General features: G+C 40.3%; 52 protein-coding genes and 1 pseudogene. 15 read left to right on the top strand and 38 right to left on the bottom strand.

Going from position 1 to position 57,671, the window contains the following annotated elements; genetic code table 11:
- The first annotated feature begins 28 nt into the window (after positions 1 to 28).
- The 7 genes from ylqF to xerS all read left to right on the top strand — a co-directional run bounded on the left by ylqF (position 29) and on the right by xerS (position 7,389).
- Positions 29 to 880 carry a ribosome biogenesis GTPase YlqF gene (ylqF, locus tag HMPREF1125_RS09095; RefSeq protein WP_000201304.1) on the top strand — a complete coding sequence of 284 codons (852 nt, stop codon included), beginning with the start codon at positions 29 to 31 and terminating at the stop codon, positions 878 to 880.
- Entirely contained in the window at positions 867 to 1,646 is a 780-nt protein-coding gene (locus tag HMPREF1125_RS09090) for a ribonuclease HII (protein ID WP_000207525.1), read from the top strand. Before ylqF ends, HMPREF1125_RS09090 begins: the two co-directional genes overlap by 14 nt.
- Positions 1,647 to 1,658: 12 nt before the next feature.
- Positions 1,659 to 3,209 (top strand): ClC family H(+)/Cl(-) exchange transporter, encoded by a 1,551-nt coding sequence (locus HMPREF1125_RS09085; protein WP_000392583.1) that lies wholly within the window; start codon positions 1,659 to 1,661, stop codon positions 3,207 to 3,209.
- A gap of 51 nt (positions 3,210 to 3,260) precedes the next feature.
- Entirely contained in the window at positions 3,261 to 4,001 is a 741-nt protein-coding gene (locus HMPREF1125_RS09080; protein ID WP_000830578.1) for a CPBP family intramembrane glutamic endopeptidase, read from the top strand.
- Positions 4,002 to 4,207: 206 nt separating this feature from the next.
- Positions 4,208 to 4,879, top strand: a complete 672-nt coding sequence (locus HMPREF1125_RS09075) for a hypothetical protein (protein ID WP_000512117.1) — start codon at positions 4,208 to 4,210, stop codon at positions 4,877 to 4,879.
- Positions 4,860 to 5,993: a helix-turn-helix domain-containing protein gene (locus HMPREF1125_RS09070; RefSeq protein WP_000434810.1), complete on the top strand. Its 1,134-nt coding sequence runs from the start codon at positions 4,860 to 4,862 to the stop codon at positions 5,991 to 5,993. Before HMPREF1125_RS09075 ends, HMPREF1125_RS09070 begins: the two co-directional genes overlap by 20 nt.
- A 325-nt stretch (positions 5,994 to 6,318) precedes the next feature.
- Positions 6,319 to 7,389 carry a tyrosine recombinase XerS gene (gene xerS, locus HMPREF1125_RS09065; protein ID WP_000817854.1) on the top strand — a complete coding sequence of 357 codons (1,071 nt, stop codon included), beginning with the start codon at positions 6,319 to 6,321 and terminating at the stop codon, positions 7,387 to 7,389.
- A gap of 84 nt (positions 7,390 to 7,473) precedes the next feature.
- On the opposite strand, the gene HMPREF1125_RS09060 is transcribed toward xerS, so the two are convergent.
- From HMPREF1125_RS09060 to eno, 18 genes and pseudogenes are all read right to left on the bottom strand, one after another.
- A complete protein-coding gene (locus HMPREF1125_RS09060) occupies positions 7,474 to 8,115 on the bottom strand; it encodes a hypothetical protein (RefSeq protein ID WP_000598744.1) in 642 nt (213 codons plus the stop codon).
- A 108-nt stretch (positions 8,116 to 8,223) separates the two neighbouring features.
- Complete coding sequence (locus HMPREF1125_RS09055) at positions 8,224 to 9,213, bottom strand: lipoate--protein ligase (RefSeq protein WP_000874001.1); 990 nt, start codon at positions 9,211 to 9,213, stop codon at positions 8,224 to 8,226.
- 58 nt (positions 9,214 to 9,271) lie between these two features.
- On the bottom strand, positions 9,272 to 10,975 hold the full coding sequence (gene lpdA, locus HMPREF1125_RS09050) for a dihydrolipoyl dehydrogenase (RefSeq protein ID WP_001162880.1): 1,704 nt from the start codon (positions 10,973 to 10,975) through the stop codon (positions 9,272 to 9,274).
- Between the two features lie 46 nt (positions 10,976 to 11,021).
- Positions 11,022 to 12,065: a dihydrolipoamide acetyltransferase gene (locus HMPREF1125_RS09045; RefSeq protein WP_000752726.1), complete on the bottom strand. Its 1,044-nt coding sequence runs from the start codon at positions 12,063 to 12,065 to the stop codon at positions 11,022 to 11,024.
- Positions 12,066 to 12,513: 448 nt separating this feature from the next.
- The gene (locus tag HMPREF1125_RS09040; RefSeq protein WP_000448705.1) at positions 12,514 to 13,506 is read right to left on the bottom strand and encodes an alpha-ketoacid dehydrogenase subunit beta; all 993 of its coding nucleotides are present in this window, start codon (positions 13,504 to 13,506) and stop codon (positions 12,514 to 12,516) included.
- 15 nt (positions 13,507 to 13,521) lie between these two features.
- The gene (locus tag HMPREF1125_RS09035) at positions 13,522 to 14,490 is read right to left on the bottom strand and encodes a thiamine pyrophosphate-dependent dehydrogenase E1 component subunit alpha (protein WP_000105348.1); all 969 of its coding nucleotides are present in this window, start codon (positions 14,488 to 14,490) and stop codon (positions 13,522 to 13,524) included.
- A gap of 179 nt (positions 14,491 to 14,669) precedes the next feature.
- Positions 14,670 to 16,010 (bottom strand): MATE family efflux transporter, encoded by a 1,341-nt coding sequence (locus HMPREF1125_RS09030; protein WP_000283615.1) that lies wholly within the window; start codon positions 16,008 to 16,010, stop codon positions 14,670 to 14,672.
- Positions 16,011 to 16,051: 41 nt separating this feature from the next.
- Entirely contained in the window at positions 16,052 to 17,320 is a 1,269-nt protein-coding gene (locus HMPREF1125_RS09025) for a dihydroorotase (RefSeq protein WP_000924515.1), read from the bottom strand.
- Positions 17,321 to 17,332: 12 nt separating this feature from the next.
- Positions 17,333 to 17,797, bottom strand: coding sequence for an NUDIX hydrolase (locus tag HMPREF1125_RS09020; RefSeq protein WP_001135788.1), 465 nt, complete (start codon positions 17,795 to 17,797; stop codon positions 17,333 to 17,335).
- Between the two features lie 9 nt (positions 17,798 to 17,806).
- Positions 17,807 to 18,460, bottom strand: coding sequence for a uracil-DNA glycosylase (locus HMPREF1125_RS09015; RefSeq protein WP_001164844.1), 654 nt, complete (start codon positions 18,458 to 18,460; stop codon positions 17,807 to 17,809).
- Between the two features lie 61 nt (positions 18,461 to 18,521).
- Complete coding sequence (locus tag HMPREF1125_RS09010; RefSeq protein ID WP_001146409.1) at positions 18,522 to 19,214, bottom strand: YjjG family noncanonical pyrimidine nucleotidase; 693 nt, start codon at positions 19,212 to 19,214, stop codon at positions 18,522 to 18,524.
- 35 nt (positions 19,215 to 19,249) lie between these two features.
- Positions 19,250 to 19,798: pseudogene (locus HMPREF1125_RS12970) on the bottom strand (hypothetical protein).
- Between the two features lie 88 nt (positions 19,799 to 19,886).
- On the bottom strand, positions 19,887 to 20,390 hold the full coding sequence (locus HMPREF1125_RS12880; protein WP_002883158.1) for a hypothetical protein: 504 nt from the start codon (positions 20,388 to 20,390) through the stop codon (positions 19,887 to 19,889).
- Between the two features lie 283 nt (positions 20,391 to 20,673).
- A complete protein-coding gene (locus HMPREF1125_RS08995; protein ID WP_001137924.1) occupies positions 20,674 to 21,216 on the bottom strand; it encodes a ClbS/DfsB family four-helix bundle protein in 543 nt (180 codons plus the stop codon).
- A 131-nt stretch (positions 21,217 to 21,347) separates the two neighbouring features.
- Entirely contained in the window at positions 21,348 to 22,262 is a 915-nt protein-coding gene (locus HMPREF1125_RS08990; RefSeq protein WP_001178530.1) for a hypothetical protein, read from the bottom strand.
- Between the two features lie 238 nt (positions 22,263 to 22,500).
- A complete protein-coding gene (locus tag HMPREF1125_RS08985) occupies positions 22,501 to 23,337 on the bottom strand; it encodes an AraC family transcriptional regulator (protein ID WP_000972222.1) in 837 nt (278 codons plus the stop codon).
- 203 nt (positions 23,338 to 23,540) lie between these two features.
- The gene (locus HMPREF1125_RS08980) at positions 23,541 to 24,035 is read right to left on the bottom strand and encodes a YkgJ family cysteine cluster protein (RefSeq protein WP_001123661.1); all 495 of its coding nucleotides are present in this window, start codon (positions 24,033 to 24,035) and stop codon (positions 23,541 to 23,543) included.
- A gap of 174 nt (positions 24,036 to 24,209) precedes the next feature.
- The gene (eno, locus tag HMPREF1125_RS08975) at positions 24,210 to 25,514 is read right to left on the bottom strand and encodes a surface-displayed alpha-enolase (RefSeq protein WP_000022823.1); all 1,305 of its coding nucleotides are present in this window, start codon (positions 25,512 to 25,514) and stop codon (positions 24,210 to 24,212) included.
- A gap of 162 nt (positions 25,515 to 25,676) precedes the next feature.
- On the opposite strand from eno, the gene HMPREF1125_RS08970 reads away from it, so the two are divergent.
- A complete protein-coding gene (locus HMPREF1125_RS08970) occupies positions 25,677 to 26,123 on the top strand; it encodes a DUF1694 domain-containing protein (protein WP_000131095.1) in 447 nt (148 codons plus the stop codon).
- Here HMPREF1125_RS08970 and HMPREF1125_RS08965 read toward each other — a convergent pair.
- From HMPREF1125_RS08965 to abc-f, 12 genes are all read right to left on the bottom strand, one after another.
- Entirely contained in the window at positions 26,120 to 27,235 is a 1,116-nt protein-coding gene (locus HMPREF1125_RS08965) for a glycerate kinase (protein WP_000706398.1), read from the bottom strand. The genes HMPREF1125_RS08970 and HMPREF1125_RS08965 overlap by 4 nt on opposite strands.
- A 9-nt stretch (positions 27,236 to 27,244) precedes the next feature.
- The gene (serB, locus tag HMPREF1125_RS08960; protein ID WP_000195502.1) at positions 27,245 to 27,889 is read right to left on the bottom strand and encodes a phosphoserine phosphatase SerB; all 645 of its coding nucleotides are present in this window, start codon (positions 27,887 to 27,889) and stop codon (positions 27,245 to 27,247) included.
- Between the two features lie 61 nt (positions 27,890 to 27,950).
- On the bottom strand, positions 27,951 to 29,384 hold the full coding sequence (gene glgA, locus HMPREF1125_RS08955) for a glycogen synthase GlgA (protein WP_000697271.1): 1,434 nt from the start codon (positions 29,382 to 29,384) through the stop codon (positions 27,951 to 27,953).
- Positions 29,381 to 30,520 (bottom strand): glucose-1-phosphate adenylyltransferase subunit GlgD, encoded by a 1,140-nt coding sequence (gene glgD / locus HMPREF1125_RS08950; RefSeq protein WP_000687044.1) that lies wholly within the window; start codon positions 30,518 to 30,520, stop codon positions 29,381 to 29,383. Before glgD ends, glgA begins: the two co-directional genes overlap by 4 nt.
- Entirely contained in the window at positions 30,510 to 31,652 is a 1,143-nt protein-coding gene (locus tag HMPREF1125_RS08945) for a glucose-1-phosphate adenylyltransferase (RefSeq protein WP_000787255.1), read from the bottom strand. Before HMPREF1125_RS08945 ends, glgD begins: the two co-directional genes overlap by 11 nt.
- Positions 31,653 to 31,810: 158 nt before the next feature.
- Positions 31,811 to 33,706: a 1,4-alpha-glucan branching protein GlgB gene (gene glgB / locus HMPREF1125_RS08940; protein WP_001064534.1), complete on the bottom strand. Its 1,896-nt coding sequence runs from the start codon at positions 33,704 to 33,706 to the stop codon at positions 31,811 to 31,813.
- A 272-nt stretch (positions 33,707 to 33,978) separates the two neighbouring features.
- Positions 33,979 to 35,403, bottom strand: a complete 1,425-nt coding sequence (locus HMPREF1125_RS08935) for an NADP-dependent glyceraldehyde-3-phosphate dehydrogenase (protein ID WP_000186345.1) — start codon at positions 35,401 to 35,403, stop codon at positions 33,979 to 33,981.
- Between the two features lie 197 nt (positions 35,404 to 35,600).
- Positions 35,601 to 37,886 (bottom strand): type I pullulanase, encoded by a 2,286-nt coding sequence (gene pulA / locus HMPREF1125_RS08930; protein WP_000286533.1) that lies wholly within the window; start codon positions 37,884 to 37,886, stop codon positions 35,601 to 35,603.
- A 158-nt stretch (positions 37,887 to 38,044) separates the two neighbouring features.
- On the bottom strand, positions 38,045 to 40,003 hold the full coding sequence (ligA, locus tag HMPREF1125_RS08925; RefSeq protein ID WP_001005756.1) for an NAD-dependent DNA ligase LigA: 1,959 nt from the start codon (positions 40,001 to 40,003) through the stop codon (positions 38,045 to 38,047).
- 89 nt (positions 40,004 to 40,092) lie between these two features.
- Positions 40,093 to 41,271: an MFS transporter gene (locus tag HMPREF1125_RS08920; RefSeq protein WP_001079347.1), complete on the bottom strand. Its 1,179-nt coding sequence runs from the start codon at positions 41,269 to 41,271 to the stop codon at positions 40,093 to 40,095.
- A gap of 80 nt (positions 41,272 to 41,351) precedes the next feature.
- Entirely contained in the window at positions 41,352 to 42,215 is an 864-nt protein-coding gene (locus HMPREF1125_RS08915) for an XRE/MutR family transcriptional regulator (RefSeq protein ID WP_000400530.1), read from the bottom strand.
- 3 nt (positions 42,216 to 42,218) lie between these two features.
- Entirely contained in the window at positions 42,219 to 44,120 is a 1,902-nt protein-coding gene (abc-f, locus tag HMPREF1125_RS08910) for a ribosomal protection-like ABC-F family protein (RefSeq protein WP_000584907.1), read from the bottom strand.
- A gap of 228 nt (positions 44,121 to 44,348) precedes the next feature.
- Here abc-f and HMPREF1125_RS08905 point away from each other — a divergent pair, with 228 nt between their 5' ends.
- Together HMPREF1125_RS08905 and HMPREF1125_RS08900 are read left to right on the top strand one after the other, a co-directional pair.
- Entirely contained in the window at positions 44,349 to 46,067 is a 1,719-nt protein-coding gene (locus tag HMPREF1125_RS08905) for a phospho-sugar mutase (RefSeq protein WP_000222136.1), read from the top strand.
- A gap of 111 nt (positions 46,068 to 46,178) precedes the next feature.
- Positions 46,179 to 46,526 (top strand): thiol reductase thioredoxin, encoded by a 348-nt coding sequence (locus tag HMPREF1125_RS08900; protein WP_000434661.1) that lies wholly within the window; start codon positions 46,179 to 46,181, stop codon positions 46,524 to 46,526.
- 33 nt (positions 46,527 to 46,559) lie between these two features.
- On the opposite strand, the gene HMPREF1125_RS08895 is transcribed toward HMPREF1125_RS08900, so the two are convergent.
- The 8 genes from HMPREF1125_RS08895 to HMPREF1125_RS08860 form a co-directional block, all read right to left on the bottom strand.
- Positions 46,560 to 47,369: an MBL fold metallo-hydrolase gene (locus HMPREF1125_RS08895; protein ID WP_001290612.1), complete on the bottom strand. Its 810-nt coding sequence runs from the start codon at positions 47,367 to 47,369 to the stop codon at positions 46,560 to 46,562.
- Position 47,370: 1 nt separating this feature from the next.
- Positions 47,371 to 48,720, bottom strand: a complete 1,350-nt coding sequence (vicK, locus tag HMPREF1125_RS08890) for a cell wall metabolism sensor histidine kinase VicK (protein WP_000568719.1) — start codon at positions 48,718 to 48,720, stop codon at positions 47,371 to 47,373.
- A complete protein-coding gene (gene yycF / locus HMPREF1125_RS08885; RefSeq protein WP_000722061.1) occupies positions 48,713 to 49,420 on the bottom strand; it encodes a response regulator YycF in 708 nt (235 codons plus the stop codon). Before yycF ends, vicK begins: the two co-directional genes overlap by 8 nt.
- Before the next feature lie 69 nt (positions 49,421 to 49,489).
- Entirely contained in the window at positions 49,490 to 50,656 is a 1,167-nt protein-coding gene (gene mutY / locus HMPREF1125_RS08880) for an A/G-specific adenine glycosylase (protein WP_000886140.1), read from the bottom strand.
- An 82-nt stretch (positions 50,657 to 50,738) separates the two neighbouring features.
- Positions 50,739 to 51,713, bottom strand: coding sequence for a phosphate acetyltransferase (pta, locus tag HMPREF1125_RS08875; RefSeq protein ID WP_000451562.1), 975 nt, complete (start codon positions 51,711 to 51,713; stop codon positions 50,739 to 50,741).
- Between the two features lie 43 nt (positions 51,714 to 51,756).
- Positions 51,757 to 52,653: an RluA family pseudouridine synthase gene (locus tag HMPREF1125_RS08870; RefSeq protein ID WP_001210023.1), complete on the bottom strand. Its 897-nt coding sequence runs from the start codon at positions 52,651 to 52,653 to the stop codon at positions 51,757 to 51,759.
- The gene (locus HMPREF1125_RS08865; RefSeq protein WP_000799064.1) at positions 52,650 to 53,468 is read right to left on the bottom strand and encodes an NAD kinase; all 819 of its coding nucleotides are present in this window, start codon (positions 53,466 to 53,468) and stop codon (positions 52,650 to 52,652) included. The genes HMPREF1125_RS08870 and HMPREF1125_RS08865 overlap by 4 nt, the downstream gene beginning before the upstream one ends.
- Positions 53,452 to 54,123 carry a GTP pyrophosphokinase gene (locus tag HMPREF1125_RS08860; protein WP_000151551.1) on the bottom strand — a complete coding sequence of 224 codons (672 nt, stop codon included), beginning with the start codon at positions 54,121 to 54,123 and terminating at the stop codon, positions 53,452 to 53,454. Before HMPREF1125_RS08860 ends, HMPREF1125_RS08865 begins: the two co-directional genes overlap by 17 nt.
- A gap of 128 nt (positions 54,124 to 54,251) precedes the next feature.
- Here HMPREF1125_RS08860 and HMPREF1125_RS08855 point away from each other — a divergent pair, with 128 nt between their 5' ends.
- The 5 genes from HMPREF1125_RS08855 to HMPREF1125_RS08835 all read left to right on the top strand — a co-directional run bounded on the left by HMPREF1125_RS08855 (position 54,252) and on the right by HMPREF1125_RS08835 (position 57,579).
- Complete coding sequence (locus tag HMPREF1125_RS08855) at positions 54,252 to 54,821, top strand: CYTH domain-containing protein (protein WP_000681313.1); 570 nt, start codon at positions 54,252 to 54,254, stop codon at positions 54,819 to 54,821.
- A gap of 111 nt (positions 54,822 to 54,932) precedes the next feature.
- Complete coding sequence (locus tag HMPREF1125_RS08850) at positions 54,933 to 55,892, top strand: ribose-phosphate diphosphokinase (RefSeq protein ID WP_001283846.1); 960 nt, start codon at positions 54,933 to 54,935, stop codon at positions 55,890 to 55,892.
- Between the two features lie 9 nt (positions 55,893 to 55,901).
- Positions 55,902 to 57,017, top strand: a complete 1,116-nt coding sequence (locus tag HMPREF1125_RS08845) for a cysteine desulfurase family protein (RefSeq protein ID WP_000639683.1) — start codon at positions 55,902 to 55,904, stop codon at positions 57,015 to 57,017.
- 4 nt (positions 57,018 to 57,021) lie between these two features.
- The gene (locus HMPREF1125_RS08840) at positions 57,022 to 57,369 is read left to right on the top strand and encodes a DUF1831 domain-containing protein (RefSeq protein ID WP_000863518.1); all 348 of its coding nucleotides are present in this window, start codon (positions 57,022 to 57,024) and stop codon (positions 57,367 to 57,369) included.
- A 6-nt stretch (positions 57,370 to 57,375) separates the two neighbouring features.
- Complete coding sequence (locus tag HMPREF1125_RS08835; RefSeq protein WP_000286095.1) at positions 57,376 to 57,579, top strand: DUF4649 family protein; 204 nt, start codon at positions 57,376 to 57,378, stop codon at positions 57,577 to 57,579.
- Positions 57,580 to 57,671 lie beyond the last annotated feature (92 nt).

The following is a 57,671-nucleotide window of genomic DNA, read 5'->3' as shown; positions in this document are numbered from 1 at the left end:
TTTTTTTTAGTCGGAAGGGGAAAATATTATGGCTACTATTCAATGGTTTCCGGGCCACATGTCTAAGGCTCGGCGGCAAGTTCAGGAGAATCTTAAGTTTGTTGATTTTGTGACAATTTTGGTGGATGCTCGGCTACCTTTATCTAGTCAAAATCCTATGTTAACCAAGATTGTGGGGGATAAACCTAAACTTTTGATTTTAAATAAGGCGGATCTGGCTGATCCTGCAATGACCAAAGAATGGCGTCAGTATTTTGAATCACAGGGAATTCAAACTCTGGCTATCAACTCCAAAGAGCAAGTGACTGTAAAAGTTGTGACGGATGCCGCTAAAAAGCTCATGGCTGATAAGATTGCACGCCAGAAAGAACGAGGTATCAAGATCGAAACCTTGCGGACCATGATTATCGGAATTCCAAATGCCGGTAAGTCAACTCTCATGAACCGTTTGGCTGGGAAAAAGATTGCGGTTGTTGGCAATAAACCAGGTGTTACCAAGGGGCAACAGTGGCTCAAAACCAACAAAGACCTTGAAATTTTAGACACACCAGGGATTCTCTGGCCTAAATTTGAAGACGAAACCGTAGCTTTGAAACTAGCCCTAACAGGAGCCATTAAAGACCAGTTGCTTCCTATGGATGAAGTGACCATTTTTGGTCTTGATTATTTCAAAAAACATTATCCAGAAAAGCTGGCTGAACGCTTCAAACAAATGAAGATAGAAGAAGAAGCACCTGTTATCATCATGGATATGACTCGTGCCCTTGGTTTCCGAGACGACTACGACCGCTTTTACAGCCTCTTCGTCAAGGAAGTCCGTGATGGAAAACTCGGTAACTACACCTTAGATACATTGGACGACATCGATGACGACGATTAAAGAAATCAAAGAACTTCTTGCCACTGTCAAAGAATTAGACAATCCCCTTTTTCCTGAACTGGAAAAAGATCCTCGTTCTGGAGTTCAAAAAGAAATTAACAAGCGTAAAAAAGCCATTCAGGCTGAACTGGATGAAGACCTTCGCCTAGAAACTATGCTTTCCTATGAAAAAGAACTGTATAAGCAAGGATTGACCTTAGTAGCAGGTGTTGACGAGGTCGGCCGTGGTCCTCTGGCTGGACCTGTAGTCGCTGCAGCCGTTATCTTGCCCAAAAATTGTAAGATTAAAGGCCTCAACGATAGCAAAAAAATCCCTAAAAAGAAACATCTGGAAATTTATCAAGCCGTTCAAGACCAAGCTTTATCAATCGGGATTGGTATCATGGATAATCAGGTCATCGACCAAGTCAATATCTATGAAGCTACCAAACTTGCCATGAAGGAAGCAATCTCCCAGCTCAGTCCACAACCTGAGCACCTCTTGATAGATGCCATGAAACTGGAGTTGCCGATTTCTCAAACAGCAATCATCAAAGGAGATGCAAACTCCCTCTCAATCGCAGCTGCATCTATAGTGGCCAAGGTGACACGGGATAATATTATGAAGGACTATGACAACCAATATCCTGGCTATGATTTCACGGCTAATGCTGGCTATGGAACAGCTAAACATCTAGAAGGATTGGAAAAACTAGGTGTCACCCCAATTCATCGAACCAGTTTTGAACCAGTCAAAACACTGGTTTCAACTAAGAAAGATAAGTAAGAGGAAATGATTATGGAGGAACAGTCAGAAACACTCAGTTCAAAGAAAGAATTTGCCTTTGCCTCAAGCACCATATTATCCCAAGTTGGGCGAGGAGTCATTGTCGGTCTCGTCGTCGGGCTCATCGTCGGATCCTTTCGTTTCTTAATCGAAAAGGGCTTCCACCTGATACAAGGACTCTATCAAGATCAAGCGCACCTAGTCCGCAATCTTTTTATCATTGGTCTATTTTATCTAATTGTTAGCTGGCTCAGTGCGAAATTGACTCGATCGGAAAAAGACATCAAGGGTTCTGGAATCCCTCAAGTAGAAGCCGAACTAAAAGGTCTCATGACTCTTAACTGGTGGAGTGTCCTCTGGAAAAAATATATTTTAGGCATTCTGGCTATTGCCAGTGGCCTTATGCTAGGTAGAGAAGGGCCAAGTATTCAACTTGGAGCAGTTGGTGGTAAAGGCATTGCCAAGTGGCTCAAATCCAGTCCAGTTGAAGAACGCTCCCTGATTGCCAGTGGAGCTGCTGCAGGACTAGCAGCTGCCTTTAATGCACCAATCGCAGGCCTTCTCTTTGTTATAGAAGAAGTTTATCACCATTTTTCACGCTTTTTCTGGGTCTCAACACTAGCAGCTAGTCTCGTAGCAAACTTTGTTTCACTACTCATATTTGGCCTAACACCCGTACTGGATATGCCAGACAATATTCCTCTCATGACCCTAGACCAGTATTGGATTTACCTCCTTATGGGAGTTTTTCTCGGGCTTTCTGGTTTTCTCTATGAGAAAGTTGTACTCAATGTTGGTCGAGTTTATGACTGGATTGGTCAAAAAATCCATTTGGATAGATCTTATTATCCAATCTTGGCCTTTATCCTTATCATACCAGTCGGGATTTTCTTGCCACAAATCCTTGGAGGTGGAAATCAAGTCGTTCTTTCTTTGACTGAGCAAGATTTTAGTTTTCAGGTTTTATTAGCTTACTTTTTGATCCGCTTTGTTTTGAGCATGATTAGTTATGGAAGTGGTCTCCCAGGAGGAATTTTCCTTCCCATTCTGGCGCTTGGTTCCTTACTTGGTGTCCTAGTCGGTGTCATTTGTGTGAATTTTGGGCTTGTCAGTCAGGAACAATTCCCTATATTTGTCATTTTAGGAATGAGTGGCTACTTTGGAGCAATTTCCAAGGCTCCATTAACTGCTATGATACTCGTAACCGAGATGGTCGGGGATATTCGCAACCTCATGCCGCTTGGCTTAGTGACCTTAGTCGCATATATTGTCATGGATCTACTCAAGGGTGCTCCAGTCTATGAGGCTATGCTAGAAAAAATGCTACCAGAAGAAGCAACAGACGAAGGAGAAGTTACCCTAATTGAAATCCCTGTTTCTGATAAAATAGCAGGAAAACAGGTTCACGAGCTCAACTTGCCACATAACATACTCATCACCACCCAAGTCCATAATGGCAAAAGCCAAACAGTTAACGGCTCAACTAGAATGTATCTGGGTGATATGATTCACCTAGTGATTCCAAAAAGTGAAATTGGAAAAGTCAAAGATATGTTGTTGTAAGTTTTATTTACATAATTTATTTTACGTAAATTAAATTTGAAAGGATTCTCTATGAAAAGAAGTAAGGCAATTGCGGTATATTTGCTAGGCACATTTAGCCAAATAGTATCAGTTTGTCTCCTTTTCTTTTTCTTGAATCATTTTTCTGTTCATTCCAATCTATTAACTGTTTTAGGAATCATTGTTGGTGGGATTTCTTCAGCTCTTTGGGGAATAATTGTTGCAAATCACTATTTTCATATTCATTTTAAGAAGATCGTAAAAGATTTTTTTAACATCCATACTAGTTATAAACATTATTTATTATCTTTCTTCCTTATTGTCCTTGATTTTTCTTTTCTAATGTTTGGTGGGAAAATAATAGAATTTAGCTGGTACCTCCCATTTTTGATGTTCTTCAAATTTATTGTCTTTGGTGGTATAGAAGAGATTGGATGGCGATATGTCTTTCAACCAATTTTACAAGAGAAGTTGCCATATTTTTACTCAACAATGCTAACCTTTTTCAGCTGGGCAATTTGGCATCTGTTGTTCTTTTACATAGATGGTTCCCTAGCAACTCTGCAAATTCTACCGTTTTTATTTGGATTGCTGACGAATTCTTTCATACTCTCAGCTCTTTATATCAAAACAAAGAATCTCTGGATTTGCGTTATGACACATTCGATCATTAACGTCTTGTCTCAGCTAACCATGGACACTGATCGATCCGAAACCTACCTCATTAAAATCCTCATCATCTTGGTATCCTGCTATATGGTAGTACATAAAAAAGATGAGTATAGTCGGTAGCTAATTTTGTTGGAAACAGTATTATTCTTTGGAAAAGCCTCTTGATTTAAAAAGACACCTTTACTCTGCCCCAAAAAAGTAGTGCGTAATTTTCCCGTCAGAAATTTTCTACCTACTATTCTTAGTATGTTTTAGTATTGACATTTTTTTTAAAAAAAGGTAAACTATTAACATGACATGAATAAAGTTAATAGTTAGGAGATAAGATGGGAATTTTAAGAACTCATTTAGAAGCAGAGTGTGACCCACGATTAGCCGGTGAATTAGCATACAGTATTAAGGAGGCCTATCGTTTTTTGTGGGAACTCATTGATACCACACCTGTATTGCGGCACCCAGAAATGCGAAAGACTTATGGGCATATCCGACAAGCATTAGTCGATGTGGCGCTGCGATTAGTTTTAGAAGATTCATCAATGAAAACAGATGTACAAATGTTATCTGCTGTGAATAATAAAATGAACGGCTATACTTATACGATGATTGAAACAAAAGGAGCCATTATTTCTCCAGTAAAAACCAGAAGTATAAAAACAATGCCGAAAAAAGCTCTTCACAGAAGTGTGGCTAGTGTGAAAAATAAACAATTTGATCTTTTTACAACCCAAGAGGATATCAATAAGCATTATGATGCTGATAACCCACCGTTTCTCCTCTTAACATACGGCGGAAAGAATCATCACCTGCAATTTGTTCAGCTGGGTTTGCCAAATGTTGATACAGAGCAATGGATTGAGAAAGTAGATATTATGAATGCCCAGCGGATTGTTGCCTCGAAAGACCAAGAGCAGACCACTCAAAAGAAACTAGATTTGACTTTAACGGAGCTGTCAGAAGAGCTTCTTAGGAGAGAAGTAAATGGAACAAGGAATATTTAGTCCCTCTAAATTAACAAAGGCTAGAATAGCCAGAGGATTAACTAAAAAAGAATTGGCTGAACGAACAGGAATATCTAGACAAATGATTTCTAATTATGAATTAGGGAAAACACATCCAGGAGCAAGTAAGTTAATGACAATTGTTGCTGAACTAGATTTTCCATACGCCTATTTTACTTCTGAACCTAAAAGGTTTTACGAAGGGGCCACTTTTTTTCGTAGTCAATCTGCGGCTACTAAAAGAGCAAGAGATATGCAAGCTGTCAGGTTAGAATTTCAAAAGGAAATTTATGATTTGCTGTCTCAGTATGTTAATTTTCCTGAATTAACTCTACCTGACATTTTAACGAAAACTATTTACGATATTACTAATAACGATATTGAGGAAAAAGCTAAAGAATTAAGAGAACTATGGGGATTAGGTAAAGATATACCAATTTCTAATCTCACTGAGATTGCAGAAGTTAATGGTATTATTGTTGTTGAGTCCAATATGTCTGATGACAAATTGGATGCAGTGTCAGAATGGATTGAAGATAGACCGTATATCATGCTGACAGATAATGGAGAATCTGCTGTACGTCGTCGTTTTAATATTGCACACGAATTAGGTCATATTTTACTTCATGGAGATATTGAAAGTATTCACGACTATACCTCTCAGGAATTAAAGAATATTATTGAGAATCAGGCGAACTATTTTGCTTCTTGTTTATTGTTACCTGAGAATGGTTTTTTAAAATCTTTGTTATCTACTAATTTAGACTTTTATATTGAGTTAAAAAAATATTGGAAAGTTTCTATTCAATCAATGATTATGAGAACTTATCAGTTAGAGTTAATCAATGATGATCAAAAATTATATTTGTTTAGGAAAATTGGCTTTAATAAATGGAAGAAGCGTGAGCCTTTGGACGATGAATTGACTCCTGAGAAACCTAGTCTTTACCGTAAAGTATTTGACTTAATTATCAGTAATGATATTTTACAAAAAAATGAACTAATTTCTTACTTATCTCTACCCAAAGATGAGTTAGAAAAATCATTAGATATTTCAATTAATGATAATTATCAATTGGTACAAAAAGGTCCTGTATTAAGAATAGTTAAATGAAAAGTCTCAATATTATTGAGACTTTTTTGTAGTTATAGAGTATAGTTGCAATATCTACATTTTCAGTGTTAGTGGAATGGATTTTCTTTTTCACATAAAGAATCATTTCTATCAAAATATACAAATGAAGAAATTTCAGTTTTCACTCTAATAATGTACATTTTAAGTGGAAGTTTTGATTTTTAAAAAATTCAGTTTTATAAAAAGATTAAGTTAGACTTCTGTTTTAAGTTTCTTATTACGTCTTTCCGAAAAACTATAATTTTCTTGAAAAATATATTAGTCTATGCTATACTACTAGTAGACTTAATTATGGAGAAAATACATGAAACGTGAGATTTTACTGGAACGAATCGACAAACTAAAACAAATCATGCCCTGGTATGTTCTGGAATACTACCAATCTAAGCTTGCTGTTCCCTACAGTTTTACAACCTTGTACGAATACCTCAAGGAATACGATCGATTTTTCAGCTGGGTTCTAGAGTCTGGAATTTCAAACGCTGATAAAATTGCCGATATTCCTTTATCGGTCTTGGAAAACATGTCAAAGAAAGATATGGAATCCTTTATCCTCTATCTACGAGAACGTCCTTTGCTGAACGCCAATACAACCAAACAAGGTGTCTCTCAGACGACCATCAATCGGACCTTGTCAGCACTTTCTAGTCTTTACAAGTATCTAACTGAGGAAGTTGAAAATGACCAAGGAGAGCCCTATTTCTATCGTAATGTAATGAAGAAAGTTTCAACCAAGAAAAAGAAAGAAACCCTTGCTGCCAGAGCTGAAAACATCAAGCAAAAACTCTTTTTAGGTGATGAAACAGAAGGTTTTCTGTACTATATCGACCAGGAATACCCTAAAACACTCTCAAATCGTGCCTTATCTTCCTTTAATAAGAACAAAGAGCGAGATTTAGCCATTATAGCACTTCTTCTTGCCTCTGGTGTTCGTCTTTCTGAAGCAGTTAACCTGGATCTTCGAGATCTCAATCTTAAGATGATGGTGATTGATGTCACTCGAAAAGGTGGAAAACGTGACTCCGTTAATGTTGCTGCCTTTGCTAAGCCTTATTTAGAGCAATATCTTGCCATTCGAGACAAACGATATAAGACAGAAAAGACCGATACAGCCCTATTCTTAACCTTGTATCGAGGTGTTCCGAACCGGATTGATGCTTCTAGTGTTGAAAAGATGGTGGCCAAGTATTCAGAAGACTTCAAAGTCCGTGTAACACCCCACAAACTTCGCCATACCCTAGCAACCCGTCTCTATGATGCAACCAAATCACAGGTTTTGGTCAGCCACCAGCTAGGACATGCCAGCACACAAGTTACTGATTTGTATACTCATATAGTAAATGACGAACAAAAAAATGCCTTGGATAGCTTGTGAGATACATAATATAAATTATGTAATATCTTTAGTCTACAAAAAGAGCGTAGATCTTTGATAGAATTTTACGCTCTTCTATTCTCTCTATAAAAACTCAATCCAATAATTTCTGTGGGGTTCGATAATAACTGGCTTCCCCCAAAATGATTTTAGATATGCGAGGTTAGCTGGACTAATAGGTCCGTTTTCGCTATTATACTTCTCTGCACTCTCTTCCGTTAAAAAGCATTTAACTGCTTCATATGGTGTACCATCGCTCGCTATCCGATCAATTCCTAAATAAGCAATTTCATCACCAGCTTTTGGAATATCTGTAAATAGTTTACCAATAAAATAAACCGTCTTATCTTTCATTAATTCATAAGCCTTACTATGTTCCAGTCCGTTATTCGCTGCAGCGTACATAATACAAAAACTATCTACAATATCTTTCAAAGGTATTAATTCTTCTTTACTAACCATAATTTCGTCGGGAGCAAGTCCACCAATGATTAAGTTTTTATAATAAGGTTGTTGAATGATATTATCTAAAGCCATTCCTAATGGTAGTTGGACAGCTTGATAGCCTAATGGTTCTAGCTCTTGCTTTTTCTGGTCAAGATGTTCTTGTGTAATACTGACATTCAAATCATATGGACTGGAAGATTGTTGCTTCCTAAAAAAAGCCACTACGATACGATCTAACTGTTCAAATAGACCAAGATTTGCCACTGGAACTTTAATCATTGAATTTGATCCCCTTTTTGTTTCAGACTTCCTCTATATTATACTCTCATTTTTTTGAATATCAAGTTTAAGATAAAAGATATCCATGTTGAATGGATATCTTTGACTTTATTCAACAACTGCCTCGGCAATTTCTTCACGGCTAATTCCAGCAAAGTAGCGTGTGATATCAATAGTTTCTAGTGCCTTGAGGACATCTTCGCGTTCGTATTTCACGCCGCGAAGGACATCTTCTACAGCTGCAACGTCCTCGATACCAAAGAAGTCACCATAGATCTTGATATCTTGGATTTTTGATTCAATGACGTTGGCAAAAACTTCAACCTTACCACTAGTGAATTTTGTTCCACGACGGACGTTAAATTCAGGTGATTTACCGTAGTTCCAGTCCCAAGTACCAAACTTTGTATCCTTGATGCGATTGATTTCAGCCAATTCTTGCTCAGAAAAAACGTATTCAGTCATCTCTGGGTACTCTTTTTTCATGTATTCCAATAGCAAATCACGGAATTCTTCAACTGTGATTTTTTCTGGTAATTCATTGACAATATTGGTTACACGAGCACGGACGGATTTCACACCTTTTGATTCGAATTTGTCTTTTGAAACCTTGAGGGCGTTAGCAAGGACTGATAAATCAACGTCAAAGAGCAAGCAACCATGGTGCATAATACGGCCATTGATATAGGCTTGGGCATTGCCACAGAATTTCTTGCCATCAATCTCTAGGTCATTGCGGCCTGTGAATTCAGCCTTAACACCTAGTTGAGCCAAGGTATTGATAACTGGGGTTGAGAAACTCTTGAAGTCGAAGGCCTTGTTTTCATCTTCTTTTGAGATAATCGTGTAGTTGAGGTTGTTCAGATCGTGATAAACAGCTCCACCACCACTGATACGGCGGACTACCTCAATACCATTTTCGCGAACATAATCACGGTTGATTTCTTCGATAGTATTCTGGTGACGCCCAACAATGATAGATGGTTTGTTAATCCAAAGAAGGAAGATTTGATCCTCATCTAGTAAGTGTTTAAAGGCATATTCTTCCAAGGCGATATTAAAGGCAGTGTCGTTTGAATGATTGATAATGTATTTCATGATATCCCTTTATACGATAGAGACTGGAAAATATCTTCCAGTCTAATCTATCTTCGTTTTATTTTTTCTTAGGTGAATGGATGGCCATTCCTAGAACATCCGCAAACGCTTCGTACATCACTTCAGAATAGGTTGGATGTCCGTGGATGGTCTTAAGCATTTCTTCAACAGTAATTTCTATTTCAATAATGCTTGACGCTTCGTTGATCAATTCTGCAGCTGCAGGACCGATGATATGAACACCAAGGATTTCTCCGTATTTCTTATCTGCAATGACTTTTACGAAACCTTGAGCAGCATCCGATGCAATAGCACGTCCATTCGCAGCAAAGTTGAATTTACCGATGGCTACATCGTATTTCTCACGAGCTTGTTCTTCAGTTAGACCTACTGCTGCTACTTCAGGAAGAGTGTAGATGGCTGCAGGAGTCAAGTTCAGTTTGGCAACAGCATGATTTCCTTTAAGAGCATTTTCTGCGGCAACTTCACCCATACGGAAGGCTGCGTGCGCTAACATCTTAGTACCGTTAATGTCACCTGGTGCGTAGATACCTGGAACAGAAGTTTCCATGTATTCGTTAACCTTGATGCGACCACGATCCAATTCAAACTCAACATCGCCAATTCCTTCGAGGTCTGGCACACGACCGATTGAAAGAAGAGCTTTGCTTGCAATGATATCGTCTTTTCCTTCAACTTTAATACGAAGTTGACCATTTTCCTCGATGATTTCTTGCAGTTTTGTACCAGTTAAGATGGTCATTCCTTTACGTTCAAGGATCAAGCGAAGGTTCTTAGAAACTTCAGCATCCATGGCTGGAACGATACGGTCCATCATTTCGATAACAGTTACTTTTGAACCAAATGTCATGAAGGCTTGACCAAGTTCGATACCGACAACTCCACCACCGATGATAACAAGGCTTTCTGGAACTTCGTTCATTTCAAGAATGTCATCACTTGTCATCACGAGTGAAGATTCCATACCAGGAACGTTGATCTTGCTGACTTTTGAACCACCAGCAAGAATAATTTTCTTGGTTTCAAGCAATTCAGAACCATTTACCAAGACATTCTTGTCTTTAGTGATGGCACCAATTCCTTTATGAACAGTAACTCCGTAGCTACGAAGAAGACCTGCAACTCCGCCAACCAAAGTATTAACAACCTTAGACTTGGTTTCAAGGAGTTTATCCATATCTACAGTGAAGTTTGGATTTTCGATGACGATACCACGGTTTGCTGCATGACCGATGTTTTCGATGATTTCAGCATTGTGAAGGTATGTTTTAGTTGGGATACATCCACGGTTCAAGCAGGTTCCACCGAGTTCAGATTTTTCAACAAGGGCAACCTTCCCACCGAGTTGGGCAGCTTTAATGGCTGCTACATATCCAGCAGGACCTCCACCAATCACAACGATATCAAAGGCATCATCGCTCTTACCGTCGTCGTTTGAGGCGCTAGCTGCAGGCGCAGGTTTTGATTCTGGTGCAGCCGCTCCAGCTGTTGGGATGTTTTCCCCTTCTTCGCCAAGGTAACCGATAACTTCAGTTACTGGAACAGTTTCACCATCTCCTTTAAGGATGGCAATCAAGTATCCATCTTCTTCGGCTTCCAATTCCATGCTGACTTTGTCAGTCATGATTTCTAAAAGGATTTCTCCTTCTTTTACAAATTCACCGACTTTTTTATTCCATTGGACGATTTGTCCTTCTGTCATATCGACGCCGGCTTTTGGCATAATTACTTCTAAGGCCATGTCTTACTTCCTTTATCTATATCTCTAAAAATAAATACTGTATTTTTTAAACCAACATTGAGATTGGGTTCTCAATCAAGGCTTTCAAGTCTTTCATAAACTTAGCACCAGCCATACCATCTACAACACGATGGTCAATGGTTAACCCAAGGCTCATGATTGGGCGAATGACAATCTCACCATTGACAACTACAGGTTTCTCTACTGTTGAGCTAACCCCTAGGATAGCTGAGTTTGGTTGGTTAATAATCGGACCAAAGGACTGAACGCCAAACATTCCCAAGTTACTAATTGTGAAGGTTGAATTTTGGAGTTCGCTTGGAGCCAATTTACCATCCAATGTACGACCAATGACATCCTTGAAGGCTACAACCAACTCTGATAAGCTCATCTTTTCAGCATTATAAACAACAGGTGTCATCAATCCATTATCCATCCCAACTGCCATAGCAAGGTTGACATAGTTGTGAGTGACAATGGTCTTACCATCTTCTGTCAATGAAGCGTTGATGTATGGGTGCTTCATTAAGGTCTTCACAACAGCCAGTGAAAGAAGGTCTGTAACCGTTACTTTCTTACCAGTTGCTTCCATGATTGGTTCAAGAACCTTCTTACGAAGAGCCAACATTTCTGACATATCGACATCATAGTTGAGTGTGAAGGTTGGCGCGGTTAGGTAAGATTCAACCATACGTTGGGCGATGACCTTACGCATTGGTGTCATCGGAATACGCTCAATCTCACCATAAGGAGTGATAGTATCTGGAACTTCTTCCGCTTTTTCAATTTGAGCAGGAGACTTGATGGTGTCGTTTTCGATATTTTCAGGAAGCAAGGCCAAAACGTCCTTCTTCATGATCTTACCACGATGACCAGTTCCTTGGATTTCCTGCCAAGCAATGTTATGTTCGAGGGCAATTCGTTTTGCAAGTGGCGAAATGCGAACCACGTTTGTGTCTTTATAAGTTTCCACGTCTTTTTTGTGGACACGACCGTTTGCACCTGAGCCAGAAACATCGTAGAGATTGATCCCTAAATCATCCGCTAACTTTCTAGCCGCAGGAGTCGCTCTTAGCTTGTCATCAGCCATGACCTCTCCAATTCTATACTAAGATATTAAGGACGAAAAGGGCAATGAAAAAATAGGAGATTGACGATGTGTTCGATGAACACAAGGAAATCTATCTTTTTTTCGCAGACCTCCGTCCGAATTCAATTACATGATACTAAGGGCGTAAAAAGCGACTGAAAAATAGGAAATCTACGCAGACTTTGATGAAGCCAAGGAGATTTATCTTTTTTCCGAGCTTTTAGCCCGTGTTCAACTCTACAAGTAACTTGGACACGAAACGCGTCTCAAGTTGCTACGGTGGCCGCTATTAGGCGGCCAACCTTGTAGACTTACTAATTCATTCGTCGAATATTATCGATTCGACTCACTCATTTCGCAACTCTTCAAATCACTTGAATACAACACATGTCTTAAGTTACTAAAGTTAAAAACCTCTAAAATCTTACATAATTTATTTTATGTAACTCTATTCTTTATTGTAGGTTTTACGGATGGCATCTTTGATGCTTTCAACTGTTGGAATCATTGCATTTTCTAGGTTTTGTGCGTAAGGCATTGGCACATCTTCTCCGGCGCAACGGCGGATTGGTGCATCTAGATAGTCAAATGCTTCTGACTCTGAAATAATTGCTGAAATCTCTCCGATATAGCCACTTGTTTTGTGGGCGTCGTTGACCAGAACAACTTTACCAGTCTTCTTAACTGAGTTAATGATGACATCCTTATCAAGCGGTACAAGGGTACGTGGGTCCACAATTTCAACCGAAATTCCTTCTTCTGCCAATTCTTCAGCTGCTTGAACCACACGGCGAAGCATTTTACCGTAAGTAACAACTGTTACATCCGTTCCTTCGCGTTTAATTTCGCCAACTCCAAGTGGGATTGTGTAGTCTGGATCAACTGGCACTTCCCCTTTTTGGTTAAATTCTGACTTGTACTCAAGAATGATAACTGGGTTATTATCACGGATAGAAGATTTTAGCAGTCCTTTCATGTCAGCAGGTGTACCTGGTGCTACAACCTTAAGTCCAGGAATGTGAGTGAACCAAGACTCTAAAGATTGTGAGTGCTGGGCCGCAGAACCAACTCCGTTACCAGCTGCACATCGAACTGTCATTGGAACCTGACCTTTACCACCAAACATATAACGTGTTTTAGCAGCTTGGTTGACGATATTGTCCATAGCAATGACTGAGAAATCCATAAAGGTCATATCAACGATTGGGCGAAGTCCTGTCATGGCTGCTCCTGCTGCTGCTCCAGAGATGGCAGCTTCAGAAATCGGACAGTCACGGATACGTTCTGGACCAAATTCTTCGAGCATTCCGACAGAAGTTCCGAAGTCTCCTCCGAAGACACCGACGTCTTCTCCCATCAAGAATACATTTTCATCGCGACGCATTTCCTCAGACATAGCAAGGATAATGGTGTCACGGAAGGACATTGTTTTTGTTTCCATTTTATCTCTTTCTCCTTAGTCTGCGTAAATATCTTCAAAGGCTGATTCAAGCGGTGGGAATGGACTTTCCTCTGCAAATTTAACAGAAGCTTCTACTGCTTCCTTGACTTGCGCTTGGATTTCTTCCAATTCTTCGGCACTTGCAATAGTGTTTTCAATGAGATACTTGCGAAGGTTTTCGATCGGGTCTTTTTGTTTCCACAATTCCACTTCTTCACGTGTACGATATTTACCAGGGTCAGATGATGAGTGGCCAAGCCATCGATAAGTTACACTTTCAATCAAGACTGGGCCATTGCCACCACGAACATGGTCTACGGCTTTCTTAAATCCTTCATAGACGTCGATGACATTGTTTCCATCTTCGATGAACATTCCAGGAATTCCATAAGCTGCGCTACGATGATGGATATGTTCCACGTTAGTCATTTTCTTGATATCCGCAGAGATCCCATAACCGTTGTTAATGCAGTAGAAAATAACTGGGAGTTTCCAAATAGAAGCCATGTTCACTGCTTCGTGGAAAACACCTTCGTTGGTCGCACCATCTCCAAAGAAGCAGACGACGATTTTATCAGTATGTTGCATTTGCTGACTAAGGGCTGCGCCAACAGCGATTCCCATACCACCACCAACGATACCATTGGCACCGAGGTTACCAGCATCAAGGTCAGCAATGTGCATAGATCCACCTTTACCTTTACAAGTTCCAGTGTATTTGCCAAGGATTTCAGCCATCATTCCGTTGAGGTCAATTCCTTTGGCAATAGCTTGTCCGTGACCACGGTGGTTTGAGGTAATTAGATCATCTGGATTGAGAGCCAACATAGCACCCACGTTAGCTGCCTCTTCTCCAACAGAAAAGTGCGTCATTCCTGGCACTTTCCCTTTCTTTACTAATTGCGCAATTTTTAAGTCCATACGACGGATTTCTTCCATCTTACGGAACATCTCTAGCAAAAGATTTTTATCTAAAGTTGACATCTTCTTGCCTTTCTAACTTTGTACTTACTCTACTATTTTACCGTTTTTAGGAAACACTGTCAAAGTATATGACCAATAAAATTTCACAAGGTAAAAAAAATAAATCCCCGTTTTAACAGGGATTCTCTCCAGTTAGAGCATTTTTTCACAAAGTTATTTTTCGGGATATTTTCCAAAAATTAGCTCAATCTTTTCATTACGGTTTTCAAACGCCATTGATACAAACAGCCAGAAACAATCAAACTGGCAATCAACCCAATCCAGTAGGCAAATGCCCCTAAGTCAGTTGCTTGATCTAGTAGATATCCTAGAGGTATCGCTACTCCCCAATATCCGATTAGGCCAAGATAGAAAGGAACGATAGTGTCCTTATAGCCTCTTAGAATCCCCTGGAGCGGAGCCGCAAAGGTATCAGCTAACTGGAAAAAGAGACTATAGGTTAGGAAAACAGCAGTTATCTCAATGAACTGATCGTCATTCCCATATAGACTTGCTACACGATCTCTAAAAATGTAGAGAAAGGACAGGGTAAGACCTGCAAAAATGAGGGCTGTTACTCTCCCCAGACGAGCATAGGTTTTTGCATTCTCAAAACGTTTAGCCCCCACCTCGTAAGACACAACAATTGCCATAGCAGAGGAAATACTCATAGGAAAAGCATACATGAGGCTCGAAAAATTCATAGCTGACTGGTGGCTGGCGATGATGAGCGATGAAAACTTAGCCATAATCAAGCCAACCACAGAAAAGATGGCCACTTCCGCAAAGACAGTTCCTCCGATTGGTAGACCTAACCGAACACCTTCCTTGATTTTATCTATATTGAGTGGAATAGGTTTTTCAAGATGTAACGCTTTTAATCTTTCCTGTTTGAACAAAACAAGCAAGGAAATACCCAATAAAACCCAGTAGGCTAGCGAAGTTCCTAACCCTGCTCCTGCACCGCCAAGCTCTGGAAAACCAAGAGCTCCATAAATCAAGAGATAGTTAAAACCACTATTGAGCGGAAGTAATAGGAGCATCAGATACATAGATAGCTTAGTCAATCCAAGAGAATCCAACAAAGATCGAATGACACTAAAAAGCAACAAGGGAATAATCCCGATAGAAAGGTACCCAAGATAAGAAACTGCAACTGCCGCTACTTGAGCTTCTAGTCCGATATGATTTAAGACAGGAGGTGCCAAGAAAAGTACCAGTCCCAGTAAGACCACAGATAGACCCAAGGCCAAATAGATGAACTGGTAAAAATCTGACGCAACTTCTTCCTTTTGACCTCGACCAAGATGGTGACCAATGATGGGCACCAGGGCTGATACAATCCCTGTTAGGAATGTAAAGAAGGGATTCCAGATACTGGTTGCCATAGACACACCAGCCAAGTCCATGGTATTGTACTGCCCAGTCATTGTTGTATCAACAAAAGAGGCAGAATAATTGGCAAATTGATAAATCAGGATAGGGAAAAATATCTTAAGAAATAAGACAAACTTATCTTTAAATTGATGGGTTGGGTACATAAGTGCTCTCTATTCTTTTCAATTTAAGAGCAGAGTCCCATCTAGTTTTGGTAGACAATTTGTCCCTTGCAGATGGTATATTTGACCTGCCCTTTTAAGGTTTCACCGATAAATGGTGAATTGGCTGATTTTGAAGCAAAGTCTGGACCAACAGTACGATCAGCCTTATCATCAAAGATAGTGATATCAGCTGGACCATTCTCAGCCAAGTAACCTGCTTCAAAGTTGTAAAGTTTGGCTGGATTGACAGTCATTTTTTCTAGTAATTCCATCAAGCTTAGTTCACCAGCTCCCACCAAATAAGTCAAACCAAGAGAAAGAGAGGTTTCCAAACCAGTCATACCAGATGGCGCTTTGGTGATATCTTCTACATTTTTCTCATCTGCATGGTGAGGCGCGTGGTCTGTCGCGATAACTGTGATAACACCTGACTTGAGACCTTCGATAACGGCACGACGGTCTGATTCCAAACGAAGCGGAGGGTTCATTTTGGCATTGCTACCTTGAGTTAAAAGAAGAGTTTCTGTCTTAGAAAAATGTTGTGGTGCCACTTCTGCTGTGACTTGGGCCCCCAAACCTTGAGCAAACTCTACTACTTTGACACTTTCCTCCTTAGACAAATGCTGGATATGAACGTGGGCCTTAGTTGCATGGGCAATCATGACATCACGCGCAATCATAGCATATTCTGCTACACCTGTCGCACCACAGATCTTGAAGTGGTCTTTAGCGATGTTTTCGTTAAAGCCAAGAATGCCGTTCAAGCCGGGATCTTCCTCGTGTAGACAAACAAAGGTTCCAAGTTTTTTAGCAGTTTCCAAGGCTTCTTTGAGAACCTTACTGCTTTCAAGTGGAATACCATCATCTGAGAAACCAACGGCACCTGCTTCTAAAAGCGCCTTAAAGTCAGTCAAGTCTTGGCCATTAAAATTCTTAGTAATGGTCGCAACCGTCTTAACATTGATTTTCTCTTTAGCAGCTGACTGAAGAACTTCTTGCAAAGTCTCCACGTCTGAGATGGTTGGATTGGTATTAGCCATCATGACGACCGTTGTAAAACCACCTGCAGCGGCTGCTAGAGCACCAGTATGGATATCCTCCTTGTGGGTCTGACCAGGTTCACGAAAATGAACATGAATATCCACGAGTCCAGGCGCAACTACAAGCCCAGTAGCATCAATCAGTTCTGCTCCTTCTTCCTTAATTTCAGGCGCAATTTTGACAATTTTCCCATCTTGGACCAAAACATCACACACTTGATCCAAACCAGACTTGGGATCCATTACACGACCATTTTTGATTAGTAACATCTGCTTTCTCCTTTATTCATAGAAATCAACTTGAGTATCCAACAATTTATCCCCATCATAAACAAACTTTGCTGAAAAGAAGGGTTTATCTTCTAAAAGCCACTCAACAAAGGTGTGGTCACCCTCCCAAGTTGGCTTGCTCAAGACTTCATCATAGGGAACCCATTCTAATGTTCCCTCATTGCAGTCAATCAAGTCACCTTCAAACTCCGTCACCTTAAAAACATAGGTGTACCAGTCTAAATCAGGCGTAAACTCAGGAAAAGTGATAACGCCTTTTAGGACAGGCTTGGCTTTGAGACCTGTTTCTTCGAGGATTTCACGCGCTGCACATTCCTGTGGAGTCTCCCCTCGCTCTAGCTTACCACCCACACCAATCCATTTACCTTCATGGACATCATTCGGCTTCTTATTACGATACAGCATGAGCAGTTCTTTTCCGTTATCAATGTAGCATATCGTCGCTAACTGAGGCATATTCTCTCCTTATCTAAGCCAATCAATTGGCACTTGTCCTGTCTCTTTTAAAAATGCATTAGCCTTGGAAAAAGGCTTGGAACCCCAAAATCCTCTGAAAACAGATAAAGGACTGGGATGGGCTGATTCGATAATCAAGTGGTGAGGATTGGTAACCAAGGACTTCTTCTTGCGTGCATAAGCGCCCCAGAGTACAAAGACCACTGGCCTATCCAGATTATTGACCACCTGAATCACAGCATCTGTAAAGGGCTCCCATATCTGTCCAGAATGACCATTGGCCTGCCCAGCAGGAACGGTCAAGCAAGCATTGAGAAGTAAGACTCCTTGCTCAGCCCAAGCCGTCAAATCATGGGATTTCTTAACTCCGATGTCATCTGCTAATTCTTTCAAGATATTTTGCAAGGATGGCGGGGCTGGAATAGCATCGGGTACAGAAAAGCTCAAGCCCTGAGCTTGACCTGGCCCGTGATAGGGGTCTTGCCCTAGAATCACCACCTTAACTTCTTCAAGCGGTGTAGTCAATAGAGCCTGAAAAATCTTTTCCTTAGGTGGATAAACAGTTCCCTGAGCATAGACCTGATCCATAAACTGATTGATTTTCCCGAAATACCCCTCAGGTAATTGCTCCTTAATCAAAGCATGCCAAGATGAGTGTTGCATCGCCAACTCCTTCGTTTTTACTGCTTCTATTATAGCAAAAAGTGGCTATCTAAACCACTTTTTACAGTTTATCCAAACAATCCAACAAGTCTTGGTAAGAATGAACTTCATAGGTTGGCTGGGCTTGTGTGTGATTTTCGAGGTGATGAGGGTTGTACCAGATAGTATCGATACCAGCATTATTGCCACCTTGGATGTCAGCTGTCAGGGAATCTCCAATCATCAGCGTCTTTTCTTTGCTAAATTCTGCAATCTGCTGACCGATTTTTTCATAGAATAGTGCATCAGGCTTTTGTGTTTGCAGTTGCTCGGAGATAAAGACTTGGTTGAAATAGGGAGCCAGACCTGATTGAGCCAAACGTCCTGTCTGAATGGCAGTAATCCCATTTGTCGCAGCGTATAGCTCATAATCTCTCTCGATGAGGCTGTCCAAGAGTTCATGAGCTCCCGAAAGAGTTTGTCCCTGCTGAGCGAGATAAAATTGGTAACGCTGAGCAAGTAACGTACCGTCTTTCTTCAGTCCAAAATGAGCAAATAAACGAGAAAAGCGCGTGTTGACCAGCTCTTGTTTACTAATTTTCTTTTGCTCCAAGTCCTTCCAGAGAGCCTTGTTCATCGGAACGTAATAGTCTTTATAGGCTTGAATGTCCGCAACTCCTTCTTCTTTTAGAAGTTGCGTCAGAGCCACATCCTCAGCAGTATCGAAATCAAGCAAGGTATGGTCAAGGTCGAAGAGTAAAAATTTGTAGGGCAATTTAATGGTTTTCCTTTCTGAGTGAGAAAAAGTCGCTAATATTTATTTGGGAAATATTCTTTTCCCAACTGCCATAAGTACTGATCAATTTCTTTAAGATTAAATTCTTCTAATCCATAGTATTCTCTAAAAGCAATAATTATATTTTTAAATTTTTGATAATCTTTTAGGTCTGCATTCTTAAAGTTAAAAAATTTATCTGTTTTTCTAAAATATTTTAATACCTTTTCTACATAGCTATCATAAATAGGGTATTCGTTAGGATTATGATGAGAACAGTATTTGGTAGAAAAAGAATAAAACTTTCTAGTGACTCCATTAATAGTAACATTTTGAATTTCCTTGACTAAAGTTACATCACCTTGTCTCAACCTCTCATCAATTTTAAGACTTAGAATATGCTCTGCAACTGGATAAACTGAAAAAATATTGGTAAAAGCTCAAAAAATAATTTATCTAAAGCATCTTCTTGCAACTGATAATTTTTAAGATTTTTCCACGTTTTCAAGTATTTTCCTACTTCAATGGCTGACGGTTTAGATATAACAATATCTGATTTCTGTCTTCTTATAGTTAATTTGCATACTTACCTCACTTAAAGTAGTTGTTAAAATAATTGATAGATTTATTATAGCATATTACAAAACGAATGGGTAAACTCTTTATTCGTCTCTATCCCAACTCCTTGGCTATTCTGCTTTTTTCAAGTTTTCCCTTGGTAATTCGTTTCCATAAAACAAGAGGATTCAGACTATAGGATAAGCGTACGAGGAAATAATTAACCCATTCGATAAGAGCAAAAAGTTGTATCAATGTAGCTAAGATAGCCACTTGGAAACTCTGTGTATTCCAGACTATAAAAGGAAAGCCTGAAATAAGTAAAATAAGATCTAGTATTCTGAAACCACTATATAGTTTGGGGACACTACCGCTTCCGAACTGGGGATTCGACAGTCTTGTAATCAAAATCGCCCAATAGATTGAACCTTGAAGCAGTATAAATGTCAGTAAAGATAAAGGATAGAGAATGGTGACTAGACTCCTCCAATCACCAAGCCGATTTTTCAAAAGGAAAAAACACAACCAAAAGGATAGGATGGCTGCAAGTTCTCCCAAACAGAGGGACCCCAACTCTTTTCTAACTTTCTCTTTTTGTATGTTCATCATCTCCCCCATCTATCTATCATCTATATCAGAAAAAAGCCATTCGATCCATTTTCTAGTCAACATTTTTCAGAGTCAAGGCATTCTAAGCGTCGAACAGTCCAATTACTCTAATATAAATGCAATTCTAAATTTAGAATTGCATTTATATATATGTTTTAGATCTGTTCTAAATCTATGACAGCCTTAAATTTTAATTTTTGAAGGATTCTAAAGCTAGAAGAGCTAAAAAATCACGAGAACTAAGCTATTCGAAGCTTAGAATAACCTTTGGTGAATTTCAATAGCACTTCAACTAGCCACTCTTACAATTTCTCTGATGAGCTTTGAGCTTTTTCAGAGCCCAATCATAGTGACTGGAGGTGCTACTGACAAAGTAGGAACCTAGACTTGTCCCACCCGTCCATTTATAGATACCTTTGGTAAAGAGTTGGTCATTGCTGAAGCCTTCCATCAACTCTAAAACCTCTTTATGTGATTGCTCTAGTAGCCTAGTCGCTTCTTCTAGAGACGTTTTCTGGTGCTTCTTCCAAATAGCGACATTCATTTCCCCATAAGTTTTCCAATTATAAGGTTCAGGGAGAAAAGGTCTTTCATGTCCCTTTTGATTAGAATGTACCCAAGTCAAAAGTAACTGATGCCATTCATAGAGATGGATCAGAACATCTCTTAGATTTTTATCTCTTTTCCAGTGAGCTTCTTTTTTCTTTTGGTCTTTTGAAAAATCAAAAGGAGTCTGTAGTTCCTCTTCACTTAATTTAGAGATAAAGTGATTGAGCTTTTCATAGTTTTCCTTAGAGGCTAGCACTAATTCCTCTTTCGTTCTTGGTCTAGGCATAGGAGTTCTCCCTTCATTTTTAAGTAGAATAAGCTATTTTCTTACTTCATTATACCATAACCATAATCAAAAAGCAGTTCTTCATTTTACGAAAAACTGCTTTTACTAACTATTTTTTATGCTTATAGTCACTAGTTTACATATAAATCTCTAAAGCGACCATCCACTTCAGCTATCTGATAGAGCAAGTGGGCTAGTTCTTGATAATCTTCTTTTAAACATGAAAGGTGGGCTTGACCAAATAGAGTAGCCAATTCTTCTTTGAATCTTGCCCCTTTCGGATCATGGTCTTTTAAAAATTTACTGAGATAGAGATTTCGAACAGCAGCAAGTTTGAAGCTGAAATACTGATGCAATTGTTTTTGCTCTGTATTTAAGCCGTTTTCAGCAACTGCTTTTGCATAACATTCCAAGACATTATTTTGTCCATCCAGATATCTGGCCCTTATAAGCCTTGCTGTTTCCTGATAGATTTCAGTCTGACTAGGACTCTTGACCTTCTTAAAATTTCCCCACATGGAGTAAGCTCCACGCTTATAGTCAATAGCTTCCGCCTTCCAGGCTTCTATAATGTCATTAAAAGCAACCTTCATACAGGCAAAACCAGCTGGATCATGTAAATAGAGATACTGACCATCAAGAGCATACACGGTTACGAAGTGATCCACACCATAAAGGGTTGTGTGATTGGGATTGTAGGTCAGATGCCCCATATCAAGAGGTCCCAGTACGACAGGTCCATTGGACATAAATGCTTCCAACTTTCCTTTAACCTCTTCCAAATCTACTTCTGATTTATCCTTTAGATAGAAGTCCTCATAGTCAAATCCAAGTATTTTTAAAGAATGAGAAATAGAAAGATCTGGCATTCCGTTATCAAAAAATACTAGAGGGTGCTGCTCATCTTCCTTTACGATACTAGCGCCATTTCCCATCGCCATGATTGCCTCTAAAAACTCTGCTTTAAAGTCATAACCATAGCCATCCAGTGCCATTGTCAATGAATAGCTATAGCAAAGCGACACATCTCCAAAATACATCTGCATATTCATGCCTCCTTATCTTCTATGGGACTATTATACCGAGAAAACTATTCGTATGCCCCATAAAATCCAAACAAAAATTATGGTATGTTTGATTTATAGACATGAATTCCTTTATACTTAAATTTAAATTAAATTGTAATTCTTTTTTGCATAAGTTATTTCTCAAACAAAGAAAAACTCTGTAAAAGATACCTTCTACAGAGTCAGCTTTCCATCTTTATAAAAAATAGAAAATTATCTAGTCCTTGCTTACTGGTATCCAGAGTTCCATTTGATAGTCTGGTGACGACATATCTCCTTCAGTATAGACTTCAAAATCTGGCGCTCCTGAGTGGCGATAGCCTGTTTCTGGGAAAAAAACCTCCAAAACATACTTCCAAGCATTGTGAATGCTAGCTGGTATAGAACCTTTGACTGGGACGATAGCATATTCAGCTGCTGGGATGTCTTTGATTGACAGACCTAGTTCTTCTGCTTTCGCTTTATCCGTCACATCATAAGCCGCCATGCAGTTAATGATTTCGCCTTCTTTCACATCCGAGCAGAGACCAAAGGATTGGCCACTTCCCAGACTCTCTAGACTTTCAAAGCTGTGATTTGCATAAAGCTGCTCCCATGCAGACGGGCATTGGCTATTGTCAATAGCTTCCAATAGAACGCCTGCCACGGTAAAAGCAGGTTTCTTTTGAATCTTGATATCCATGTTCTTTCCTCCTGTAATCTTTAAGGATAATTGAAGTCTAGGAAAGACCCGATAAGGTTTTCCATTTCGAACTTCTGAGGGGGTCGCACCATGGAATTTCTTAAAGGCTGCGCTGAAGGCATCCGCAGAGTCATAGCCGTATTTCAGCGCTATGTCAATGACTTTCTCAGTGCTTTCCCGCAAGTCTGTCACAGCTTCTGACAGCCTGCGATTGCGCAAATATTCTGCTAAAGTCATATCTGCTAGGATGGAAAAGAGCCTGCTAAAGAGAGGATAAGAATAGCCAGATAGCTGTTGAAATCTTTTCATATCCACTTCTGAAGTCAGTTGCTGCTCCAAATAATCCATGGTTTGATTGAATTGATGCATCATATTCGTTTCTTCTTACCTCCACAAGATACAAAAGACGTTAAAAGCAAAGTGAAAATAGGAAAATTGACGCTGGAGTTTCTGGTCCTAGGAAATTTTATCTTTTTCACACAGCTTTTAGGCCATGTTCAATTCTATCTATAGTCTATCAGATATCAGATACTTCCGCCCTAGAATATTTGTACAAGATTCAGAGGTGTATATTTCTATAACCTATCCTTTAATTTCTCAACAAAGAGATAAGCTGCTGGGCAGGTCAGGGTATTTTTGACTGTCAGATGATTAATTTGATAAATCTTCTTACGATCTGTATGAGGGAACTTACGGCAAGCCTTTGGTCGAACGTCGTAGATTGAGCAGAGATTGTTTCCTCCTAGAAAGGGGCAAGGCATGGATTTGAAAACCTTGTCCCCATCTTCATCCACCTGCAGGAATTCCGCTTCAAAAGCTGGTAATTTCATCTTAAAGTACTTAGCAATACGGGTAATATCGGCTTCTTTAAAGTCGGGTCCCAAGGTCTTACAACAGTTAGCACATGCAGTGCAATCAATCTCAGCAAAAACTTCTTGGTGAATCTGCTGGGCAATCTTATCTAAGTTTCTAGGAGGTTTTTTCTTTAGATTAGCTAACACTTTGCGGTGCTCCTTCTGCTTTTGCAGTGCTAGTTGGTGGTAATACTCAATATCAATCTCTTTAGGCATAATTTCTTCCTAATACAAGTGTTTTTGTCTATTATACCATAAACTATTTTCTATTTTTTGCCTTTATATACAAAAAGCCCTTCGGATAAAATCCGAGGGGCTTAAAACGTTGTTAGATCAACGACCGAACTTTTGAATTTCAAGGTTCGGGATAAAATAGTTCACTGAACTATTTTATTTTTTCAAGTTGTAGAATGATTTCAATCCACGGTATTCAGCTACTTCACCAAGTTGGTCTTCGATACGAAGCAATTGGTTGTATTTAGCGATACGGTCTGTACGTGAAAGTGAACCAGTCTTGATTTGTCCTGCGTTAGTTGCAACTGCGATGTCAGCGATTGTTGAATCTTCAGTTTCACCTGAACGGTGTGATACAACTGCAGTGTAACCAGCTTCTTTCGCCATTTCGATAGCGTCGAATGTTTCAGTAAGAGTACCGATTTGGTTAACTTTGATAAGGATTGAGTTAGCAGCACCTTCTGCAATACCTTTTTCAAGGTAAGAAGTGTTTGTTACGAAGAAGTCGTCACCAACCAATTGAACTTTACCACCAAGACGTTCAGTAAGAGCTTTCCAACCGTCCCAGTCGTTTTCATCCATACCATCTTCGATAGTGATGATTGGGTATTTGTTTACCAATTCTTCAAGGTAGTCGATTTGTTCTGCAGCAGTACGTACAGCAGCGCCTTCACCTTCAAATTTAGTGTAGTCGTAAACTTTACGTTCTTCATCATAGAATTCTGATGAAGCACAGTCAAATCCGATAAATACGTCTTTACCAGGAACATATCCAGCAGCTTCGATTGCAGCAAGGATAGTTTCAACACCGTCTTCAGTTCCTTCGAAACGAGGAGCGAATCCACCTTCGTCACCTACGGCTGTTTCCAAACCACGTGATTTAAGGATTTTCTTAAGAGCGTGGAAGATTTCAGCACCCCAACGAAGAGCTTCTTTGAATGTAGGTGCACCAGCAGGTACGATCATGAATTCTTGGAAAGCGATTGGAGCGTCAGAGTGAGAACCACCGTTGATGATGTTCATCATTGGAGTTGGAAGAACTTTAGTGTTGAATCCACCAAGGTAGCTGTAAAGTGGGATTTCAAGGTAGTCAGCAGCAGCACGAGCTACAGCGATAGACACACCAAGAATTGCGTTTGCACCCAATTTACCTTTGTTAGGAGTACCGTCAAGTGCGATCATAGCACGGTCGATAGCTTGTTGGTCACGTACATCGTAGCCGATGATAGCTTCAGCGATGATGTTGTTTACGTTGTCAACAGCTTTTTGTGTACCAAGACCACCGTAACGAGATTTGTCACCGTCGCGAAGTTCAACTGCTTCGTGTTCACCAGTAGAAGCTCCTGATGGAACCATACCACGTCCGAAAGCACCTGATTCAGTATAAACTTCTACCTCAAGTGTTGGGTTACCGCGTGAGTCTAGGACTTCGCGAGCGTAAACATCAGTAATAATTGACATTTTTTACTCTCCTTTGAGTTAAATTTTTTACACCTCTATGATACCTTAAAAATAAGCGTTTTTCAAGAAAAAACGTTATCTTTGTGCAAATTTTCCTTAACTTTATAAAGTAATCGCTTTCTTTTGTCTGTTTTCATGCGATTTTTGTGATATACTGTTTTTATGACAGATTTATCAAAACAACTACTAGAAAAAGCTCATGGTGGGCCGAAATTAAACCCTGACGAACAACGCCGCTACCTCGGTACTTTCGAGGAAAGAGTTCTTGGATACGCGGATATCAGTACTGCCAATAGTCCTGAATTAGAACATGGATTTTTCTCTATTTTAGATGGTTTTCAAGAAAAGGTAGAGGAACTTTTTGTGAAAATCTCACCAAATATCGAGTTTGACAAACAAGTCTTTTACTTAAAACAAGCAAAGGAAAGCAACTGCCAGGCGACTATTGTTTCAGATGATCATATCACCTCTCCTTTCGGCCTTGTCATTCACACGAACGAACCTGTTCAAGTAGATGAAAAAGACCTTAGACTTGCATTCTCGAATCTCTGGGAGGAGAAAAAGACAGAAACTCCTAAAAAATCAATCTGGAAAAAATGGTTAGGTTAATCCTTCCTCATATTTAATAAATGACCGATATTAGTAGCTGTGTGCTCCAAATAGAGACTTGCATTTTTCAAACTATTCTCTAAAGGTTCACATTTTTCTAAAATGGAAAATGCTGCTTGTATATTTTCAAATGGTAGGGGAGGCAAATCGTCAGCAAGACTACCACAAATAGCAATAACTGGAACTCTGTTAGGGGTTCTTTTTGCTACGCCGATAGGAGCTTTCCCAGCAAAGCTTTGACTGTCCAGTCTGCCTTCTCCAACGATAACCAAGTCGGCGCCTGCAACTTTCTTGTCAAAGTCTATCAAATCCAAGCAAGTATCAATCCCAGATACGATACAGGCCTCAGCAAAAGCACATAGCCCAGCAGCAATACCCCCACCTGCCCCTGCTCCTTTAAGAAATAGGGTAGAAGGCGGTAATTTTTCATAGAACCGCTGCATAGCCAGATCTACTGTCTCAAATAAAGCAGGATCCAAGCCCTTTTGTTTTCCAAATGTATAGGTCGCTCCTTGATGACCACATAAAGGGCTCACGACATCTGCTAAAATGCGAATTTTCACATCTTCAGGAATCCTATACAACTCACTGTCTGAAACTGACTCGAACTCAAGCAAAGTCTGACCGCAAGCTGGTAATTCCTTTCCATTCTTATCATAAAAACAATAACCCAGACCAGCAGCAATGCCTATCCCACCGTCATTACTAGCCGTACCGCCAACGCCGACATAGATATCTTTCATTCCTTGATCAATGAGATGGCGAATCAATTCTCCGATACCGCGAGTTTGGATGTGGAGAGGGTTTCGTTTCTCCTGCGGAATCTTTCCAAGACCAACCAAGTCAGCAACTTCGAAGAGCGCTATTTGATCTTTTTGAAAGTAGCGCATTGATTCTTTTAGCCCAAAAGGCCCCGTCACCTCTTGCCATTTTTCTTCGAGTTCAAGAGAATGGCGAATAGCATCTACAGTTCCTTCCCCACCATCACCAACAGGACAGAGCAGACATTCTACATCCGATATTGACTGTTCGAAGCCTTTTTTTATAGCTTGAGCGACCTCTTCTGCTGTCAAACTTTCTTTAAAAGAATCAGGTGCGATTACAATTTTCATAGTTCCCTCTCATTCTAAGAAATCAATCAAAGGAAGAACTTCCAAAAAATCCCTCGTATCTACATGACAAGCTATCTCTGCTTTTACGACCTCTTTGGCACAAAAGGCTATACCGTGGCCTGCTGTCTTTAACATCAAGAGGTCATTGGCACCATCACCGATAGCAATCGTTCTTTCTTTGGGTAGTTCTAATTCCTTTCTCCATTTCTCAAGAGTAGCATTTTTTACTTGACCTGTCACAATTTCACCAACTAATTTTCCTGTTAAAAAACCGTCTTTGACTTCCAACTGGTTAGCAGAGAAATAGGAGATACCAAGGGATTCTGCCAATCTCTCAACTATTGGTGTAAAGCCACCAGACACTAGACCGACGAGGATGCCCTTCTTTTGAAGAATGGAGATAAATTCTTGAGCATTCTTGGACAGGTGAATGGATTTGAAGACAGTATCAAAGACCGAAATTGGAAGACCTTTTAACAAAGCCACTCTTGCTCTTAAACTTGTTTTAAAATCCAGTTCACCTCGCATTGCCTGGCTTGTAATTTGCGAAATTTCGGCTTCGCAACCTGCTTCTCTTCCTAAAAGATCAATCACTTCCTCTGCTATCAGGGTGCCATCAACATCCATGACACAGAGCCCCATTACTTGAGTCATCACTTCTCCTCTTTTCTAAACAGCCCAAAAATCGTATGAAAGAATCATACGATTTTATCTATTAGTTGACTAAACTATGGTACAAGTCCAGGTAAGATTTGCAGGCTGTATCCCATGAGAAATCACATTCCATAGCTTGTTTTTGTAGATTTTTCCAAACGTCCGGCTGGTACTTATAAACATCCAAGGCTGTTTGGAAACTCCAGTTAAGCCAGTAAGGTGTTAAATTGTCAAAGCTAAATCCAGTACCAGTTCCTTCGATAGGATTGAAGGATTGAACCGTATCACGCAAGCCACCCACTTCATGAACCAATGGTAGAGTTCCATAGCGCATAGCCATCATTTGTGACAAGCCACATGGTTCAAAACGACTTGGCATGAGGAAGAGATCACAAGCTGCGTATATTTCTTGAGCGAGCTTGACGTCAAAAGTGATATTTGCTGATAGCTTGTCTGGATAGACTTGCGCAAACCAGGAGAAGGAATGTTCAAAAGCCGGGTCACCTGTTCCTAAAAGGACTATTTGAACGTCCTCTTGTAAGAAACGATGCAAGCTTTCTACCACAACATCAAAACCTTTTTGGCGCGTCAAACGAGAGACAATCCCAACTAGAGGAACATCTGCTCGGACAGGTAACCCAACTCTCTCTTGCAATTTCGCTTTATTTTGTGCTTTTCCAGACAAATCTTCCTTATCAAAATGATAATCTAAAAGTGGGTCTGTTTGAGGATTATAAAGATCTGCGTCAATACCATTGACAATACCTGAAACCTTACCTGACTCCATCCGAAGAATCTGGTCCAAACCGCAGCCGAACTGACTGGTCATAATCTCGTGCGCATAGCTAGGGGAAACGCTTGAGACACGATCCGCGTAGAGAATACCTGCTTTCATCCAGTTGAGGCAATCATTCCACCGAAGGGTGCCATCAGCATAGCGTTCAAACCCAACACCGAACAAATCCCACAACATTCCTTCAGAAAATTGACCTTGAAATTCCAAATTATGAATAGTTAAAACTGTTCTGATTCCTTGATATGCTTGAATCCAATGATACTTTTCTTTCAACAAGAAGGGAATCATGGCTGTGTGGTAATCATGAACATGGAGAAGATCAGGAATAAAGCCGATGCGTTCCATGGCTTCAAGAGCAGCCAGTTGGAAAAAGGCAAAGCGTTCACCATCGTCAAAATCACCGTACACATGGCCACGGAAGAAATAATATTGATTATCAATGAAGTAGAAAGTAACCCCATTCAAGACCTTTTTCTTAATACCACAGTACTGTCTACGCCATCCTACACTAACTTCAAAGTGGAGAACATCCTCTATCTGGTCACCAAACTTAGCTTCTACCATATCATAGTAAGGCAAGAAAACTGCAACTTCGTGCCCTGCTTTTACAAGTGATTTGGGAAGGGCACCAATGACATCGCCCAAACCACCTGTTTTTGAAAAGGGTGCTCCTTCTGCCGCTACAAATAAAATTTTCATGAGTAAATGTCCTCTGTTACTGTTTCACCCTTCTTAACTACAACTGGATGTTCTGCTGTTCCTCGAATGACAACACCGTCCGCAACTTCAACTCCTTTGTCTAGGATGGCATATTCAACTTGGGCACCCTGACCAATCACAACACGAGGGAATAAAATGCTGTCTTTCACCACACTATCTTTGTGAACATAAATGTTACGAGATAGGACTGACTGAACTACTTCACCCTCAATGATACTACCAGAAGCAAACTGAGAAGTACTTACTTTTGAAGTATTCGCATAGTAGGTTGGTTCTTCATTCTTAACCTTGGTATAAATCTTTTGGTTAGGTGAGAAGAGAGAGTAGAATTTTTGAGACTCCAACATATCAATATTGGCTTGATAATAGGATTGAACGGAGTGAATATTGGCTAGATAGCCCGTGTATTCGTAAGCAAAAGCACCTTCTTTTACAGCTAAATCGCGGAGTACATAGCGTAATTTTTCTGGATATTCTTTTTGAACTTCTTCTTCAAGTCGTTCAATCAACCACGGAGTATCAACGACGAATATATCTGTAGACATGTTGAAAAGTTCATCTGTTGATTTGGCATCAAAAAGTTTATGAGAAAGAACATGGTCTGTTTCATCCACTTCCAAGATGGCATTAACATCTGAAATATCCTTTTTAGGTAATTTCTTATAAACAACTGTAATCGGACGACCGGCAGTAGTATGTAAATGGAATACTTGATTGAGGTCAATATTCACCACGATATCACAGTTAAGTGCAACCGTCTGATTTGATCCTGAACGTTTCAAATAAGTGAGAAGCTGTTGGTAATATTCTTTCCCAACTGTGCTACTTTCAACACTCGTATTATAAATACCTAGATAGTAGTGGCTGAGAAGGGTAGATAAGCCCCACTCACGTCCTGAACGAATGTGGTCAAAGACTGAACTGATATTGTCTTGTTGGAAAATTCCAAAGACACTACGAACACCAGCATTTGCAAGGCTAGAAAGAGGGAAATCAATTAAACGATATTTTGCTCCAAATGGCAAGCTAGCCACCGGACGGTGTTCTGTTAACGTTGACATATCATGAAAACCAACTGTGTTTCCTAAAATGGCTGAATATTTATCAATCTTCATCTGATGCTACCCCCACTACTTCATTGTATCCTACTACTTGTACTTCGTCTGTTCCATCAATTTCGACACCTTCAGAAATAACAGCACCCTCACCAATAATGGCACGTTTAATTTTTGCACCTTTTCCGATAATGGCACCACTCATGATTACAGAGTCTACTACTTCAGCACCCTCACGTACTTGCGCTTCTGTTGAGAGAATGGAATGCTTAACAGTTCCATCCACGAGACAGCCATCCACAACTAAAGAATCTTCTACATGAGCGTGTTTTCCAATAAAGTTTGGTGGTGAAATCAAGTTCCGTGAGTAGATTTTCCACTGACGATCACGACTATCCAAAGCGTTGTTTGGATCAATGTATTCCATATTTGCTTCCCATAGAGACTCGATAGTACCAACGTCTTTCCAGTAGCCTTTGAATTCATAAGCATAGACGCTTTCTCCAGACTCAAGGTAGTTTGGAATAACATTTTTACCGAAATCTGACATATCTACCTTGTTCTTTTCAGCGGCTACTAGCATGTTGCGTAGACGTTTCCAGTCAAAAATATAGATTCCCATAGAAGCTTTAGTAGACTTAGGTTCTGCTGGTTTTTCTTCGAATTCAACGATACGGTTATTGGCATCTGTATTCATGATACCAAAACGGCTAGCTTCCTTTAGAGGTACGTCTAGAACAGCTACAGTCAGACTGGCATTGTTATCCTTATGTGATTGGAGCATATCATCGTAGTCCATCTTGTAGATATGGTCACCAGAAAGGATCAAAACATACTCAGGATTAATACTATCAATGTAGTCGATATTTTGGTAGATAGCGTGACTGGTCCCTTCAAACCAACGGTTTCCCTCACTCGCAGAGTAGGGTTGAAGGATAGAAACACCTGTGTTAATACCATCTAGTCCCCAGCTAGAACCATTCCCAATATGGTTGTTCAAAGCAAGAGGTTGGTACTGCGTAATAACACCAACATTATGAATCCCAGAGTTTGCACAGTTGGAAAGAGCAAAGTCAATGATACGGTAGCGCCCACCGAATTGCACTGCTGGTTTGGCAATGCTTTGAGTGAGTTTTCCGAGACGTGTTCCTTGCCCACCGGCAAGGATCAAAGCTAGCATTTCATTCTTCATTTTCTACTCCTTTATAAAGACATGTGAACGTTAAAATCGAAAGAAGGTCGGAAGTCAAACTTTTTATAAAAATAATAGGAAATCCATTTCTCTTGTGTTTCAAGTCCAATACAAGTACATCCGTTTTTAAAATATTAAAAATTGTAATCAACAGCCTGCTATTCTTTTTTCTTAGCTGGTTTCAAACGACGCTTGATCTTCCAAATGCTTGCTCCCATAGCAGGCAAGGTGAAGGTCAAAGTCTGCTCATAATCCTTCCATAATCCTTCTTGAGTTTGAACCGTTTGGTTGTATTCTTTCCAGACACCACCCCATTGTTCCAATTCTGTATTCCAAACTTCTTCATAAACTCCTGCGACAGGAAGTCCGATTGTAAAGTCTTTTCGTTCAACTGGTGCCATATTAAAGACACAGACTAACATTTCGTCCTTCTTGCCCTTACGAATAAAGGAAAGAACACTCTGATCTCTATTATCCGCATCGATAATCTCAATACCATCATAACTAGTATCAATTTCCCAAAGACAACGATGCTCTTTATAGAATTGATTTAGTTGAGAAGTGAAATGCTTCATCTTGGCATTCATCGGATCTTCTAGATTGGACCATTCCAACTGCTCTTCAGACTTCCATTCTAGGAATTGCCCGTACTCACTACCCATGAACAAGAGTTTCTTACCTGGATGACAAATTTGATAGGTGTAGAGATTACGCAGACCAGCGAACTGATTGTAGCGATCTCCCCACATCTTATGCATCATACTCTTCTTGCCATGAACCACTTCATCATGTGAGAAAGGTAGGAGATAGTTTTCATTGAAAACATACATAAAGCTGAAAGTCACAAGATTAAAGTCATACTTGCGATAAATCGGATCTTCCTCGTAGAAACGGAGGATATCATTCATCCAGCCCATATTCCATTTATAGTCAAATCCAAGGCCGCCCATTTCTTTCATACCAGTAATCTTTGTCGCTGATGAACTTTCTTCTGCAATCATCATGATATCTGGATGAGCTAACTTGATCACTGTGTTTAAACGTTGAAGGAAATAATAACCTTCATAGTTAAGGTTTCCACCGTCTTTGTTTGGAGTCCAAGGAGCATTATCATAATCTAGGTAAAGCATATTGCTCACTGCATCGACCCGAATACCATCTAAGTGGTAAAAATCAATCCAAAATTTAATACTTGAAATCAAGAAAGACTGGACCTCATTTTTCCCGAGGTCAAAATTCAACGCACCCCAACCGTAGTTATGAGCCTTGTTGTGATCTTGGTATTCAAAAGTTGGTGTGCCGTCATAATATGCTAATGCATCATCATTAATAGTGAAATGGCCTGGCACCCAGTCTACGATAACACCGATATTATTTATATGACACTCTTCAACGAAATCTTGGAATTCCTCAGGTCTGCCATAGGAATGTTCAAAAGCAAAGTAACCCATAAGCTGATAGCCCCAGCTCAAGCCAAGTGGGTGAGCCATTAAAGGCATGAACTCAATATGTGTATAGTTCATCTCAACTAAGTATGGAATCAACTCGTCTTTCAGTTGCGAAAAAGTATAGGGACTACCGTCTGGATTTCTCTTCCAAGATCCTGCATGGGCCTCGTATATATTAACTGGTCTCTCGAAAAATCCCAAACGTTTGCGACGTGCTAGCCAAAGACCATCTTTCCATTTCTTTTCACGGATATTGGTCAGAACTGCTCCTGTACCCGGTCTAGCTTCAAAATAAACTGCCAACGGATCAATCTTCATGATCTGGTGACCATTTGCACGCGTGATATGATATTTATAAATCTGACCTTCCTGAGCCTGACTAGTAAAGACTTCCCAAACACCTGCTTCATTACGAACCATAGGAATTTGATTCTCGACCCAATTAGTAAAATCCCCAACTAGATGAACTGCTTGTGCATTTGGTGCCCAAACCCTAAAAGTATAGCCAATTTCTCCGTTTTTCTCCTCTCTATGTGCTCCTAAATAATGCTGGAGGTGAAAGTTTTCACCTGTAGTAAAGGTTCTTAATGCTTCTTGATTATTCATTCGATCCCCTCTCTTTTGTAAGCGTTTTCTATGATTCTATTATACACTCTTTTAAGATAACTTTCAAGTAATTTACGAAGAAAATCATATTTTTTTATGAAAGTCTTCAAAAAATTACCGAGCATTTTAAAAAAGATATCCCGAAAATAGAATACGAAACAATTTCCATATATTTTTTTATTATAATACCAGAATATTCGTTTTTTAACAATTTTAAACTGTATTTTTTTGAAAAAAATAAAATCAGGAAATCGATTTCCCGATTTTATATATTATTTCACATCAAATACAATGGATTTAACATTTGTCATCGCTTCGATACTATATTTAATTCCTTGCACTCCTGCTCCAGAACCTTTTACACCAAGGAATGGGAAATTATCTGGTCCGCGTTGTGTTTTATTATTAATATGAACGGTTCCCACTTCAAGTTTCTCAGCGATTTCAAATGCCTTCTTAAAGTCATTTGTAAAGACAGAGGATTGAAGACCAAACTCAGATTCATTGGCAATTGCTACTGCTTCATTCGCATCTGCGACACGGATAATTGGTAGAACAGGGCCAAACGGTTCCTCCCATGCCACTTTCATATCCTTTGTAACTTGGTCAAAAAGCACTGGCCATAGAAGATTGCCTTCACGCTTGATTGGTGTAAGAGCCCTAGCGCCTTTTTCCTGAGCATCTTCAATCAATCCCCAGATGAAATCAGCTGAAGCATTGTCAATAACAGGTGTGATATCAGCATTGTCAAATGGATCACCGACTGTTAGCTTAGCGACTTTAGCCTGGAGCAATTCGGCTAACTTGTCTGCTACGCTTTCTACAACTAAGACACGTTTGATAGCGGTACAGCGCTGACCAGAGTAGCTAAATGCACCACCTACGATTTGATTGGCTGCATTTTCCAAATCTGCATCTTCTAAAACGATTGCTGCATCTTTCCCGCCAAGCTCCAGCATAACTGGGCGCATACCAGCTAAACGACCGATACGCTCACCAATCGGTGTTGAACCTGTAAAGTTAATGAAGTTCACTTCCTTGTGTTCGATGATGTAGTCTCCGATCTCAGAACCACGTCCAGTGATGGTGTTAAAGACACCTGCTGGAATTCCGGCTTCGTCAAATGCTTTAGCTAGCAAGAGACCAGAAATAGATCCTTGCGTTGGTGGTTTAAACATAACAACATTCCCTGCAATCAAAGCCGGAGCAATCTTGGATCCAGAAAGGTTGACTGGGTAGTTAAATGGCGCAATAGCTAAGACAACTCCAACTGGCTCACGACGGACAACGGCTAGTTTGTTTTTACTTGCAGCTTCAAAACCGCCACCTTCCATCGCTTGTCCAGTAATACGGATACCTTCCTCAGCAGCAAAACGGATCAAATCTGCTGTACGTACTACTTCTCCAATGGCTGCTTTAATCCCTTTTGCAACCTCTTTGGCAAGAATTGTACCAATTTTTTCTTTATCACGTTCCAAAATATCTGCTGTCTTATGTAAATAGGCTGCACGCTCAACGGGTGCTAAATCACGCCACGCAGGGAGAGCTGCACGCGCAGCTTTCATAGCCTCATCTACTTCAGCCTGACTCATAGCTGGTACCGTGCCTAGTTTTTCTTGATTGATAGGAGAATAGATCGTAATCTCGTTCTCTGATAATTTCCATTTTCCATTCACTAAATTCTGATAATTTGTCAAATTCTCTTCCTCCTGAAAATGATTAAAACTTATTTTATCAAATTTTCAGAAAATTACAACCCTTTTTGTGGAAATATTGATATTTTTTTCACAAACTTGATTCTTCAAATTATTTGAATTTTATTCCTATTAGATATTGGTTTTTCAATAAAAATCAAAAAAGGCCTAGTTAATCTAAACCTTTTTAGAACATTAATTTACGAGAGTACCTTTAAGACCACGACACTGGTATCATCAATCACATTCGATTTTTTAGAACGACTATTAGACACCAGCATTTCAAGATTTCCTGCATTTTCAAAGTAGAAGGAAGTTCCCTTCGCATTAAAGACTACCAATAAGTGCTCTGGTCCACCGTGAATTTCGTAAACGATCCATCCGCTATTTTCAGCAGCTGTATGGACGAAGACATGGCGATAGACTTCTTCATATGTAGGATAGGAGAAGGCACTGGTCTGTGTTTTCAGGCGAATAATCTGACGGATAAAGTCAATGCTCTCTTGTCTCTCATTGATTAAATCCCAGTTGACTTGGTTGACACTATCTGGAGCATTGTAACTATTCATGGCACGTTCTCTATCTGCCGCAGTCAGCTCGCCATTTTCTCCAGTAGCAAGGAGTTTAGTGCGGCCAAATTCTTGCCCCAACTCTATAAAGGACATCCCTTGCATAAGAATGCTCATCGCTGTTGCTGTCTCAACTTGGCGCATAATCTTATCTAAACTGTGATCTGGATGAAGGGTCACCAACAAATCATGCAAGTTGTAATTATCATGGGCTTCCACATAGTTAAGGACTTGGTTTGGACTAAGATAGGAACCCAATTCCCGACTACCAAGAATAGCCTTAGCTACAATTGATTCTGTAGCTGCACCACTAACAAATCCTGCCTTGACTGCACCATAAACTTCTCCTCCTTTAACCGCATCTCGCTGATCATCATTGAAGAATCCAATATTTGGCATCTGATAGGCGTTGTCCTTCTTGGCCTTATCATAAGGTGCAAGACCTGTCCCCATATCCCAACCTTCTCCATAAGTGATAATACGTGGATCAACTTCATCAAGTGCCCAACGAATTGCCTGCATGGTTTTAACATCGTGAATTCCCATCAAGTCAAAACGGAAACCGTCAATATTGTATTCTTTCACCCAATAAAGGAGTGAGTCAATCATATACTTGCGGAACATTTCGTGTTCACTCGCGGTTTCATTTCCTACTCCTGTGCCGTTTTGGAAGGTTCCATCTGGATTCATACGATAGTAATAATCAGGAACAGTTGTTTGGAAAGGTGCATCAACTGTTGAGAAGGTATGGTTGTAAACGACATCCATAATGACACCGATTCCTGCATCATGATAAGCCTGAATCATTGTCTTGAGGTCTCGAATAACTTGTCCAGGATCATCTGGATTGCTAGAGAAACTCGTTTCTGGAGCATTGTAGTTTTGAGGGTCATAACCCCAGTTATAGGTTACATTTCCATCCTCATCATATTCCTTATGGCGATCAAAGATTGGTTGAAGTTGAACATAATTACAACCGAGCGCTTTGATATAGTCAAAGGCAGTTGTTTGACCATACTGGTTAACCGTTCCAGTCTGGGCAGCCCCAAGGAAGGTCCCTCGAAGGTTTTCTGGAACTCCAGATGTCGGTGATTTTGTAAAATCACGAATATGCATTTCACAGATAACTGCTTTACATGGATTTTCCAAACGCCAAGGAGCATCTGTCCCATGTTTAACTTCGAATCCTTCTACCTGTCTATCTTGCTGAGAGAGAATGACGGAACGTTTTCCATCAGGACTTGTTGCAGTTGTATAAGGATCTCGTGTCAAAGTCTGGTGGTGCGGAAACTCAACCTGGTACTGATAAGCTTTACCTGCAAGATTTTCATCTAGATCTACACTCCAAAGACCAATAGTATTGTACTTATGACTGTATGAATAGCTATTCCCACGCTCTAGATTAAAGGTTTTCCAAACCGGCGCATCGTTGCTGGTATTTTCATAGACAACCACTTGAACCGCTGTAGCTGTAGGAGCCCAAAGTTTAAAGCTTGTCTGGTAGTCTGAGATACTATACCCCAACTCTCCTTGGTATCCCCAATGATGATCAAAACTCTCACTGTGAAAGGCTTTATCAAAAGCAAAAGGGTTTTGATCTTTATAGAAAGGACTTGCAATGGCTGGATTTTCAGAATAATAAACTGTCTCATCACCATCTAAGATCCAAACCTCAGTCAACAGTGGATAATGGTTAAACCGTAGGAGATAGTCTTTTGCCTTTCCATCTATTTCGACAGAAAAGGTCAGAGTATCGAGCCTTTCTGCACTTATGACGGTAAAGGAGAATTTGGCTCCAAAATAGTCATTTTCATAATACAAATTTTCTTTAATATCTGCCTGTTTTCTACTGAATGAACAGGCATCATAATCTCCATTTTTTCGGTGAAAATGGATGACTACTGGGTATCTATACATTTCTTTTCCTAATTCCTAATTCCTAATTTCAATTTTTTTATGTGGTGCTGAAGAATTTAGCGGGAATTTCAGCACAATAGAGAATAGCCTTAATAGATATAAAAATACATCAGGAGAGATAGTTTCAGACTATCTAACATCTAGTTTTCAACTATTCTTTACAAACTTTCTAGCCAAGCTTCATCTCGAACTTCGATACCAAGTTCTTGTGCTTTTTGGAGCTTGCTTCCTGCATCTGCTCCTGCTACGACAAGATTCGTTTTCTTAGATACACTGCCTGTAACTTTGGCACCAAGACTTTCGAGTTTACTTTTGGCTTCAGAACGTGTGAGACGTTCCAATTTTCCAGTTAATACAACGGTCAAACCTGACAAGACCGCATCCGCTACTACTGTCTGTCCTTTGTAGTCCAGATTAACTCCAGCTTCTTTCAACTCGTCTAGGAGAATCTTCGATCCTTCTGTAGCAAAATAAGTCTGAAGGCTTTGAGCAATCACACTACCCAAGCTCTCGATACTTGCTACTTCCTCTGGGTCTGCTTGGGCTAGATTTTCAATAGAGTGAAAGTGTTGGAGCAAGAGTTGGCTAGCCTTGCTTCCGACATGGCGAATTCCCAAACCGAATAAAAGCTTTTCAGCAGAGTTTTCCTTGGATGCTTGAATGGCCTGATACAGTTTAGAAGCAGACTTTTCCTTGACGCCTTCTAAAAGGAGGAAATCGTCTTCATTCAAACGGTAAATATCCGCCACATCCTTAACTAGATTAGCAGCAAAAAGCTTTTCAACGATAGATGGACCAAGTCCTGTAATATTCATGGCATCTCGAGAGGCAAAGTGAATCAAACCTTCCATGATTTGGGCAGGGCAGCGAGGATTGATACAACGTAGAGCAACCTCATCTTCAAAATGAAGTAACTGACAGTCACAGCTTGGACAGTTAGTCGGAATATCTAGTTTTTCTTCAGAAACACGCTTGGACTCTACCACACGCAAAACAGCAGGGATGATGTCTCCAGCCTTATAAACGATAACCGTATCGTCCTTTCGGATATCTTTTTCAGCAATATAATCTACGTTGTGGAGAGTTGCACGACTGACGGTTGTCCCAGCAAGCTGAACTGGTGTCAGATTGGCAGTTGGCGTGACAACTCCAGTACGGCCAACTGTCCAATCAACTGAAAGGAGTTGGGCTTCTTTTTCTTCAGCAGGAAATTTATAGGCAACTGCCCACTTGGGCGCTTTAACGGTAAAGCCAAGCTCTTCTTGACCTGCAAGGTCATTGACCTTGATTACCACTCCATCAATGTCATAAGGTAAATTATCCCGTTCTTGTCCAACTTCTTGGATGAAATTCCATATCTCATCCATGCTTTCAGCCAGAATTCGCTTAGAATTAACCACAAATCCAAGCTGTTCAAGATGCTTCAAGACCTTTTCTTGGCTATCACGAGTAGAAGGGCTTACTTCTTGATAGAGGAAAGTCGCAAGATTACGCTTGGCCACTACTGCGGTATCCAACTGACGGAGGGTTCCTGCAGCTGCGTTACGAGGATTAGCAAATTCAGGCTCTCCATTTTCTTGGCGAGCTTGGTTGACTTGATCAAATGAAGTGCGTGGCATGTAACACTCTCCACGGACAGTGATATCAAGTTCTTCTGGCAAGGTCAAAGGAATGTCCTTGACGCGCTTGAGATTTTCGGTGATATTTTCACCAACAGAACCATCCCCACGTGTGGCACCAACAACCAAAATCCCCTTTTCATACGTAAGCGATATAGACAAACCATCGATTTTCAATTCACAGATATAGGTCGGTTGGGGTAATTCCTTTCGAACACGCGCATCAAAAGCTTCTAACTCTTCACGTGAAAAAGCATCCTGCAAACTATAAAGAGGATACTGATGACTGTATTTTTCAAAACCGTCTAAAACCTTACCACCAACACGATGGGTCGGACTGTCCGCTAAAACTTGATCTGGATAGGCAGCTTCCAATTCGACCAACTCTCGGTAGAGACGATCATACTCGCTATCTGACACCGAGGGATTGTCGCTCGTATAGTACTCGGTCGCATAGCGATTGAGCAAGGCAACTAACTCATTCATTCTTTCATTCATAAAACTATTCTACCATAAATCAAGCCCTCCTCACAATAGAGAAGGGCTGAAAAATGGATTGTAGAGAAATATTTTTTAAAAAAGATAAATTATAACTCTTTTTTAAAATGGCTTCGCACATAAAAGAGGGATAAACAAGACAGGACAATAACCCCGCTTCCAATGATCAGAAAAGAAGAGAGATGAACACTTGGCAACACCGTCATAAAGCCTTTTGCAATCGGCATAAATAGAATGGCTAATGTAAAAATTGTACTTAGGACTCTTCCCAAGTATTCCCCCTCAACCTTGGTTTGCACCTGAGTAAAAAAGTGAATATTAAAAATCGTCATAAATAGTTCACAAACTAAATTTCCAGAAAAGGAAAGAAAAGTTGGCAGTGGTAACCCCATCATAAAAACTCCAACTCCAGTCAAAGCCAATAGAATCAAAAGATTATAAACATTTGCCTTTATTTTGCTAGCTAGAAGAGCTCCGATAATCGAACCAATTGCCCCCATAGTCAAAATACTTGCATAGGCTCCTTCTACCCCGTAAAGCCGATTTGAAAAGGGGAGGAGAAATTCAAAGGCTGCAAAAAAGAAATTAACACTGGAAGCTACTAACAAAAGGAAAAAGATCTCTTGCTGGCGCCAGATATAGCCAAGTCCTTCTTTCATATCAGCAAAAATATTTTTCCAGCTGAAAGTCTTTTTCTCTTGTTCCTGAGTCTCTTTTTGGGGGAGAAAAGCTACTAATGTAAATGCGATGAAAAAACTAATGGCATCTAAAACGAGCGTCATATGGAGACTGGCAAATTGTAAAACGATGAAAGAAAGTACAGGGGAGCTAACGCCTACAACCTGCAAAACGAGCTCTAAGCGAGCATTATAGGTCACAATCTCGTCTTTCTCTACAACCTCAGTTATAATAGCTTTATTGGCTGTACGAGAAAATGCAAAGGCAACCGCCTGAACAATATTTGCGAAGATCAGAGCAGCAATCATCAAGCTATCATTTCTGATGAAAGAAATAGCTAAACAGAGAATACCACAAACCAAGTCTGTCGTCATCAAAATTTTGCGACGCGAAAAGCGGTCTGAAATCACTCCGCCAAAGGGATTGACCAGAATCGATGTGACGAGTTCAGAAATCTGATAAATCCCAAGAACAGTCTGTCCTATCGTTCCCATTGATGCCAACCAAACACTATTTCCATAGTCATAGAGCATATTTCCTATTTTATTAATAGCTCCACGACCAATCAACTGGATTGCATGTCGATTCATATAAAAAGCTCCTCTCAAATTTTGAAACTATTGTATCAAAACTGAAAAGAGTCTCTTCGCTTTTCCCTTATTTGGGAAATTTAAGGATTTATAAATTTTTCATAATGTTCCTGATAATAGGCCACTTGCTCTGGAAGTCCAAGTACTTCAAAAATATGCATGGCTTCCTGCATCTGACAACAACCCTCTTCTTTCAGGTCTCTCTGGTAGAGAGCAAAACCTTTGAGATAATGAAAGATATTGCGCTCATAAAGCTTGATACCATTTCCAATCAACTTCTTCACATAGCCCTCAAAATAGTCCGCATCCGTAAAGGAACGGTTTTCCAAACAATGCTGGTAACAGTTAAGAGCTAAAATCAAAACGAGTTTTCGATGGCGACCAATTTCTTTATAGTACTCCTCTCGCTCCATGACTTCTCTGCCAATCCGAGCCACATAGTCCACATTGTAGAAAGTATAGAGATTGCCAAAAAGGATCAACTCATACATGGTCCATTCTTCTGTTTGGAAAAGATAATCCGCCACCTTATCCAAATCACTCTGTTCCATACTGTAACTAGTATCTCTTTGACAAATAAGGCCTTGTAGCAGAATCCAGTTCAGCTCAAAATAGAGGGGATTGGTCGAACTCTTTGCTTTCTCAAGCTGTTCCTTTTGAAGCTTTTGAAAACCTGCAATATCATTTGAGTAGTAAAGCGGAATAATCTGTGCCATCAAGGCAACATGTTCATGATTTTGAAAATCCCTAGCCTTGTCCATGAAATTTTCAATGGTCACATGAATATTATCCAAAATCTCAAAGAAACGGGAAACTGCTAGATCAGACTCCCCAAGCTCGAAGCGAGATAACTGAGAGGTTGAACATGATTCACCTGCCGCCTCTTTCAAGGAGTATTTCCCACTTGTTCGAAATTCACGAAATACCTTTCCAAGATGTTCCATTTCTTACACCTGCTCCGATAACTCTTCCCACTCAAGCATAGCTTCTTCCTGACGATGAGTGATTTTGTCCAGTTTAGTCTGCAATTCCATGAGCTTTTCAGCATCGTTGGTTTCCAGCATTTGTTCAGAAATGGCTTGACTTTGGGTCTCTAGTCCTTCGATTTCAGCTTCCAAACTCTCGATTTGGCGCATGAGCTTGCGGGCTTCTTTCTGACTTTCTTTCTGAGCCTGATAGTCATTGACTGGGCTCGGTTCTTTTGCTTGATTGCTTGTTGAAGTTTCTTCTGTCTGGCTGACTTCCATTTCAGCCTTTTTATCAACATAGTAGTCATAATCTCCAAGGTAGAGGGTTGAGCCATTCTCAGACAATTCCAAAACATGAGTGGCCACACGATTGATAAAGTAACGGTCATGACTGACAAACAGCAAGGTACCGTCAAAGTCAATCAGGGCATTTTCTAGCACTTCCTTACTATCAATATCCAAGTGGTTGGTCGGCTCGTCAAGAATCAAGAAGTTATTGTTTTCCATTGAAAGTTTGGCAAGCAATAAACGAGCGCGTTCACCACCAGACAGCATGCCAACTGACTTTTTAACATCATCTCCTGAGAAAAGGAAGGCACCAAGGCGGTTTCGGATTTCAACCTCCGGAGTTAATTTAAAGTCATTCCAGAGTTCATCCAGAACACTATTACTAGGTGTTAACTTGCTTTGAGTCTGATCATAGTAGCCAACCTCAACATTGGCCCCAAATCGCTTTTCTCCCTTGATAAAAGGAATCTGGTCCACTATCGACTTGATAAAGGTCGATTTGCCAATACCATTTGGTCCGACAATCGCAACAGCATTCATCTTACGAAGGTCAAGATTGATAGGTTCTGACAATATTTCCCCATCATAGCCAATAGCCGCATTTTCAACAGTCAGGACAACATTACCTGACGTTTTTTCAGACTGGAAGGTCATATTGGCTGCTTTCTTACCAGCTTCTGGCTTGTCCAAACGCTCCATTTTTTCCAGTTGCTTGCGGCGAGATTGAGCACGTTTGGTCGTTGAAGCTCGGACTAGATTGCGATTGACAAAGTCTTCTAGAGCAGCGATTTCCTTCTGTTGCTTTTCATAGTTTTTTGCCTCAGTAGCTAGCTTTTGCTCCTTTAACTCAACAAAACGAGAGTAATTACCTACATAGCGATCCAAAGAATGCTTGGTCAAATCGAGTGTAACCGTCGCAACCTTGTCCAAAAAGTAACGGTCGTGGCTGACAATAATGAGCGCACCGCTATAGTTCACCAAGTAATTCTCTAGCCAGGCAATGGTTTCGATATCCAAGTGGTTGGTTGGCTCGTCCAAGACCAAAAGATTTGGCTTTTCAAGGAGCATTTTAGCCAGTGCTAGACGAGTATTTTGACCACCAGAAAGCTCGGCAATTTTCATCTGCCACATAGACTCGTCAAACTTGAATCCATTCAAGATAGCGCGGGTATCAGCTTCGTAGGTAAAGCCACCTGCTTGACGAAAATTCTCAGACAAACGATCGTAATCTGACATCAGTTTATCCAGATCTTCACCAGACTTTTCACCCATCTCCAGTTCCATCTGACGAAGTTGCTTCTCAGTTCGACGTAAGTCATCAAAGACATGAAGCATTTCATCGTAAATGGTATTTTCAGACTCAAAACGGCTATCTTGGGCTAGGTAAGACAGAGAAACATCTTTTTTCTTATTGATTTCTCCACTGGTTGGCTCCTCTTCTCCAACCAAAATCTTCAAAAGAGTAGACTTACCTGCACCATTTTTTCCAACTAGGGCAATCCGATCTCGTTCATCTACTTGCAGGTTGATATGTTCAAAGAGAACCTCTCCAGCAAAAGATCGTTCAATTTTATTAGCTTGTAAAATAATCATACATCTATTTTACTATCTTTTTCTCTTTTGCACAATTACGATAGAAAAAGTTCGAGTTATAAACCCGAACTATTCATCTTCTTTTTCATTAGAAAGCGTATTGGGCTGTTCTTCTACAATGAAATAAAAGTAAATTTCCTACATTTTAAGTTATGCTAACGTTTTACTAAAATGTCAAATAGTGATATAATGAAAGCGATTAAAGTAAATAAACAAAGGAGACACTCTATGACTTACCAAGAAAATTATCAAAAATGGGTCGATTTTGCCGGCCTTCCCGACTATCTTCGTCAAGATTTAGAAAACATGGACGAAAAAACAAAAGAAGATGCTTTCTACACCAATCTTGAATTTGGTACTGCAGGTATGCGCGGCTTGATCGGTGCAGGTACAAACCGCATCAACATCTATGTTGTTCGTCAAGCAACTGAAGGATTGGCTCGTTTGATTGAGTCAAAAGATGGAAACGAAAAAGAACGCGGTGTTGCAATTGCCTACGATAGCCGCCACTTCTCACCTGAGTTTGCCTTTGAATCTGCGGCAGTTCTTGCAAAACATGGTATCAAATCTTACGTATTTGAAAGCCTTCGTCCAACTCCAGAACTCTCATTTGCAGTTCGTCACCTCAACTGTTTTGCAGGTATCATGATTACTGCCAGCCATAACCCTGCTCCATTTAACGGTTACAAGGTTTATGGTGAAGACGGTGGGCAAATGCCTCCACATGACGCGGACGCTTTGACTACTTACATCCGTGCTATCGAAAACCCATTCGCTATCGAAGTTGCTGATGTAGAAGCTGAAAAAGCTTCTGGCTTGATTGAAGTTATCGGCGAAGCTGTTGATGCAGAATACCTCAAAGAAGTCAAAGACGTAAACATCAACCCAACCTTGATTGAAGAGTTTGGTAAAGACATGAAGATTGTCTACACACCACTTCATGGTACTGGTGAAATGTTGGCTCGCCGTGCTCTTGCACAAGCAGGATTTGACTCAGTTCAAGTCGTTGAAGCTCAAGCAACTCCAGACCCAGACTTCTCAACTGTTAAATCTCCAAACCCAGAAAACCAAGCAGCCTTTGCACTTGCTGAAGAACTCGGCCGTCAAGTTGGTGCTGATGTTCTTGTGGCGACTGACCCAGACGCTGACCGTGTTGGTGTTGAAGTTCTTCAAAAAGATGGTTGCTACCTCAACCTTTCAGGTAACCAAATCGGTGCTATCATGGCTAAATACATCTTGGAAGCTCATAAGAGTGCTGGAACTCTTCCTGAAAATGCTGCTCTCTGCAAATCCATCGTATCAACTGACTTGGTAACGAAGATTGCTGAAAGCTACGGCGCAACCATGTTCAACGTTTTGACTGGTTTCAAATTCATCGCAGAGAAAATCCAAGAATTTGAAGAAAAACACAATCACACTTACATGATGGGATTTGAAGAAAGCTTCGGTTACTTGATTAAACCATTCGTACGTGATAAAGACGCTATCCAAGCCGTTCTTGTCGTTGCTGAACTTGCTGCCTACTATCGTTCACGTGGTTTGACACTTGCTGATGGTATCGAAGAAATCTACAAAGAATACGGCTACTACGCTGAAAAGACCATCTCTGTTACCCTTTCTGGTGTCGATGGTGCAGAACAAATCAAAGCAATCATGGCTAAATTCCGTAACAATGCTCCGAAAGAATGGAACGCAACGGCTATCACTGTCGTAGAAGACTTCAAGGCTCAAACTGCTACTGCTGCTGATGGTACTGTGACAACTTTGACTACTCCTCCAAGTGATGTGTTGAAATATACACTTGCTGACGGTTCATGGATTGCAGTTCGCCCTTCAGGTACAGAACCAAAAATCAAGTTCTACATTGCCGTTGTGGGTGAAAGCAACGAAGATTCACAAGCTAAGATTGCTAACATCGAAGCTGAAATCAATGCGTTTGTGAAATAAGAAACTATAAAAGATGAGATAAACTAGTCTCATCTTTTTTTCGTATCAAATCTAAGCAATTTTAGGAACTTTGTGGCATACTAGACATATCAATGAAAGCGAGGTAAACTCATGGAACAATTTTTAGAAAATATTAAAGATCTTGAAGTCACAACTGTTGCCCGTGCTCAAGAAGCACTTGATAATAAAGAAACTGCAACCTTCTTCATCGGTCGTAAAACTTGCCCTTACTGCCGTAAATTTGCTGGCACTTTGGCTGGTGTCGTAGCTGAAACCAAAGCGCACATCTACTTTATCAACAGTGAAGAACCAAGCCAACTTAATGAGTTGCAAGAATTCCGCTCACGCTATGGAATCCCAACCGTACCAGGCTTTGTCCACATCTCTGATGGACAAATCAATGTCCGTTGTGACTCTTCCATGTCCGCACAAGAAATCAAGGAATTTGCTGGATTGTAAAAAATATAAAAAAGAAGGCACTCGCCTTCTTTTTTATATATCTGTCAATGGTGTTGCAGTATCTGGGGAAGTGTCGTAAACTTTAAAGTCTACTCCTACTCCCAGATCAGCTTGTGCTAGCTGGTTCACCATGGTCATATGAGCCAGCTCCTTGATATTGTTCTCTTTGGACAAATGCCCGAGGTAGATTTTCTTGGTTCGATTTCCCATTGCACGAATCATGGCCTCAGCACCATCCTCGTTAGAGAGGTGACCGAGATCCGATAGAATTCTCTGTTTGAGACGCCAAGCGTAAGATCCTGCTCTCAAGATTTCTACGTCGTGGTTGGACTCGATGAGATAACCGTCTGCATTTTCGACAATTCCTGCCATACGGTCACTGACGTAACCTGTATCGGTCAGCATGACAAAGCTCTTGTCGTCTTTCATAAAGCGGTAAAACTGGGGTGCTACCGCATCATGGCTAACCCCAAAACTCTCAATATCAATATCGCCAAAGGTTTTGGTTTTACCCATTTCAAAAATATGCTTCTGTGATGAATCCACTTTACCGAGGTACTTGCTATTTTCCATAGCCTGCCAGGTTTTTTCATTGGCGTAAAGGTCCATTCCATATTTGCGAGCCAATACACCAACTCCATGAATATGATCTGAATGTTCATGCGTAATCAAAATAGCATCCAAATCTTCTGGCTTACGATTGATTTCGCTCAAAAGACTGGTGATTTTCTTACCAGACAAGCCTGCATCCACTAAGATTTTCTTTTTTGGGGTTTCCAGATAAAAGGAATTTCCACTGGAACCTGATGCTAAAATACTGTATTTAAAGCCTTTTTCACTCATTCTAGTCTTCTATTTCGTCCTCCCATATTTCTTCTTTTACGGCATCCTTATCATAAGGGAGCACTATGGTAAAGGTTGAGCCCTTACCGTATTCGCTTTTTGCCCAAATAAAACCATTGTGTTGTTTGATGATTTCTTTCGCGATAGCCAGACCCAAACCAGTCCCACCTTGAGCACGACTTCTTGCGCGATCCACACGGTAAAAGCGGTCAAAAATCCTAGGCAAATCTTGTTTTGGAATCCCAAGACCCTGGTCAGAAATTGATAAAATCATCTGGTCATCCGTGGTTTTCATGCTAACCGTAATCTTCCCACCATCTGGTGAATACTTGATGGCATTGTTAAGAATATTATCAATCACCTGGGTCATCTTATCCGTATCAATCTCAATCCAAACTGAAGTTATTGGATAATCTCTCACTAGCTCATATTTTTTCTCTTCATCCTGATTTCTCATCTTATCAAAACGGTTGAGGATGAAGGTGATAAAGGCTGTAAAGTTAATCAACTCTATATCGAGTTTAGTAGTCGCATTGTCAATACGAGATAGATGCAAGAGATCTGTCACCATACGCATCATACGGTTGGTTTCATCGAGTGAAACCTTAATAAAATCAGGGGCGACAGGATCATACAGAGCTCCCTCATCCAAGGCTTCGAGATAAGATTTAACACTGGTCAAAGGAGTACGCAACTCATGACTGACGTTTGAAACAAAGAGTCTTCGCTCACGCTCTTCCTTCTCTTGCTCGGTCGTATCATGTAAAACGGCAACCAAACCAGAGATAAAGCCAGACTCACGACGAACCAGGGCAAAACGTACACGAAGGCTCAGGTATTCCCCATTCACATCTTGGGAGTCAATCGTCAACTCAGGAATCTGTGTAATCAGGTCGCGTAGCTCATACTCATCTTCTATCTTGAGTAATTCGAGGATGCTTTTGTTAAGAACATCTTCTTTCTGCACACCTAATTGTTTCTTGGCCATGTCGTTAATCATGGTAATCTGACCACGACGATTGGTCGCAAGGACGCCATCTGTCATGTAAGAAAGAATACTGTTCAATCGTTTACTCTCTTGTTCCAGATTTTCTTGGGTTAAACGAATAACTTCTGACAAATCATTCAGATTATTGGTGATGTTGGTGATCTCTGTACTACCCTGCAAGTCCAAAACTTGAGAATAATCACCTGCAATTAAGTCCTTAACCTTCTGATTTATCTCTTTTAACCGGATATTATCCCGACGGTTTTCCAGCAACAACAAGGTCACAACTAGGATAAAGCCAAGTAAAATCAGGATAAAGATAAAATCACTGGTCAGAATAGTTTGTCTAATATCTTCAATCATTATTTTTCATATAGTAGCCAACACCACGACGTGTGAGGATATATTCTGGACGGCTTGGTATGTCTTCAATTTTTTCACGCAAACGTCTAATGGTCACGTCCACCGTACGAACATCACCAAAATAGTCATACCCCCAAACAGTCTCAAGCAAGTGTTCACGCGTAATCACTTGTCCAATATGAGAAGCCAAGTGGTACAAGAGTTCAAACTCACGGTGGGTCAAATCTAATTCCTCACCATATTTCTTAGCCACGTAAGCATCTGGAACGATTTCCAAATCACCAATTTGTAAAGGCTGCGTCTTCTTCTCATCAGACTCTTGGCTATCTACTGAAGCAAGATCTGTACGACGAAGTAAAGCTTTCACACGGGCTTGCAACTCACGGTTTGAGAAGGGTTTTGTAACATAATCATCTGCACCTAACTCCAAACCAATAACTTTGTCAAACTCACTATCCTTAGCTGAGAGCATAATAATCGGAACGCTACTAGTCTTACGAATAGCTTTAGCAACTTCTAAACCATCGATTTCCGGAAGCATCAAGTCTAGAATAATAATATCTGGTTGCTCTGCTTCAAATAGCTCAATTGCTTCACGACCATTAAATGCGGTTACAACTTCGTAACCTTCCTTGGTCATATTAAACTTAATAATATCCGAGATTGGTTTCTCATCATCTACAATTAATATTTTTTTCATTTTATCACCTTTTCTCTATCTATTATAACAAAAAAATACAAAGAAGGCACAAATGGCTACTGTAAGCCTTCATCTTCGAGAGTTGTTTTTATAAGCCTGCCAAATTTTTTGTTGAGGTTTAGCCAGTGGATAATCAGAAAACTCCTGAGGAGAAACCCAACGAACTTCTCTGTCAGAAAACTGTTTCGAATCTGTCACTTGACCAGCTAGGATTTGAATATGCCATTTCCGATGACTAAATACATGCTTTACCTGGTCAAATACTTGCTGGGACCAATTCACTTCTAAATCATAATCCTGCTCAAAGTTTTCTTGAGGACTTGGTCCAAAAGCTCTGCTTTCCTCTTTAACTTGTGAAAAGAGATCTAGTTGATTATCATCGCTGTAGAAATCCTCAACTTCAATCAGCGGGAAATGCCAAAAACCGGCTAGCAGTTTCTCACTTTCATTTTTCTCAAGAAGATATTGACCACGGTCATTGCACACAACCAAAGCCTTGAGATATATTGGGAGAGGCTTTTTCTTGGGTTCTTTGATTGGATATCGATCCATGGTTCCATTCTGATAGGCTGCGCTAAATTCCTTAACAGGACTTTCTTCTGGTCTAGGATTAACTGGGGCCTCTATGTCGGACCCTAAATCCATCAGAGCTTGGTTAAAGTCTCCTGGTCGTTTCGGGTCAATCAAGATTTCCATCATGGATTGGAAAATCTTACGATTGCTGGGAACTCCGATATCATGATTAACCTCAAACAAGCGTGCCAAAACCCGCATGACATTGCCATCAACCGCTGGCTCAGGCAAGTTAAAAGCAATACTGGAAATTGCTCCTGCAGTATAGGGGCCAATCCCTTTCAAGCTAGAAATTCCTTCGTAAGTGTTTGGAAATTTCCCTTCAAAGTCTGTCATAATCTGCTGAGCTGCCGACTGCATATTGCGTACGCGGGAATAATAGCCCAACCCCTCCCAAGCTTTCAGTAAACGCTCCTCAGGCGCATTTGCCAAACTTTCAACAGTTGGAAACCAGTCCAAAAATCGTTCATAGTAGGGGATAACCGTATCTACCCTAGTCTGCTGGAGCATGATTTCAGAAACCCAGATATGATAAGGATTTTTACTTCTACGCCAGGGTAAATCCCGTTTATTTTCATCATACCAGTTGAGGAGTTTCTCACGAAAAGAGGAAATCTTCTCCTCCGGCCACATGACGATACCGTATTCTTTCAAATCTAACATATATCTAGTATAACATAGAAGCTTCTAACTGTCCTTTTCTCAGTACTAAAAAGCCTCTTCCCATGGGAAAGAGGACTAAATCTTATTGATGAACTGCTTGAGCTGCTGTGATAAGGGTCAACTTGTAAACATCATCTGCATTACATCCACGAGAAAGGTCGTTAACCGGTTTGTTCAAACCTTGCAGAACTGGACCTACAGCCGCGAAGCCACCAAGACGTTCTGCAATCTTGTAGCCAATATTTCCTGCTTCGATACCAGGGAAGATAAAGACAGTTGCTTGCCCAGCAACGTTACTTCCTGGAGCTTTCAATGCTGCAGTTTCAGGGTGGAAGGCTGCATCAAATTGCAACTCACCATCAATCTCAAGGTCTGGGCGCAAGTCGTGAGCAATTTTAGTCGCTTCAACAACCTTATCAACGCTTGCACCAAAGCCTGAACCTTTAGTAGAATAGCTTAGCATGGCAATTTTAGGCTCGATACCAAACATCTTAGCTGTGATTGCTGAATTGATCGCAATTTCAGCCAAGGCTTCTGCATCTGGATTGATATTAATGGCACAGTCTCCAAATAGGTAACGTTCTGTACCACGTACCATGAGGAAGGCACCTGACGTACGAGTAACATTTGGGCGTGTTTTGATGATTTGAAGGGCTGGGCGAACTGTTGAGGCAGTTGAGTGAATCGCACCAGATACCATACCGTCAACCAAGCCCAAGTAGACTAACATAACACCAAAGTAGTTGACATCTTCAACCAAAACTTTGCGCGCTTCTTCTTCAGTCATTTTGCCCTTACGACGCTCTACTAAAGCAGCAACCATTTCTTCAAATTGAGGATAGTGTTGAGGATCGATCACTTCATAACCATCCATGATCCCTTCTATTTCAAGATAAATTTTGATTTTTTCTGGGTTCCCAAGCAAAACAGGAACAACTTCTGTTTCTTTTACCAAGCGTTTGGTTGCCTGAAGAATACGAGGTTCTTCCCCTTCAGGGAGAACAATACGAGCATTTTTGCCAACTAGGTTGGCTTTGAGATTTTCAAAAACTTCCATGAGTTTTCTCCTTTAAAAAATTAAATTATACTCAAAATAGATTTTAAAGAGTATTAGTTGATAACTGAGTTATAAGATTGCTGAAATCATCCGGTAAGGGATTTTCTAGTTGCAAATCTTGCTCCAGAAAAGGATGATAAAAAGATAAATAATGACAATGCAGAGCCTGACGTTGAATCCCATCGTCTAAGCTTCCTCCATAGAGATCGTCTCCCAACAAAGGAAAGCCGATATGAGAAAAATGCACTCGGATCTGATGAGTTCGTCCAGTATGCAGGCGAATATCAACTAGGTGAATATCTCCATAAGACGCTACAACTTTGTAAGACGTATGAGCGTATTTCCCACCTTTGGCAACCCGTCTCGTGATAATGGAGTCCACATCACGCGCAATCGGGGCGATAATCTCCCCTTCTGGCTCCAAGACGCCAGCTCCTTTAACTAAAGCAAAGTAACGTTTCTCGATAGACTTTCGCTGCAGTTGCTTGTCTAAACGTGCATGAGCGTAACCATGCTTGGCAAAAAGCATCAAACCAGATGTATCTCTATCAAGCCTAGTCACGATGTGAACTTGCTGATTTTCATATTCTTGTTTGACATAGTAGCCCTTGATAAAATTAGCAATGGTATTGGAATGATTGACACTGGGGATGGATGCTACTCCATAAGGTTTATTCAAAACCAAAAAATGGTCATCCTCATAGAGAATATCCAGTGGACGCTCAATTGCTTCAAGACTCTCAAACCCTTCCTCCGCTGGAATGTCAATAGTTACCCTGTCTCCAATATCTAAGAGATAAGTCGCATTTTGAGGTTGGTCATTGACCAGAATAGCCCCACCTCGAAACTTAATCTTAGCCAAAAGTCCCTTAGAAACCTCGTGTTTCTTGAGAAAAGTTTTGACTTTAACGTGCTCATCTGCGGTAAATTCGAACCTCATTCATCCACCTCGCCGATGAAGGCATCTTTGACACGATTCCAAAAACTAGTGTGGCTTGGAGTCGCTACGAAGTGAATCTTGTGATGGTCGATTTGATACTCAATCCGTTCGATATTACGGAATGAATAGACACTGTTATCGACTGATATCGTGTGGTAATCATTGCGTGTCGGCAAGAGCTCAATCTTATCTTTTTTGGGAATAATGATTGATGATCCCAGAGTGCGGTAGACTCGGTTGTTAAGACTTGCTATTTCCGTCAACTGCAAGGCTTCAATGGTAGGATGCAAGACAGCTCCCCCCAAGGACTTGTTATAGGCAGTACTTCCCGTCGGCGTCGAAACAGTCACTCCATCTCCACGAAATCTCTCAAACGGAACGTGGTTAATGATGATATCCGCAACCATGGTGCGGTCTGATCGACGGATACTCGCTTCATTTAAAGCTCGGAAGATTTTCACTTCTCCATTTTCAAGCGTTACCTTGACATTCAAAACAGGATAGGAAACTTTGGCACCAGTGTCTAGCAGAAGATTGGTCACCAACTGATCCAACTCAAAATCACGATAATCTGTGTAGAATCCCAAATGCCCTGTATGAACACCTACAAATCGAACCTTTTCTAACTGATTCTCATACTTGTGGAAAGCAGACAAAAGCATCCCATCTCCACCAATCGAAATGACGATGTCGGGATTGGTATCATTCAGTATAAAATGTTGTTTCTTTAGTTTTTCCCTCAGCTCATGCAAGACCTTCTGACTCTGAGGTTTTCTATTTGCTATGAGGTCAACTCGTTTACCTGTATTCTTCATCTGTATCGTCACTATTTCCTACACCATCGTTTAGTTTTCTGCTCAATGGATCAAAGAGAGCCTGCGCTTCCTGTATATCGTCACGAATCTTACCCATTTCTTCATCCAGTTGATAGGCTATTTTGGCCGTGATTTCCAGTCTTTTCCTGATTTCTTCTGGGAAATCGCCCTGGTATTTATAATTGAGCGAGTGCTCAATCGTAGCCCAGAAATTCATGGCTAAAGTACGTATTTGAATTTCCGCCAAAATCGTCTTAGCTCCGTTGATCGTATCAACCGTGTACTCGACAACCACGTGATAAGAACGATAACCTGAAGCCTTACGATGAGTGATATAGTCTCGTTCCTGAACGATTCTCATATCTTGGCGTTTACGTAGAATCTCAACTACTTCTTTAACGTCATCAACAAACTGAACCATGACACGTAAACCAGCAATATCTTGCAGATCATGTTCTAGATTTGCATAAGTAATTCCTCGACGAGCCATCTTTTCTTTGATACTTTCAATCGGTTTGACACGACCCGTTACAAACTCAATCGGAGAATGCTTGTTTTGCTTACGATACTGTTTGCGAATTCCCCGAAGTTTGATCTTCAACTCACCTACAGCCTGAATGTAAGGATCTAAAAATTCTTCCCATTCTATGGTCATACTTTCTCCCTTGTAATGTTTGATTGCTCTGTCGAAAATCTTTGATTTTTTCAGTACATTCGTATACAATAAATACATTGTCCATTATACCATAAATCGCTTTCAAAGATATAGAAAAGGTTGAAAAAATGAAACATTTAGAAATAGAATTGAAAACACTTCTGAAAAAAGAGGAATATGATTATCTAAAAAAACAGTTTTCCCATATCCAACCCGTCCTTCAGAAAAACTACTACATTGACACACCTGATTTTCAATTGCGTGAAAAGAAGGTTGCCATGCGCATTCGCACTTTTGCAGATTGGGCGGAATTGACCTTGAAAGTGCCTCAAACTGTAGGAAATATGGAATACAACCAGAAACTAACTCTTCCAGAAGCTGAATCGTACCTAGAAAAACAAAAACTACCTCAAGGGCTCGTTCTAGAAAAGCTCGCTAAGATTGGTATTGAAAGTCATGACTGGCTTGTTTTAGGCTGCCTTTCGACTCTTCGTTATGAAACGAAAACAGAAATCGGCTTAATGGCGTTAGATGAAAGTCACTACTTTGACCAAACGGACTATGAACTCGAGCTTGAAGTCACAGACCATGAAAAAGGGAAAGCCGATTTTCGGAAATTTTTAGATGAAAATCACATAACTTATCAGAAAGCTCCTTCAAAATTAATTCGTTTTATTAAAAGCATGAAAAAAAGCTGAAATAATCTCCTTTTTTTGGTAGAATAGAAAAGATAAAAATAAAAGAATCTTGCTTTGAAAAACAGAACTTTCTCAAAGGAGATTCACAAAGTTTACAGAGGACGGTCTATAATGTCAGATAGAAACAACATGAAACTTTTCACCCTAAACTCTAACCCAGAAATCGCTCAAAAGATTGCGGATACAGTTGGTGTACCTCTCGGAAAATTATCCTCTCGTCAATTTTCTGATGGTGAAATCCAGGTCAACATCGAAGAAAGTGTCCGTGGTTACGATGTTTACATCATCCAGTCAACCAGCTACCCCGTTAGCAACCACTTGATGGAATTATTAATCATGGTTGATGCTTGTGTTCGTGCAAGTGCTCATAGTATCAACGTTGTCCTTCCTTACTTTGGTTATGCGCGTCAGGATCGAATCGCTTCTTCTCGCGAGCCCCTCACTGCAAAATTGGTTGCCAATATGCTTGTCAAGGCCGGTGTAAGCCGTGTTCTAACGCTTGACCTCCACGCTGTTCAGGTTCAAGGTTTCTTTGACATTCCTGTAGACAATCTTTATACTGTTCCTCTATTTGCTAAGCACTACTGTGATAAAGGACTTCTTGGATCCGATGTTGTTGTTGTTAGTCCAAAGAACTCTGGTGTTAAACGTGCTCGTAGTTTGGCTGAATACCTTGATGCCCCTATCGCTATCATTGACTACGCCCAAGACGATTCTGATCGTAACGAAGGCTATATCATTGGGGATGTCGAAGGCAAGAAGGCTATCTTGATTGACGATATTCTAAATACTGGTCGTACTTTCTCTGAAGCAGCCAAAATCGTTGAACGTGAAGGTGCAACTGAAATTTATGCAGTATCTAGTCACGGTTTATTTGTTGAAGGTGCAGCAGACCTCCTTGATGCTACAAACATCAAGGAAATCCTTGTGACAGACTCAGTAGCAACTAAAGAAAGAACTCCAGAAAATGTATGTTACATTACTGCTAGCGAGTTAATCGGAGATGCTATCGTCCGCATCCATGAAAGAAAACCAGTCAGCCCACTCTTTGCTTACAACAAAAAGAAATAAGGTGATTCTTTGATTTATTTGGACAATGCTGCAACGACTCCTATGTCAGCAGTTGCTATTTCAGAAATGACCAAGGTCATGCAAGAAACCCATGGTAATCCTTCTAGTATTCATAGTCATGGTCGACAGGCTGGCAAGCTCTTGCGAGAAGCCCGTCAGGAACTAGCCCAGTTATTGGGGACAAAATCTCAACATATCTTTTTCACATCTGGTGGTACAGAAAGCAACAATACAGCTATTATCGGCTATTGTCTCCGTCATCAAAAAAATGGAAAACATATCATCACGACAGCTATTGAACACCATTCTGTGCTTGAGACTATCGATTATCTGGTGCAACATTTTGGTTTTGAAGCGAGTATCATCCAACCAGTAAATCAAGAAATAACTGCCCAGCAAATTCAAGAAGCTTTACGTGACGATACCATTCTCGTTTCCACTATGTATGCTAATAATGAAACGGGCAGTCTCTTACCTATCGCTGAGATTGGACGTGTTTTAAAAGAGCATCCTGCGGCTTATCATGTAGATGCTGTTCAAGCTATCGGAAAAGTTCCTATCCATCCCGAGGAATTAGGAATTGATTTCCTTAGCGCTTCTGCCCACAAATTCCATGGGCCAAAAGGAGTCGGCTTTCTTTATACTTCTTCCGCGGACTTTGATTCCTACCTTCACGGTGGAGACCAAGAACAAAAGAAACGGGCTGGAACAGAAAATCTCGCTGCCATTGTAGGCATGATCGCCGCTCTTAAAGAGGACTTAGAGCAGCAAGCTGAACATTACCAAAAACTAGAGGGATTAAAATCTGCTTTTCTAGATGAGATTGCAGATCTAGAATACTATCTCAACGAAAGCCAACACCAGCTTCCTTATGTTATCAACATTGGCTTTCCTGGTCAAAAAAATGATTTGCTCTTGCTACGGTTAGACCTTGAAGGAATTTCAATTTCTACCGGTTCGGCTTGTACTGCTGGTGTCGTGCAAACCAGTCATGTGCTTGAAGCATTTTATGGACCAGATTCACATCGTTTGAAAGAATCTGTCCGTATCAGTCTGTCTCCTCTTAACACTGAGGAAGAACTAAAACAACTCGCACAGACCTTAAAAAATATTATTGGAGATTAATCTAATGGCATTCGAAAAAACCATTAAACTACAAAACTGCCGCTACGACTACACACTTAGCCCATCTGTCAAAAAATTCACACTCAAAGACAATACTTTCTTTGAAACAAAAGTTGGAAACTTCGAACTGACTCGTCTGCTTGAGAAAGTACCTAACAGCGGTGAAGGATTCAAGCTAAAAATCATCATCAACAAAGACCTTACAGGTGCTAAACTCAATATCACTGACAAGTCAGGCCTTCGTTTGGTTAATATCTTTAGATCAGAAGACCATCATATCCACCAAGAGAAATTCTACTTCCTCATGGACAGCCTTGTAGAACGCGGTATCTTCACAAAAGAAGAAAGATAATTGACTATGTATCGTCTCACTTATCAAGATAGTTATCAAATAGAGCGTACCCTTGAATTTGAAAATTACGAAGAGCTTATGTTATCTCTATCAGGTTGTGTAACTCTTCCTGATACATTCCTAGTTACCTCATTAACCTTTGATGATAAAGTTATTTATCAAGGATTGGTCGGGGATCTCTACCGTTTTCTATCACAAGCTAATTTTTAAGACTAAAACTAAGATTTTCTTAGTTTTTTCTTGTTTTTGTTGATTTTTTCACAATGTTTCTATAAAATAGAAGAATAGAAAGGTTGTGGTTT

The sequence above is a fragment of the Streptococcus oralis SK304 genome (assembly GCF_000287715.1).
Taxonomy (GTDB): Bacteria; Bacillota; Bacilli; order Lactobacillales; family Streptococcaceae; genus Streptococcus; species Streptococcus oralis_Y.
Note: the sequence above shows the minus strand (reverse complement) of the source record. Positions and strands in the feature narration are given on the sequence as shown.

Excerpts from the sequence above, each read along its gene's own strand:
- HMPREF1125_RS09080 (WP_000830578.1), top strand. The coding sequence starts at position 3,261 with ATGAAAAGAAGTAAGGCAATTGCGGTATATTTGCTAGGCACATTTAGC.
- HMPREF1125_RS09075 (WP_000512117.1), top strand. The coding sequence starts at position 4,208 with ATGGGAATTTTAAGAACTCATTTAGAAGCAGAGTGTGACCCACGATTA.
- lpdA (WP_001162880.1), bottom strand. The coding sequence starts at position 10,975 with ATGGCCTTAGAAGTAATTATGCCAAAAGCCGGCGTCGATATGACAGAA.
- HMPREF1125_RS09070 (WP_000434810.1), top strand. The coding sequence starts at position 4,860 with ATGGAACAAGGAATATTTAGTCCCTCTAAATTAACAAAGGCTAGAATA.
- HMPREF1125_RS08915 (WP_000400530.1), bottom strand. The coding sequence starts at position 42,215 with ATGGAACATCTTGGAAAGGTATTTCGTGAATTTCGAACAAGTGGGAAA.
- HMPREF1125_RS08920 (WP_001079347.1), bottom strand. The coding sequence starts at position 41,271 with ATGAATCGACATGCAATCCAGTTGATTGGTCGTGGAGCTATTAATAAA.
- HMPREF1125_RS09030 (WP_000283615.1), bottom strand. The coding sequence starts at position 16,010 with ATGTACCCAACCCATCAATTTAAAGATAAGTTTGTCTTATTTCTTAAG.
- HMPREF1125_RS09045 (WP_000752726.1), bottom strand. The coding sequence starts at position 12,065 with ATGGCTGATGACAAGCTAAGAGCGACTCCTGCGGCTAGAAAGTTAGCG.
- HMPREF1125_RS08985 (WP_000972222.1), bottom strand. The coding sequence starts at position 23,337 with ATGATGCATCAATTCAATCAAACCATGGATTATTTGGAGCAGCAACTG.
- HMPREF1125_RS08865 (WP_000799064.1), bottom strand. The coding sequence starts at position 53,468 with ATGAAGAATACAGGTAAACGAGTTGACCTCATAGCAAATAGAAAACCT.
- mutY (WP_000886140.1), bottom strand. The coding sequence starts at position 50,656 with ATGTTAGATTTGAAAGAATACGGTATCGTCATGTGGCCGGAGGAGAAG.
- HMPREF1125_RS08850 (WP_001283846.1), top strand. The coding sequence starts at position 54,933 with ATGTCAGATAGAAACAACATGAAACTTTTCACCCTAAACTCTAACCCA.
- HMPREF1125_RS08980 (WP_001123661.1), bottom strand. The coding sequence starts at position 24,035 with ATGCCTAAAGAGATTGATATTGAGTATTACCACCAACTAGCACTGCAA.
- HMPREF1125_RS09035 (WP_000105348.1), bottom strand. The coding sequence starts at position 14,490 with ATGTCAACTTTAGATAAAAATCTTTTGCTAGAGATGTTCCGTAAGATG.
- glgD (WP_000687044.1), bottom strand. The coding sequence starts at position 30,520 with ATGAAGATTGATAAATATTCAGCCATTTTAGGAAACACAGTTGGTTTT.
- HMPREF1125_RS08945 (WP_000787255.1), bottom strand. The coding sequence starts at position 31,652 with ATGAAGAATGAAATGCTAGCTTTGATCCTTGCCGGTGGGCAAGGAACA.
- glgB (WP_001064534.1), bottom strand. The coding sequence starts at position 33,706 with ATGAATAATCAAGAAGCATTAAGAACCTTTACTACAGGTGAAAACTTT.
- ligA (WP_001005756.1), bottom strand. The coding sequence starts at position 40,003 with ATGAATGAAAGAATGAATGAGTTAGTTGCCTTGCTCAATCGCTATGCG.
- glgA (WP_000697271.1), bottom strand. The coding sequence starts at position 29,384 with ATGAAAATTTTATTTGTAGCGGCAGAAGGAGCACCCTTTTCAAAAACA.
- HMPREF1125_RS09055 (WP_000874001.1), bottom strand. The coding sequence starts at position 9,213 with ATGAAATACATTATCAATCATTCAAACGACACTGCCTTTAATATCGCC.
- xerS (WP_000817854.1), top strand. The coding sequence starts at position 6,319 with ATGAAACGTGAGATTTTACTGGAACGAATCGACAAACTAAAACAAATC.
- HMPREF1125_RS08860 (WP_000151551.1), bottom strand. The coding sequence starts at position 54,123 with ATGACCATAGAATGGGAAGAATTTTTAGATCCTTACATTCAGGCTGTA.
- HMPREF1125_RS09090 (WP_000207525.1), top strand. The coding sequence starts at position 867 with ATGACGACGATTAAAGAAATCAAAGAACTTCTTGCCACTGTCAAAGAA.
- HMPREF1125_RS09060 (WP_000598744.1), bottom strand. The coding sequence starts at position 8,115 with ATGATTAAAGTTCCAGTGGCAAATCTTGGTCTATTTGAACAGTTAGAT.
- HMPREF1125_RS09040 (WP_000448705.1), bottom strand. The coding sequence starts at position 13,506 with ATGGAAACAAAAACAATGTCCTTCCGTGACACCATTATCCTTGCTATG.
- HMPREF1125_RS08835 (WP_000286095.1), top strand. The coding sequence starts at position 57,376 with ATGTATCGTCTCACTTATCAAGATAGTTATCAAATAGAGCGTACCCTT.
- yycF (WP_000722061.1), bottom strand. The coding sequence starts at position 49,420 with ATGAAAAAAATATTAATTGTAGATGATGAGAAACCAATCTCGGATATT.
- HMPREF1125_RS08855 (WP_000681313.1), top strand. The coding sequence starts at position 54,252 with ATGAAACATTTAGAAATAGAATTGAAAACACTTCTGAAAAAAGAGGAA.
- abc-f (WP_000584907.1), bottom strand. The coding sequence starts at position 44,120 with ATGATTATTTTACAAGCTAATAAAATTGAACGATCTTTTGCTGGAGAG.
- HMPREF1125_RS08990 (WP_001178530.1), bottom strand. The coding sequence starts at position 22,262 with ATGCAGATGTATTTTGGAGATGTGTCGCTTTGCTATAGCTATTCATTG.
- HMPREF1125_RS08965 (WP_000706398.1), bottom strand. The coding sequence starts at position 27,235 with ATGAAAATTGTAATCGCACCTGATTCTTTTAAAGAAAGTTTGACAGCA.
- HMPREF1125_RS08905 (WP_000222136.1), top strand. The coding sequence starts at position 44,349 with ATGACTTACCAAGAAAATTATCAAAAATGGGTCGATTTTGCCGGCCTT.
- ylqF (WP_000201304.1), top strand. The coding sequence starts at position 29 with ATGGCTACTATTCAATGGTTTCCGGGCCACATGTCTAAGGCTCGGCGG.
- HMPREF1125_RS09025 (WP_000924515.1), bottom strand. The coding sequence starts at position 17,320 with ATGTTACTAATCAAAAATGGTCGTGTAATGGATCCCAAGTCTGGTTTG.
- HMPREF1125_RS09085 (WP_000392583.1), top strand. The coding sequence starts at position 1,659 with ATGGAGGAACAGTCAGAAACACTCAGTTCAAAGAAAGAATTTGCCTTT.
- serB (WP_000195502.1), bottom strand. The coding sequence starts at position 27,889 with ATGACTCAAGTAATGGGGCTCTGTGTCATGGATGTTGATGGCACCCTG.
- HMPREF1125_RS09015 (WP_001164844.1), bottom strand. The coding sequence starts at position 18,460 with ATGCAACACTCATCTTGGCATGCTTTGATTAAGGAGCAATTACCTGAG.
- HMPREF1125_RS08895 (WP_001290612.1), bottom strand. The coding sequence starts at position 47,369 with ATGAGTGAAAAAGGCTTTAAATACAGTATTTTAGCATCAGGTTCCAGT.
- eno (WP_000022823.1), bottom strand. The coding sequence starts at position 25,514 with ATGTCAATTATTACTGATGTTTACGCTCGCGAAGTCCTAGACTCACGC.
- HMPREF1125_RS08970 (WP_000131095.1), top strand. The coding sequence starts at position 25,677 with ATGACAGATTTATCAAAACAACTACTAGAAAAAGCTCATGGTGGGCCG.
- HMPREF1125_RS08840 (WP_000863518.1), top strand. The coding sequence starts at position 57,022 with ATGGCATTCGAAAAAACCATTAAACTACAAAACTGCCGCTACGACTAC.
- HMPREF1125_RS09020 (WP_001135788.1), bottom strand. The coding sequence starts at position 17,797 with ATGCCTCAGTTAGCGACGATATGCTACATTGATAACGGAAAAGAACTG.
- HMPREF1125_RS12880 (WP_002883158.1), bottom strand. The coding sequence starts at position 20,390 with ATGGGGGAGATGATGAACATACAAAAAGAGAAAGTTAGAAAAGAGTTG.
- HMPREF1125_RS08900 (WP_000434661.1), top strand. The coding sequence starts at position 46,179 with ATGGAACAATTTTTAGAAAATATTAAAGATCTTGAAGTCACAACTGTT.
- HMPREF1125_RS08870 (WP_001210023.1), bottom strand. The coding sequence starts at position 52,653 with ATGAGGTTCGAATTTACCGCAGATGAGCACGTTAAAGTCAAAACTTTT.
- pta (WP_000451562.1), bottom strand. The coding sequence starts at position 51,713 with ATGGAAGTTTTTGAAAATCTCAAAGCCAACCTAGTTGGCAAAAATGCT.
- HMPREF1125_RS08995 (WP_001137924.1), bottom strand. The coding sequence starts at position 21,216 with ATGCCTAGACCAAGAACGAAAGAGGAATTAGTGCTAGCCTCTAAGGAA.
- vicK (WP_000568719.1), bottom strand. The coding sequence starts at position 48,720 with ATGATTGAAGATATTAGACAAACTATTCTGACCAGTGATTTTATCTTT.
- pulA (WP_000286533.1), bottom strand. The coding sequence starts at position 37,886 with ATGTATAGATACCCAGTAGTCATCCATTTTCACCGAAAAAATGGAGAT.